The 44008-nt window shown below is 68.7% G+C and carries 34 protein-coding genes (1 of these 34 running past the window's edge); 20 read left to right on the forward strand and 14 right to left on the reverse strand.

The annotated features are described in order from the left end of the window. Positions 1 to 1120, forward strand: the 3' portion of a protein-coding gene (locus ACZ6MZ_RS04155; RefSeq protein ID WP_469349699.1) for a DEAD/DEAH box helicase. It extends 1028 nt beyond the left edge of the window; 1120 of the gene's 2148 nt are visible here — the last part of the coding sequence; the start codon falls outside the window, past its left edge; its stop codon occupies positions 1118 to 1120. Between the two features lie 463 nt (positions 1121 to 1583). Here the strand turns inward: ACZ6MZ_RS04155 and ACZ6MZ_RS04160 are convergent, their stop codons facing one another. Further along, entirely contained in the window at positions 1584 to 1769 is a 186-nt protein-coding gene (locus tag ACZ6MZ_RS04160; protein WP_469349701.1) for a hypothetical protein, read from the reverse strand. 203 nt (positions 1770 to 1972) lie between these two features. Here ACZ6MZ_RS04160 and ACZ6MZ_RS04165 point away from each other — a divergent pair, with 203 nt between their 5' ends. Together ACZ6MZ_RS04165 and ACZ6MZ_RS04170 are read left to right on the forward strand one after the other, a co-directional pair. After that, the gene (locus tag ACZ6MZ_RS04165) at positions 1973 to 4213 is read left to right on the forward strand and encodes a hypothetical protein (RefSeq protein ID WP_469349703.1); all 2241 of its coding nucleotides are present in this window, start codon (positions 1973 to 1975) and stop codon (positions 4211 to 4213) included. A gap of 451 nt (positions 4214 to 4664) precedes the next feature. After that, complete coding sequence (locus tag ACZ6MZ_RS04170; protein WP_469349705.1) at positions 4665 to 6104, forward strand: ATP-binding protein; 1440 nt, start codon at positions 4665 to 4667, stop codon at positions 6102 to 6104. Positions 6105 to 6277: 173 nt separating this feature from the next. Here ACZ6MZ_RS04170 and ACZ6MZ_RS04175 read toward each other — a convergent pair whose 3' ends face one another. Then, a complete protein-coding gene (locus ACZ6MZ_RS04175; protein WP_469349707.1) occupies positions 6278 to 7375 on the reverse strand; it encodes a pyridoxal-phosphate dependent enzyme in 1098 nt (365 codons plus the stop codon). A 214-nt stretch (positions 7376 to 7589) separates the two neighbouring features. Here ACZ6MZ_RS04175 and ACZ6MZ_RS04180 point away from each other — a divergent pair, with 214 nt between their 5' ends. The 5 genes from ACZ6MZ_RS04180 (at position 7590) to ACZ6MZ_RS04200 (ending at position 12570) form a co-directional block, all read left to right on the forward strand. Next, positions 7590 to 8342, forward strand: a complete 753-nt coding sequence (locus ACZ6MZ_RS04180; RefSeq protein ID WP_384181130.1) for a GntR family transcriptional regulator — start codon at positions 7590 to 7592, stop codon at positions 8340 to 8342. Positions 8343 to 8610: 268 nt separating this feature from the next. Next, the gene (locus tag ACZ6MZ_RS04185; RefSeq protein WP_469349709.1) at positions 8611 to 8790 is read left to right on the forward strand and encodes an SPOR domain-containing protein; all 180 of its coding nucleotides are present in this window, start codon (positions 8611 to 8613) and stop codon (positions 8788 to 8790) included. A 34-nt stretch (positions 8791 to 8824) separates the two neighbouring features. After that, complete coding sequence (locus ACZ6MZ_RS04190; RefSeq protein WP_469349711.1) at positions 8825 to 9253, forward strand: (deoxy)nucleoside triphosphate pyrophosphohydrolase; 429 nt, start codon at positions 8825 to 8827, stop codon at positions 9251 to 9253. Positions 9254 to 9415: 162 nt separating this feature from the next. After that, positions 9416 to 9865, forward strand: coding sequence for an ATP-binding protein (locus ACZ6MZ_RS04195; protein ID WP_469349713.1), 450 nt, complete (start codon positions 9416 to 9418; stop codon positions 9863 to 9865). A gap of 146 nt (positions 9866 to 10011) precedes the next feature. Next, positions 10012 to 12570 (forward strand): SpoIIE family protein phosphatase, encoded by a 2559-nt coding sequence (locus ACZ6MZ_RS04200; RefSeq protein ID WP_384181138.1) that lies wholly within the window; start codon positions 10012 to 10014, stop codon positions 12568 to 12570. Positions 12571 to 12599: 29 nt separating this feature from the next. Here the strand turns inward: ACZ6MZ_RS04200 and ACZ6MZ_RS04205 are convergent, their stop codons facing one another. Further along, on the reverse strand, positions 12600 to 13310 hold the full coding sequence (locus ACZ6MZ_RS04205) for a PspA/IM30 family protein (RefSeq protein WP_469349715.1): 711 nt from the start codon (positions 13308 to 13310) through the stop codon (positions 12600 to 12602). 32 nt (positions 13311 to 13342) lie between these two features. Next, positions 13343 to 15460 (reverse strand): TPM domain-containing protein, encoded by a 2118-nt coding sequence (locus tag ACZ6MZ_RS04210; RefSeq protein WP_469349717.1) that lies wholly within the window; start codon positions 15458 to 15460, stop codon positions 13343 to 13345. Positions 15461 to 15621: 161 nt separating this feature from the next. On the opposite strand from ACZ6MZ_RS04210, the gene ACZ6MZ_RS04215 reads away from it, so the two are divergent. Continuing rightward, entirely contained in the window at positions 15622 to 16683 is a 1062-nt protein-coding gene (locus ACZ6MZ_RS04215) for a glycoside hydrolase family 18 protein (protein WP_469350370.1), read from the forward strand. Here ACZ6MZ_RS04215 and ACZ6MZ_RS04220 read toward each other — a convergent pair. From ACZ6MZ_RS04220 to ACZ6MZ_RS04240, 5 genes are all read right to left on the reverse strand, one after another. Beyond that, on the reverse strand, positions 16673 to 18151 hold the full coding sequence (locus ACZ6MZ_RS04220) for a glucoamylase family protein (protein ID WP_384181144.1): 1479 nt from the start codon (positions 18149 to 18151) through the stop codon (positions 16673 to 16675). The genes ACZ6MZ_RS04215 and ACZ6MZ_RS04220 overlap by 11 nt on opposite strands. A 189-nt stretch (positions 18152 to 18340) precedes the next feature. Then, the gene (locus ACZ6MZ_RS04225; protein ID WP_469349719.1) at positions 18341 to 20188 is read right to left on the reverse strand and encodes a GH39 family glycosyl hydrolase; all 1848 of its coding nucleotides are present in this window, start codon (positions 20186 to 20188) and stop codon (positions 18341 to 18343) included. Positions 20189 to 20278: 90 nt separating this feature from the next. Continuing rightward, positions 20279 to 21205: a carbohydrate ABC transporter permease gene (locus ACZ6MZ_RS04230; protein ID WP_469349721.1), complete on the reverse strand. Its 927-nt coding sequence runs from the start codon at positions 21203 to 21205 to the stop codon at positions 20279 to 20281. Continuing rightward, entirely contained in the window at positions 21202 to 22182 is a 981-nt protein-coding gene (locus tag ACZ6MZ_RS04235) for a carbohydrate ABC transporter permease (RefSeq protein WP_389789392.1), read from the reverse strand. The genes ACZ6MZ_RS04230 and ACZ6MZ_RS04235 overlap by 4 nt, the downstream gene beginning before the upstream one ends. Positions 22183 to 22187: 5 nt before the next feature. Further along, on the reverse strand, positions 22188 to 23432 hold the full coding sequence (locus tag ACZ6MZ_RS04240) for a sugar ABC transporter substrate-binding protein (RefSeq protein WP_469349723.1): 1245 nt from the start codon (positions 23430 to 23432) through the stop codon (positions 22188 to 22190). Between the two features lie 220 nt (positions 23433 to 23652). Here ACZ6MZ_RS04240 and ACZ6MZ_RS04245 point away from each other — a divergent pair, with 220 nt between their 5' ends. Continuing rightward, positions 23653 to 24645: an acetylxylan esterase gene (locus ACZ6MZ_RS04245; protein ID WP_469349725.1), complete on the forward strand. Its 993-nt coding sequence runs from the start codon at positions 23653 to 23655 to the stop codon at positions 24643 to 24645. A 25-nt stretch (positions 24646 to 24670) separates the two neighbouring features. Here ACZ6MZ_RS04245 and ACZ6MZ_RS04250 read toward each other — a convergent pair whose 3' ends face one another. After that, complete coding sequence (locus ACZ6MZ_RS04250) at positions 24671 to 25738, reverse strand: LacI family DNA-binding transcriptional regulator (protein WP_384181157.1); 1068 nt, start codon at positions 25736 to 25738, stop codon at positions 24671 to 24673. A 179-nt stretch (positions 25739 to 25917) separates the two neighbouring features. Between ACZ6MZ_RS04250 and ACZ6MZ_RS04255 the strand changes: the two genes are divergently transcribed. The 3 genes from ACZ6MZ_RS04255 to ACZ6MZ_RS04265 all read left to right on the forward strand — a co-directional run bounded on the left by ACZ6MZ_RS04255 (position 25918) and on the right by ACZ6MZ_RS04265 (position 28579). After that, positions 25918 to 26364 (forward strand): MarR family winged helix-turn-helix transcriptional regulator, encoded by a 447-nt coding sequence (locus ACZ6MZ_RS04255; RefSeq protein ID WP_384181159.1) that lies wholly within the window; start codon positions 25918 to 25920, stop codon positions 26362 to 26364. Positions 26365 to 26575: 211 nt separating this feature from the next. After that, on the forward strand, positions 26576 to 27949 hold the full coding sequence (locus ACZ6MZ_RS04260; protein ID WP_469350372.1) for an MFS transporter: 1374 nt from the start codon (positions 26576 to 26578) through the stop codon (positions 27947 to 27949). Positions 27950 to 28024: 75 nt separating this feature from the next. Next, positions 28025 to 28579: an isochorismatase family protein gene (locus ACZ6MZ_RS04265; protein ID WP_469349728.1), complete on the forward strand. Its 555-nt coding sequence runs from the start codon at positions 28025 to 28027 to the stop codon at positions 28577 to 28579. Between the two features lie 88 nt (positions 28580 to 28667). On the opposite strand, the gene ACZ6MZ_RS04270 is transcribed toward ACZ6MZ_RS04265, so the two are convergent. Genes ACZ6MZ_RS04270 through ACZ6MZ_RS04285 form a run of 4 tightly spaced genes read right to left on the reverse strand, consistent with a single transcriptional unit; the run spans position 28668 to position 32512 of the window. Continuing rightward, on the reverse strand, positions 28668 to 29459 hold the full coding sequence (locus ACZ6MZ_RS04270) for a succinate dehydrogenase/fumarate reductase iron-sulfur subunit (protein ID WP_384181163.1): 792 nt from the start codon (positions 29457 to 29459) through the stop codon (positions 28668 to 28670). Continuing rightward, on the reverse strand, positions 29456 to 31411 hold the full coding sequence (locus ACZ6MZ_RS04275) for a fumarate reductase/succinate dehydrogenase flavoprotein subunit (RefSeq protein ID WP_469349730.1): 1956 nt from the start codon (positions 31409 to 31411) through the stop codon (positions 29456 to 29458). Before ACZ6MZ_RS04275 ends, ACZ6MZ_RS04270 begins: the two co-directional genes overlap by 4 nt. Before the next feature lie 14 nt (positions 31412 to 31425). Next, positions 31426 to 32265, reverse strand: a complete 840-nt coding sequence (locus tag ACZ6MZ_RS04280) for a hypothetical protein (protein ID WP_384336496.1) — start codon at positions 32263 to 32265, stop codon at positions 31426 to 31428. Positions 32266 to 32281: 16 nt separating this feature from the next. Beyond that, positions 32282 to 32512 (reverse strand): hypothetical protein, encoded by a 231-nt coding sequence (locus ACZ6MZ_RS04285; RefSeq protein ID WP_384181169.1) that lies wholly within the window; start codon positions 32510 to 32512, stop codon positions 32282 to 32284. A gap of 554 nt (positions 32513 to 33066) precedes the next feature. Between ACZ6MZ_RS04285 and ACZ6MZ_RS04290 the strand changes: the two genes are divergently transcribed. From ACZ6MZ_RS04290 to ACZ6MZ_RS04320, 7 genes are all read left to right on the forward strand, one after another. Further along, the gene (locus ACZ6MZ_RS04290; RefSeq protein WP_469349733.1) at positions 33067 to 35436 is read left to right on the forward strand and encodes an ABC transporter family substrate-binding protein; all 2370 of its coding nucleotides are present in this window, start codon (positions 33067 to 33069) and stop codon (positions 35434 to 35436) included. Between the two features lie 301 nt (positions 35437 to 35737). After that, complete coding sequence (gene typA / locus ACZ6MZ_RS04295; RefSeq protein ID WP_389789376.1) at positions 35738 to 37612, forward strand: translational GTPase TypA; 1875 nt, start codon at positions 35738 to 35740, stop codon at positions 37610 to 37612. Between the two features lie 423 nt (positions 37613 to 38035). After that, a complete protein-coding gene (locus tag ACZ6MZ_RS04300) occupies positions 38036 to 39661 on the forward strand; it encodes a peptide ABC transporter substrate-binding protein (protein WP_389789374.1) in 1626 nt (541 codons plus the stop codon). 123 nt (positions 39662 to 39784) lie between these two features. Then, complete coding sequence (locus tag ACZ6MZ_RS04305) at positions 39785 to 40714, forward strand: ABC transporter permease (protein WP_389789371.1); 930 nt, start codon at positions 39785 to 39787, stop codon at positions 40712 to 40714. Further along, positions 40707 to 41663: an ABC transporter permease gene (locus tag ACZ6MZ_RS04310; RefSeq protein ID WP_389789369.1), complete on the forward strand. Its 957-nt coding sequence runs from the start codon at positions 40707 to 40709 to the stop codon at positions 41661 to 41663. Before ACZ6MZ_RS04305 ends, ACZ6MZ_RS04310 begins: the two co-directional genes overlap by 8 nt. Before the next feature lie 11 nt (positions 41664 to 41674). Next, positions 41675 to 42733, forward strand: coding sequence for an ABC transporter ATP-binding protein (locus ACZ6MZ_RS04315; RefSeq protein WP_384181179.1), 1059 nt, complete (start codon positions 41675 to 41677; stop codon positions 42731 to 42733). Further along, positions 42726 to 43874, forward strand: a complete 1149-nt coding sequence (locus ACZ6MZ_RS04320; RefSeq protein ID WP_469349736.1) for an ABC transporter ATP-binding protein — start codon at positions 42726 to 42728, stop codon at positions 43872 to 43874. The genes ACZ6MZ_RS04315 and ACZ6MZ_RS04320 overlap by 8 nt, the downstream gene beginning before the upstream one ends. Positions 43875 to 44008 lie beyond the last annotated feature (134 nt).

The raw sequence follows: 44008 nt of genomic DNA on the forward strand, positions 1-44008 counted from the left end.
CGCGTCCTTCCTGCAGAGAATCGGCCGTACCGGACGTCGGCCCGGGACATCACGCAACTGTCTCTTCCTCACCCTCGACGAAGCGGGCCTGCTGAACGCGGCAGGGCTCCTCCTGCAATGGTCGCGAGGCTGGGTCGAGCCGGTGGTGGCGCCCCCCGAGCCGCGGCACATCGTGGCCCAGCAACTGCTCGCCCTCTGCCTTCAGGAAGGCAGCGTAGGAGGCAATCTGTGGCATGAATGGTGGAACGGCCTCGGGCCGTTCGGCCGGTCCGCGGAACCGATCGTCAAGCACCTGGTGGCAGAGGGATACCTCGACCAGGACGGCGGACTGCTCTTCGTCGGCCCAGAGGCCGAGCGTCGCTTCGGGCACCGGCACTTCATGAACCTCACCGCGGTGTTCACCGCTCCACCCCAGTTCACCGTCCTGCAGGGCCGGACCGAGATCGGCCGCACCGACCCCAGCCTTCTCACCGAACAGGTCGCCGGCCCTCGCCGGCTCCTGCTTGCCGGCCGGAACTGGCAGGTCACCTACATCGACTGGCGTCGCAAGCGATGCTTTGTCGAACCGGTTGACGGTGGCGGAAAAGCCAAGTGGAGCGGAGCCGGATTCGGTCAGGGAGCCTCCTACCGGCTTGCCCGTGCGGTGCGTGAGGTGCTGCTCGGCATCGACCCGCCGGTGAATCTGACGAGGAGAGCGCAGGGGTGTCTGGAAGAAGCACGGGAGCGCTTCATGGAGCGAGTACACCCCGGGGGCACCTTGATTGTGCGAGAAAACGGGAGAGCAGACCAACTGCGCTGGTGGACCTGGGCCGGGCGCCGGGCGAACGCCACCCTGGCAGCGACTCTCGGCGGCGTCGCGGTGCCAGGACAGCGAATCAATGATCACTGGGTGCGCCTACGGGACGACCTCACTCCGGCGGACTGGAGACTGGCCCGGCAGGACGTGACGGAGCGCCTGGCCCTGCCCGACATCGATGAAAAGGCCGTACGGGGTCTGAAATTCGGGGACGCGCTTCCCCCTCGGCTGGCAGAGGCCACACTGTCGATCAGGCTCGCGGACCTCGAGTCCGCAACTGCTGCGCTGTCCGAGCAGGTCCGCTTCATGGGAGGGGGCGTCTGACCTGCCTGGTGCAGGGATGAGACTCCGTGCTGGGTTCGTGTTGGGATGGCCCTCTCCAAAGCCACGTCTTCGCAGGTGGGAGCTCTGTACTGGATATTCAGGTCAAAGCTTGATCGATCAATTACTGTACGCTAATGCGATTCGTTTAGCGTGCGGATTTAGGGCCGAGCCTTCTCGTGAGTTCGGCCCCTTCGTCGCCTCCATGTCGCTGGCCTGAGGTGCGCCTCGAGGGCGGCGCCTGTGTTGTTGGGTGGGCGGGACGGTTCTTGGCGGCTATGCCTGTACGGGGGCTGTGCCGGACTGACGGGTGGATCACCACACTGCTCGATGGCGCGATGCACACCGGCGGGATCCGATAAACTGTCGGGCCGCCGATGCGAACACCAGGATTGGAAAAGGTCGGCGCGTCGGGGAGTCTTTCCTCTCTTTCCGAACCAGCCGGGGGCGGTGTCGTTGCCGGGACTCAGCCGTGCTGGAGCGCGATGACTCCGATGCAGAGTCCCATGCTGGTGGCGAACGCGACTCCTCCTGCCTTCACTGCACCCTCCGCATTTCTGCCGAAGGTATATGCGATAACTCCGCACGTCAGTGCGATGACTAGCGAGCCGAGGATGGCGATGATGGTCAGGATCCAGACGCTTAAAGACATGTTGGAAATCCTAAGCCGCCGAGGCTCGCCCAGGTAATCGGTCCATCGTAGTTCGATTTTCGTGTACGAATCCTCAGTGTCGAGAGGGGTGATATTGATCGAAAATGATCAATTTGGGTCAAATTCTTCAATGCGTCCCTCCGGTTCGGTGAAGCGGCTCATCATATTCCTTGAGGGATGTGTCGAAGTGTGAGGAGTCGCTGGTGAGTTCAGATGCGGAAATTGATCCGAATGAAAAACTTCCCTTCCCGCTGCCGCCGTCACTCGAAGATCAAAAGGGATGGGTGGATTCTGTTCTTGCCACGCCAGGAGTCAATATTCACCGGGAGGCGTTGGAAAATGTAGCCCCGTTCATCGTTGACCCGGAGACCATGTTGACATCCCCGGACGTAGCTGGCCGCAGGCGGGTGAGAGGGGCGGCATTGCGACGGCTGCGTACAGAGGCTGGAGATATGCTCGTTGCCGTCGTGGAGATGCACGGCGTGGGCGGCAGTGTGTGGGAGTACAACGAGCGCATCAGCTCTGAATGGCACTCGGTGGCAAATCCTGCGGCATTGCGAGAAGACAGTCAGGCGCTTTCGCGAGTTCGCCCCCTGGTCAGGATGACTGCGGAAGGAAAGGAGGAAATCTTCGCGGCGGTGGAGACAGAGGTGAGCAGTAGGGAATCTCTGATCATGAATCTGGAAAAGTCCGCTGCTGCGCTGGCGAAGAAGGATGGGCATCGAACATACAATCTTTTGGAAGATCTTGTTCTTAACGGTCAGCAGGAGCCTGGCCTCTATATTGCTCAGCACATCAGAATTCAGGATCGCGCACTGGAGGATCGAGACGGGAATCCGTTGCACCCTCAGTCGCACTGGCAGTGGATGGCGGTGCGCGGAAATAATCGCACCAAGCAGCGACATGAAATCTTTGAAGTGGAGTCGGCCGAAGTGGTCACCGGTATGCCGGTGAAGAGAATCGGCGGCGAGGGAGAAAAGATCATCTTTGATCCCAATCAATGGCTTTCACAGCTCTCTCGGCTCTTAAATGAGGAGTACATCGAATCGCGCGATGATGTGCTTGAATCCCATCGAGCATCTCGTGGACGCCGGGCTGTACGGGTAGCGGTCGTAGAGGCACACCTGGTAATCGGGTGCCCCACCCCGGGGCGGCTGTATCGGATTGCGCAGATGAGTAATCGGCGTGACCATGTGCACCCGCCTTTGGATTTCACACCGAACGACCGGGGGCGGGCTCTGGGGCGGAGTGTGCTTGGCGTCTACGTGGCAGAAGGTCTACTGAATGAGAAGACCGCCGACGTACTGTCTGGTGCGGCATCGATCACCGAGCTTGCCGGTGTACCAGCCGACGCCACGGTAAGTGAATTGCGTGATATCCGCTCCATGCGGCTTCTCGCGGAATTTTTCCCGACGGATCGGCGTAAGCAGCTGCTCATCAGGAGAGCATTGAGTGAGTCTCCGCCGTCCCAGCTGACCGCACCCGAAGTCAATCGCCGGGCACGGGCATGGTCGGCGCTGACATCCGAGAGCTATCCAGAGCCGTGGAACCCACGCATCGGTGAGGTCTTCCAGTTGGGCGAGACCCGAGGAGGGCTCACAATGTCCGGGCGTTCGCTGCGGGAGCTGTTGGATGTTGCTGCCGCCGACAACGACGCTCTCCGGGAACTGATCTTCTATCGCGCTGCCCACTGGCTGGCGTCTTCCGACATCATTGACGCGGACAGGGGGTCACTCAGCGGCCAGAAGACGGACGACGACGACGGAGTGAAGGCCGACCGGGTCCGGCGAACGGTCCGGAACAACCTCAACGCGATGTATAACAGGCCCGAGATGGCCGTGGGCGTGCTTCGAGAGCTGGCCCTGGCCATGGATGAAGGAGACCGCAGGCCCCGAAAAGTCGGAGCCTCCGGTGAGCCGTTGATCGAGCCCATGACTCGAGCCTGGTTCAACCGTGAATTCCCCAAGGAGTCGGGCTCTCGGTCCAATCTTCCGGCTGCGCGGCACGGGGGAACGGGCCCGGCTCAACCGTCGGAGAGCAGCTTGTATCCGGTCCCGACCGGTGGAACTACTATCCGGAAGGCTCCGCCTGAAGCAGCGGAGGGCTCATCGGCAGCTGTGGAGGTTCGTACTTCGGTCCCGGATATCGGCCCGGATTCCGACGGCCGAGGGCCCGGCAGCGCGGACGGAGTCGGCGCGGGCGGCGGCGGAACGGTGTTGGCATCGAGCCAAGCCGGCATGGCCAAGGAGTTCATGGCGCAGGTGTACCGGCTGGCGGATGATGCGGTGGCCCTGGACACATTGGTGAGCAGGCTCGCGGTGGTGGCCGGTCAGGCTCCGCTGGAGCGGGAGGACGCCGAGGACGCGACCCAGTCCGTACTCGCGACGGCCATCGCTGTGCGTCGCCTGGTGGCACGTATCGAGCGACTTGGCGAGGCTGGTTGAGCGGCTGCGGAGTGCTCCGGGGGTCGCCGCACTCCTACTCCGACGGCCCCCGAAGCACCGGTTGCATCCCGTCCCCTGTCCAGGACGCGGTCCGTGTCGCCGGCCAGACCGCGCCGACGGCACCGGTGCTCACTCGACGGAAACCGACCGGGCGCAGCTGCATGGTGCTGGGATAGAGCCCCCGTGCTGGGATGGTGCTGGGATGACCCCCTCCAAAACCGTCTTTCCGCAGGTGGGAGCTCTGCAGCAGATATTCCGCTTCAACGTGTAGCGGGCGCCATCTCACCACGGCGCTGATCTGGCAAACATGCAGGTCATGAGGGGTCCGACCGTTCGAGGTCGGGCCCCTCATTATTTCCCGTGCTGGGACGGTGCGCACTAGGCCGCATGAAATGAAGTAAGATTCAATCTACGTAAGAATCTATCTACGTTAATTGCCCAGGGGTGCGTCGTGGAGTTCCAAGGCCGGGTCGGGGATCTTGAGCTGCTGGCTGAGCAGTACCGGACAGTGGCAGAGGGCGCTGGAGCCACCCCGGGGCGGGCTGTGATCATGACGGGCCGGCGCCGAGTAGGGAAGTCGCGACTGGTCCAGGAGTTCTGCGACCGCTCGGGAGCGCCGTACGTGGTGTTCCAGGCCACTCGGGGGCGCAACCCTGTGACGGAACGTGCCGACTTTGCCGCGACCCTCGCGCAGTCGCTGTTGCCGGGGGCGGAACTGGTCGCCGGCCTTCAGTCGCAGGACTGGAACCAGGCCCTGCGCTCGCTGGCGCTTGCGGTACCCGATGACTCTCCCAGTATTGCGGTGATTGACGAGGTGCCCTGGCTGGTCGAGCAGGATCAGGAATTCGAGGGCGGACTCCAGACTGTCTGGGACCGTCACTTGTCTTCCAAGCCCGTACTTCTGCTGTTGGTTGGCAGCGATGCATCGGTGATGGAGGCACTGCAGTCGTACGGGCGTCCTTTTTTCGGCCGTGCGGCGAAAATGACCGTCCGTCCCCTGAACCTGGCCGACGTGCAGGACATGACTGAACTCGACGCCGCGGCGGCCGTCGACGCCCAGTTGATCACTGGCGGATTCCCCGAGATCGTGCAGTCGTGGCGGCCGGGAATGGATCGCACGGCTTTCTTGCAGGCGTCGGTTGCCAATTCTCTCTCGCCCTTGCTGGTGGCCGGTGAGTTGTCCCTGCTGGGTGAATTCCCCGAGGCTTCGCACTCACGGGCCGTACTGGAAGCGGTTGGCAGCGGTGAGCGCACATTCAGCACCATCGCAGCCCAGGCGGGCGGCGCCGGCGCACTGCCGTCGGGCACGCTCTCCCCGCTATTGGCCATGCTGCAGGCCAAGCGAGTCCTGGCCGCTGACCTCCCCCTGTCTGTCAAGCCGGACACCAAGAACAAGCGCTACCGGATTGCCGACCCGTATCTGCGGTTCTGGCTGGCCTTCCTGGCACGCGCGATCCCACTCATCGAGCGAGGCCGCGGTGACGTGGCACTGGAACGCATCGAGCGGTCATGGACCACTTGGCGCGGACGAGCGGTCGAGCCACTGATCCGCGAGTCCTTGCTCCGTCTGATGCCCAACGACGAGTGGCCCGAGACCGAGGCCGTCGGCGGGTGGTGGAACCGTCAGAACAACCCCGAGATCGACCTCATCGGTACAGACCGTGAGCCGGTGGCCCGGCAGGTGCACTTCGTCGGGTCGGTCAAGTGGCTGGAGACCCAGCCCTTCGGGCGCCATGAGTACGACGCCTTGGTACGTGACATGCTCGCCGTCCCCGGCACCGCCCCGGACACTCCCCTCGTGGCGGTCTCCCGCTGTGGGGTGACCGATGATCTGCCTCTCAACGTGTGCTGGGGGCCGGAAGACCTCGTACGGGCATGGCAGCCCCGATAGTCGCGGAGCAGCAATGTTCTCTTCTTCGTCCCCGCCGGTTTCACCGCTACTCCGGGGCCCGGCTGCAGTGCCGTGGCCGCCGAGCAGATCAAATGCACCGCCACCGCCGGGCCGATCCCGGTGAGCTGAGTTTCCGTCGGGTCCGGCATACCCGGGGCGGCCGTCGTAGCGCTCTACCGTGCGGACGACGCCAGGCCCGTCTTGGCGCCCGCGCCGCAGAGCGGTACGACGGCGGTGCGGTCCGTCCAGTCGCCCGCCGCCGCCCAGCAGGCGACGCCCGTCGACTCCACGAAGAGTCCCCGGGCGGCCAGATCGAGCTGGGCCGCGCGCAGCTGATCCTCCGTCACCGTGAGGAACGTGCCGCCGGACTCCCGTACGGCGCGGAGGATCTGGCGGGCACGCGGCGGATTCGGGATGGCGATGCCCTCGGCGAGGGTGGGGGCCGGCTCGGCTCCCGCGAGCAGGTCGTCGGCGCCCGCGTGGAAGGCGGCCGCCAGCGGCGCGACCGCCGCGGCCTGGACCGCGATCAGGGCGGGGCGTTCGTCGATGAGGCCGTTCGCGGACAGCTCGGCGACCGCGAGCGCCGCGCCCAGGAGCAGGGTGCCGTTGCCGACCGGGACGACGATCGCCTCGGGCAGCCGGCCGCCGAGGTCCTCCCACAGCTCGTAGACATAGGTCTTCGTGCCGTGCAGGAAGTACGGGTTGTGGACATGGCTGGCATAGAACGTGCCCGGCTCGTCGGCGGCCGCGCGGGCGGCGAGGGCCGTGGCCTCGCGGTCGCCGGGGACGCGTTCGAGGCGCGCGCCGTGGGCCCGGATCTGCTCGGTCTTCTTCGGCGAGGTGGCCTCGGGCACGTACACCGTGCAGGGCAGTCCGGCCCGTGCGCAGTAGGCCGCGACGGCCGTGCCCGCGTTGCCGCTGCTGTCGGCGATCACCCGGCGCGGACCGAGCCGGACGGCCAGTTCCGCGAGGAGCACCGCGCCGCGGTCCTTGAAGGAGAGCGTCGGCATCAGGAAATCGAGCTTGGCGGAGACGGACGGCGTGAGCGGGACGAGCGGGGTGCGGCCCTCGCCGAGCGTCGTGACGGGCGCGGAGAGCGGCAGCGCCTCCTCGTACCGCCACAGTGAATTGACCCGATGGCGAGGGAGCGTCAGGGGTACGGGCGACGCGTGGAAGTCGAGATCCCAGGGCCCGCGGCAGACGGGACAGCACCAGGTGAGCGACTCGACGGGGGAGCGGGTGCCGTCGGCCGGGCAGAGGTACGTCGTCATGACCGCCAGCATGGCAGTTCCCCGTGGACGGCGCGGGTGCCTCCCCGGGCGCGGGCTTCGCGGGGCGAGTAGCGGCCGGACGCCGGATCCGGAACTCGGGCACGTGCCGCGCACCCACAACTCATCACTTCGGGTGAAACGTTGGCCCATGCTTGCGATCAACAACCGACGGTTGCGAGTCTGTTGCTGTCTGTCAACCTGATGGGAGTGGCCCGTGGCCTTCGGTGAGCAGCCCGCCTATCTGCGCGTTGCGGGCGATCTACGCGAGAAGATCGCCAATGGCGCCCTGCCGCCGCACACCCGACTGCCTTCACAGGCCCGCATCCGCCAGGAGTACGGCGTCTCCGACACGGTCGCCCTGGAGGCGCGCAAGGTGCTGATGGCCGAAGGGCTGGTCGAGGGCCGCTCCGGTTCCGGAACGTACGTGCGGGAGCGGCCGGTGCCGCGCCGTATCGCCCGCTCCGGCTACCGGCCGCCCTCCGGCTCCAGCCCGTTCCGTCAGGAGCAGGCGGCGGAGAGCGCGCGGGGCACCTGGGAGTCCAGCAGCGAGCAGCGCGAGGCGGGGCCGGAGATCGCGGCCAGGCTCGGGATCGCGCCGTCCGGCCGGGTGATGCGTACGAGCTATGTCTTCCGGGACGCGGGCGAGCCGATGATGCTCTCCACCTCCTGGGAGCCCCTGGCGGTCACGGGGCGTACGCCGGTGATGCTGCCGGAGGAGGGGCCCCTCGGCGGCTGCGGGGTGGTCGAACGTATGGCGGCCATCGACATCGTCGTGGACAACGTGCTGGAAGAGGTCGGCGCCCGCCCGGGTCTGGCGGAGGAGCTCATGGCGCTCGGCGGTGTACCCGGCCATGTGGTGGTGGTTCTGGAGCGGACGTACTACGCGTCGGGCCGGGCCGTGGAGACGGCGGACGTGGTCGTGCCCGCCGACCGGTACCGCATCGCGTACCACCTCTCCGTCAAATGATGTGACGGATAGCCGGACCCCTTTTTTCCTCCCCCGCGTGTGCGCCTGGAGCCTGTTGACGGCTCAGCGGCCGGGACGCGGAGCGAGTTCCCCACCAGCGCACTGTCGCCTGCGAACCCTGGTTTTCGGTGGATTCTTGGCCGGATGCGTATCTCTTTGTGAAAACACACATCCGCTGAGTGAAGGTCAGGCGTAGGGTCAGGCATATGCGGATTGCGGTTTCCCTGGAATTGCTGGAGAGAAGCGGACCGGCGGCGGGAGGGGCTCGATGAATGACAGCGGCGCCGTGCTCCCCTGGCTGGTGATACGGCAGGACGACAACGGCAATCGCTACCGGGTCGGTAGCTACGCCACGCGGGACGAAGCGCAGAAGATGGCCGACAGCTTCGAGGTCCACGGACATGAGCAGCCTTACTCGGTGGAGCGCGCCGGACAGGTCGCCCACTGAGCCCTCGCCTGCCCACCGCGTTACGCTCCGGCCCATGAGCGATCGAGTGGTGGTGGCCGGCGCCGTGTACGACCGGGGGCGCCTGCTGGCGGCGCGTCGTAGTGCGCCTCCCGAGCTGGCCGGCCGCTGGGAGCTCCCTGGCGGCAAGCTGGAGCCGGGGGAGGGGCCCGAAGGGGCCCTGGTGCGCGAGCTGCGGGAAGAACTCGGCGTGGAGACGCAGCCGGTGGAGCGGATCCCCGGTGAGTGGCCGCTGAAGCCCGGCTTTGTGCTCCAGGTGTGGACGGCCCGGCTGCTCTCCGGCGAGCCCCGGCCTCTTGAGGACCACGACGAACTGCGGTGGCTCGGCCCGGACGACATCCATACGGTCGACTGGCTCGATCAGGACCGGCCGGCCGTGGCCGAAGCCGCCCGCCGTCTGCGCGCCGCCTCGACCGGACAGGACCTGGGCACGGGCCGTCACTGACGGGGCCGCGTGCCAGGGGCTGCGGGCATGCGCCCCTTTGATGCTCTGCGTACTCCATTGGTGCCACCGTGCGCCCGCTGTGGCGATAGCCACAGGAGATAACGGGTATGTGCTGACCAACCCCCCTAAAGAGGGCGCGGGTCTGCCCGTCGGTCTTGGGAAGTGATCGGCTTGATCGACACAGCGGGCGCCGGCGCCGAGTGGACCTTCCCCGGCGACCTCACCGCTGTGCGCTCCGCCCGCCATGTCGTCCGTGACACGCTCCAGGTATGGAACATGCCCCCGGCCGTCCGTGATCTGGCGGTCCTGCTGGTCAGCGAGTTGGTGACCAATTCATTGCGCTATGCGTCGGGGCCGATCGGGGTGCGGCTGGCGGTCCGTGTCCTTGCCCCCGGCCCGGGCGGACCCGACGGCGCCGAGGCCGAACCGCCCGCCGCACTGCTCGTCGAAATCTCTGATCCGCTGCCTGATCCGCCGACGGAGCGCCCCGCGGGCCCCGACGACGAAGGGGGTCGCGGACTGCAACTGGTGGCCTGTTCCGCCCGGCGTTGGGGCACGCGCCGGGGGAAGACGGGTAAGACCGTGTGGTTCGAGCTGCCCGTCCCTGGTTAGAAGTCTGGAGGGACAACGATCACGTCGGACTCGGCTCAAAAAGAACGAGACCTTGCTGTGATCGTGAACGCCGTGTCGACCGGGGCCGTAGTGCTGAATACTGCGGGCAAGGCCGGTCCGGTGCGTGAGCTGGAGGGGACGGTCGCGTGAGCGAAATATCTGGAACGGCGGGCGACGTCGTATGGCAGAGCAGTCCGCCCGGCTCGATGTATGACTACATCAAGGTCGCTTCCTTCTCGATCGGCCCCGACGGGCTGGTCGACCAGTGGAGCCGACGGGCCGCCGAGCTGTTCGGAATCGGCTTGGACGAGGTCAGGGGCAAGGACCCGGTTGAGGTGTTCATGCCCGCCGAGCTGCGCCCGCGTGGCCACCGCAAGGTCAGCGAGATCCTCGACGGCAAGGAATGGACCGGCCTGGTCCCGTTCCGTACGGACCGGGGGCGCGGAGAGCACGGGCTCGCCGAGGTCTATGTGATGCCGAGCGAGACGGAGAGCGGCGAACGGGGCGCGCTCTGTATCGTCGTCGACGTCCACGCACTGCGCCGGATCGAAACCGACCTCGCCTCCTCGCAGGCCATATTCGGCCAATCTCCTTTCGGATTCCTGCTGTTCGGCACCGATCTCAAGGTGCAGCGCGCGAACCAGCGCTTCGCCACCGTCTTCGGCGGCGAGGCCAGTGACCACCGAGGCCGTACGGTCCACGACTATCTCTCCCGCCCCGAGGCCGACCGGATGACCGCCGCCCTCCAGCGTGTCCTGGGCAGCGGGGAGTCCGTCACCGACCTCCAGATCGTCGGCACCCAGCCGGGCGGCAACGAACGCCGGCACTGGTCGATCAATCTCTATCGCGTGCACAGCGGCTCCGGCCGGCCCATCGGCGTCGCCGGAGTCGGCACCGATGTCACGCGCCGTCATATCGCCGCCCGTGAGGCCGCCAGCGCCCGCCGCAACCTTGCCCTCCTCAACGAGGCGAGCGCCCGAATCGGCAACTCCCTCGACCTGGAGACCACCGCCCGCGAGCTTCTCGACGTCGCCGTCCCCGGCTTCTGCGATCTCGCCTGCGTCGACCTCTACCAGAGCCTGCTCACCGGTGAGGAGGCGCCGCCCGGACGCTGGGGCTCCTCCGGGGACGATTCCGGCGGCGGCAGCGCCCGGCTGCGCCGGGTCGCTTTTGCCAGCGCCGTCTCCGACGCCCCGCTGACCGGACCCGGCGACCCGGGTGACGGGGAATACGTCCCGCCCGAGGTCGGCGCGGTCCACCGGTTCCCCTTCAGCTCGCCCAGCGCGAGCGCCCTGCGCACCGGCCGGGTGCAGTCCATCCCCGGTGAGGCCGGCAGTCTCGTCCAGTCCACGCTCGCCGTCCCGATGGTCGCTCACGACACCGTCATCGGCCTCGTGCAGTTCTCCCGGACGAAGGGCAGTGAACCCTTCGGCGAACGGGACCGGGCGCTCGCCGTCGAACTCGCCGCCCGCGCCGCCGTCTGTATCGACAACGCCCGCCTCTACCGGAGGGAGCACGAGCGCGCGCTGATCCTCCAGCGCAGTCTGCTCCCGCCCGGTGACCCCGAGGCCGCCGGGCTGGACATCGCCTGCCGCTATCTGCCGGGCAACACCGCCACCGAAGTGGGCGGTGACTGGTTCGACGTCATCGAACTGCCGGGACACCGGACCGCGCTGGTCGTGGGCGATGTCATGGGGCGCGGTCTGCGGGCCGCCGTCGCCATGGGCGAGCTGCGCACGGCCGTACGCACCCTGGCGCTGCTCGACCTGGAGCCCGCCGAAGTGCTCTCCGCGCTCGACGAGATCGCCCGCGGTCTCGGCACCCCCAGCGGCGCCCAGCAGGCCTCGCGAGTCGCCCACAAGACGCGGGACGCGGATCTCGCCGAGGTCTATCTCGCCACTTGTGTGTACGCCGTCTACGACCCGGTCACCCGGCGCTGCACATTCGCCAACGCCGGTCACCTTCCGCCCGTCCTCGTCGAACCGGGCGAGGAGGCGCTGCTCCTTGATGTGCCGCCCGGCATGCCGCTCGGGGTGGGCGGTGAGCCCTTCGAGCAGGTCGAGGTCGACGTGACGGAGGGCGCGCTGCTCGCGCTCTACACGGACGGGCTCGTCGAGTCCAGGGACCATCCCCTCGACGAAGGGCTGAGCGCCTTCCGCGCGGCCCTCACCCACCACGCCCGCCCGCTGGAAGACGTCTGCGATCACGTACTGAACACGCTCGACACCCGGCACGGTGAGGACGACATCGCGCTGCTGATGGCCCGTATCCAGGGGCTGCCGGCCGACGCGGTCGGAGACTGGCGGCTGCCCCGAGAGCCGCGCTCGGTGGGCCGGGCCCGGGAGCTCGCCCGCGCCCAGCTGCTCACCTGGGATCTCGAACCGCTGGTGGACACCGTCGAACTGCTCGTCAGCGAACTGGTCACCAACGCCATGCGCTATGGCGAGGGCGAGATCAGGCTGCGGCTGCTCCGCGACCGTACGCTCGTCTGCGAGGTGTGGGACGCGGGCCTCGTACAGCCGAGGCGGCGGCGGGCCCGCGACACCGACGAGGGCGGCCGGGGGCTGCAACTGGTCGGCCTGCTGAGCGCGGCATGGGGCTCGCGCCGGACGCCACGCGGCAAGACGGTCTGGTTCGAGCTCGCCCTGCCCGACGGCGACTCGACAGCCGAGCCGACGGTCGAGCAACTGCTGAGCATGTTCTGACGAAAGGCCGCCCGCGCCCGGCCGCCCCGTCAGGCGCTCTTCAGTGCGGCCAGGCGTGCTTCGACCTCCGCGCTGTCGCCGAGACTGTCGAGCTGCTCGAACCGCGCGTCCAGCGACGAGGCGGCGAGCTCCTGCTTGCCCATCGCCTTCGCCTCCTCGCGCCGCACCTTGTCCTCGAACCGGCCGATCTCGCTGGTCGGGTCGAGAACATCGATGTTCTCGACCGCGTCCATCATCCGGTTCTGCGCGTGGGCGGACGTCGCACGGGCCACCAGCTCGTCGCGCTTCGACCGCAGCTCGGTCAGCTTGGCCCTCATCCGCTCCAGACCGGTCTTGAGCTTCTCCACCACCTCCGTCTGGGAGGCGATCGTCGGCTCGGCGGTCTTCGCCTCCTTCTCGGACTGGAGCTGCCGCCCCAGCGCCACCTTGGCGAGGTGGTCGAAGGTGTCCGCCTCCTCGCTCCGGCCGGCCGAGCGGAGCTCGTCCGCCTTCCTGCTGGCCGCCAGCGCCTTCTCGCCCCACTCCCGGGCCGCGGCCACATCCTCCCCGTGGTCCTGCTCCAGCAGCCGGAGATTTCCGATGGTCCCGGCCACCGCCTCCTCCGCCTCGCTGATGTTGTTCGTGTACTCGCGGACCAGTTGGTCCAGCAGCTTCTGGGGATCCTCGGCCTCGTCCAGCAAGGCGTTGACATTGGCCTTCGCCAGCTGCGTGACGCGACCGAGGATGGTCTGCTTCGCCATGGCTCTTCTCCTTGTGGGGAAAGGGAATTGCGTCAGAAACGGCCGCCGCCGCCCAGCCTGCCGCGCGTACCACCGCCGCCAAAACTGCCAGGACCGCCGCCACCCCCGCGGCCGCCCCCGAAACCTCCGCCAATGCCCCCGCCCCCTCCCTGTGCGCCTCCGCCGCCGAACAGGCCGCCGAGGATGATTCCGCCGAGCACGGCGCCGCCGAGCCCGCCTCCTGCTCCTTGTACACCGCCCGCCCCGTATCGGTTCCCGAACGACCGCACATCCTGCTCGGCGAGATCCTGCGCCTGCCGGGCCAGCGCGTCCGCGTGCTGCGCCTGCGTCAGCGCGCCCTGCGCGTCGGCCCAGGAATCCAGCGCGTGCGCCCGCTCCAGCAGCCGCTGAGACTCCGCCAGGCGGGTACGGGCCTGGCTGCCGACCGCCCCGCGATGGGTGGTGATGTAATCGGCGGCGGCGCCGACGGCCGAGCCGGCGGTGAGCGTCGCCAGGCCGAGGTGGGACCTCGCCCGCCGGTCGCCCTCCTCGCGGGCCCGCGCCCCCGCCAGCGCCTCGTCGAGGACCGCGTCCGCCTCCTCGACCCGGCGCAGGGCGTCGATCGGGTCGTAACGCCCGGTGTCCTGCTCGCGCCATACGTCTGCGATCACCGCCTCGGCGCGGCCGATCCGCCCCCGGAGATCGGCCGTCGGCACACCGTCCGCGATGCCTTTCAGCAGGCCGCGGGCGTCGGCGAGGTCCGTCTCCGTCTCGGTGAGGGCGCCGGGCAGCTTCCCGGCCGCCTCCGCGAGTTCCAGCGCGCGCCGCTCGACCGCCGTGACGAGGGTGGTCGCCTGGCCGACGGCCCCCTCCGCGGCGCGCACCTGCACGGCCGCCTTGCCGTTGTCCCCCGCGTCGATGAACCCGCGGGCCTCGTCCAGGCCGGTGGCGGCGAAGACCATCCGGTCCTCGGCCTGCGCGGCATTGTCCGCGACGGGGGCGGAGGCCGAGTCGGCGTAGCGCCGGCGCAGCGCGGTGAGCGTGCCCCGCGCCGTGACGACGCGTCCGCTCAGCTCGTCGAAGGCCGCTTTGACGGCATCAAGGGCCTGCGGCGCGTTCCGCTCCAGGGCGCGCAGCCGGTCGAAGCCCTCGGACTCGGCGTCCAGCCGGCCGTCAGCCTCCGTGCAGCGGGCGATGATCTCCTCCAGCATCCGGCGGCGGGTCGCGTCGTCCTCCGGAAAGGCATCGTCCAGTTGCTGGCGCAGCCGGAACGCCAGGGTCAGCTCCCCCTTCGCGAAATGCACGGCATCGTTGAAGGGCGCCGCGGCCTCCTCTCCGAACTGTGCCGTGGCGAAGCCCACTTCTTCCTGACTGGTGCGCAGGGCGTCGTCCGTGTCGACAAGCATCCGCTTCGCCCGGCTCTCGAGCTCGGGCAGCGGAGTCCCGGCGGGCGGCGCGGGTGAGCCCCAGCGCTGCCGGCCGCTGCGCGGTGTCGTGAGGGTTTCCGCCCGCCGCCTGCGTCGCGCGTACGCGTACGCCGCGACGGCTCCCGCCCCGACCACCAGCACGACGGGCAGCACCAGATTGCTCGCGGCGCCTGCGTCGGCCGCGCTGCCGCCCGGGTCGACCACCCCGGGAGTGATGGCGGGCGTGGGTACGGCCCGGCCCGCCAACACCGCGGCGTACCCGTTCGCCGCGCCGATCGCCGCGCCCGCCCAGTCGTTCTGTCTCAGCGCGGGCTCGACGGCCGTCCTGGCGACATCGGCGAGCCGGCTGCCGGTGAGGGGAGCGCCGACGTCGGCGGAGTAGGCGTACTGCCGGTCGTGGGTGGCGACCGCCAGCAGGATGTCGTCGCGGCCGAGGCCGCTGAGCCGGGCGGTGGAATCGGCCCAGCTCTGGGCGGGGCGGCCGGAGAAGTCACGTACATACGCGACGAAGAGCTGGACGCGGCTGTCGTCGTACAGCCGGTCGAGGGAACGGCTCACCTGGCTCCTGCGGTCGCCGAGCGCGCCCACCTTGTCGGTGATCTGACCCTGCCGGGAGAGGGGGATCGGATCCTCGGCGCGGGCGCGCTCGACGGCGGGTACGACCAGCCACCACGCCGTGACCAGCACGGCCAGAAGGGCCCGGCCTGCTGTGCGCGTCCGGATACGGCTCGCGAGCGGCGTCACACTGCGGAGGTTATGTCCGTGCCGCAGCCTCCGCGACCGGACGCCGCCCCCCTTCCGACCGCACACCGCACCCGTTCTTCCCGGGGCTCGGCGCATAGCCTGGTCACCTTCCCGGCCGGGGGGCCGGGGCTCAAGGGGAGGGGACAGCTTTGCGTGCACGGCTGCGTGGATTCGGGCGGACACTGATACGGGCCTGGCGCGATCCCCGCGCACGGTGGCCCAAGCGGGTCGCACTGGTGCTGGCCGTCCTGCTCGTCGTGCCCGTCGTCACCGGCGCGGCCGCCCTTCGGCTCACCTACGCGGGGGAGCTCCTGGACGGCACCCAGACCCGGGGCCGGGACGCCATCTGGCTGGGCCACGCCTGGGTGGACGGCCGCAAGAAGGACGCGGATATCGACGCCTTCGCGCGCCGGATCAAGGGAACGGGGATACGCGACCTGTACGTCCACACCGGGCCGCTGGAGCACGACGGCACCCTGCCCGCCGACCGCTATCCCCGCGCGCGATGGCTGATCGACGCCGTACACCGTGAGATGCCGGGCGTACGTGTGCACGCCTGGCTGGGCGACAAGCTGGCGACCGAGAGCCCGGACGGGCTGCGCCTGGAACGTGCCGCGTCCCGAGTCGCCGTGGTGCGCTCCGCCGAACAGATCCTGGACGTGGGCTTCGACGGCGTCCACTTCGATCTGGAACCGCTGCACTCGGACGACCGCGACTATCTCTCGCTGCTGGACGACCTGCGCGTGCTCACCCGGGCACGCGATGTGCCGCTCTCCGTCGCCGCCCACCAGATCGATCCCCTGCCCGCGCTGCACTCCGCCGCGGGCGCTCTCGCTGGCCACCCCAAGTGGTGGTCGCAGGCGTTCTTCGCCGAGGTGGCCCGGCGGGTCGACCAGATCGCCGTCATGTCGTACGACACGGCGCTTCCGGTGGAGAGTCTGTACGGCGGCTATGTCGCCCAGCAGACGGCCCTCGCCCTCGAGGTCACGCCCGAGGACACCGACCTGCTGATGGGGCTGCCCTTCTACCACACGGAGGAACTGGGGCATCACGCTCACGCGGAAACGGCCGCGGCCGCGGTCCGCGGCGCCCGGCTGGGGCTCGGGCGTACGGACCGCGACCGGGAACGCTTCGGGGTCGCGCTCTATGTCGACTTCGCGGCGACGGAGGCCGACTGGACCGCCTACCGCGAGGGATGGGGCTGCGTGGCCGCTAAATGCTGAAACGCTCCTTCGCCAGCAGCGGGCGGACCCGCGAGGTGAATCCGCCGCTGCGGAAGGGGTTCTGCAGCAGCCCGGGACGCAGCTCCTGCGCGAGTGCGGCGGCGATCATGCCCTGGTCGAGGGCGAGGACGAAGTCGCTGACCCGGCCGGTCCCCACGTTGACGGAGTCACGGAAGCCGTAGCGGTCGTCGTACGCCCCGAAGTCAGCGGCGATGGCCTTGAGGTTGGCGATGGCCTCACCGCGTGCCTGCGGCAGCGCGAGGAACGACGCGTGCGGAGTGACGACACCGTTGGTGTAGGCCGAAGCCGGCGGCAGCGGCTCGCCGTGCGTGACGAAGGTGCGGTCGGTGTTGGAGGCGTAGCCGTCGATCTGCATGCCGATCGCGTCGACGCCGTACTCCTGATAACCGCCCTCGGGCACATTGGAGGGGGAGAAGCCCCAGTAGCCGTAGCCGGCCTCTTCCATGCCGTGTTCGATCTGGGAGCGGACGTAGCGCTGGTGGGTGGTGCCCCAGGAGCGCGGCGACCACTCGGTCTCGGGCACGAAGAGCGGCACCATCAGCGCTTCGAACATCGAACCGCCCCAGGTGGGGACGAGCTTGCGGCCGCGGTAGGTGTAGTGCCCCTGCCAGAGGCGGACACCGTCGATGGTGTCGTACGCCCCCTGCGGGGGCTGCTCCTGCCCGTTCTCGGGGACCATGGTGCGCAGCATGTGCCAGTAGTGGTCGGTGGGGACGGTGCCGTCGGCTATGCCCAGATAGCTGGCCATGCGGGGCTCGGTGTTGAGGGCTCCGTAGTGATGCGCGGTCGGCTCGCCGGTGTCGGTCCAGAAGCCGCCGCGGAGCTGGCCGGGCTTGGCGATCGGGTCGGCGGGGTCGTACGGCGTGTAGAAGTACGACCAGTCGGCGGTGGTGAGGAGCGCGGCGACCCGGCGGCGCAGCTGCGGGTCGGCGTCGGCGGCGATACGCAGGCCGGTGACGAGCCAGGCGTTGTCGACGGAGGAGAGGAAGGGGCGGACCGGGTCACCGGTCTCCGGCCAGCTGGTGAGGACGGAACCGTCGTGGGAGTCGTACCAGTTGAGCCAGAAGCCGTGGTGGCGTTCGAGCCGCTCGACGGCCGAGACGGTACGGGCCAGCCGGCGCCGCATGGTGTCGTGGTCGATGACGCCCAGGCCGGCCGCGGCGACGGTGGACCAAAGGCCGCAGCCGATATTGGTGGGTGAGGTGTTCTGCGAGGGCACGGGCGTGCCGGGCTTGCTGACGTCGATCTTGTCGGCGGTGAGACCGAAATCGGTCGTCATTGCCTCGATCGAGTGATACGTGTCGTGGAACCAGCGGCGCAGCAGCGGTGTATCAGAGGCATGAGAGACACGAACACGCGGCGCGGCGACGGCAGGTGTGGATACGGCTCCGAGGGACAGGGCGGCGGCCCCGGTTCCCGCGGCGGCGAGAAACGTGCGACGGTCCATAAGAGTCCAGCTTCCCTTGACAGGTGTGGAGTTGTGGCTAGGACGTGGGCAGCGGTGCGGGCGTTGGCCGTGGTGCTGGTGGCGCGTTCGGCTGCCGCCGCGGCTGCGGCTGTGCGTCGGGCGGTGGTGATACGGGGGCCGACGGCGGTCAGGTGCCGCCGGCCCCCGGGTCTGTGGGGGCCGGGTGGATCAGCCGCGGGCGAGACGCAGGAAGCGGATGCCCGGGTTGGGGAGGCCGACGGTCAGCGCGGCGGTGCCGTCGGCGTCCGCGGTGACGGGCGCGAGATCCTCCTCGGGCAGCCGGTCGGCGGCCCGCAGCTTCTGCCACTGCTGGTCGTCGGGCCAGTCGCCGCCGTCGAGGTCCTTCCAGACGGCCTGGATATTGGCGTGCTGCTCATCGACCCGGCGCGACCGGACGGAGTAGACGGCGCCCGGTTCGAGCCCTGTGACCCGCACGGCCGCGGTGCGGTCGAGTGCGGCCGCGCCGTCGATCTTGGACTGGTCGAGGGTGCCGTTCCAGAGCAGGACGTCCACGGTGGAGCGGTCGTCGGCGCGGGTGGCGACGGACTCGACAAGCGCGTCGGCGCCGTCACCGGAGACGGCCGCGGGAATCCGGCCGCCGACCAGCTGGGAGAGGAGGTACAGCGCCCAGAAGCGAGGCTTGCGCAGATTGCCGACGGTCAGCAGCCCGAAGCCGCCGTGGAAGAGCCGCGGAGGCCAGCCCAGCTCCTCGAACTGGTCGGAGGCGACCCAGTAGGAGAGGCAGTCGGTGGACGACAGGGCGCTCTTCATGCCCCGCAGGACGAACGGCGCGGCGAAGACGGAGTCGCTGACGCGGTGGAAGTGGGTGGGCGTGACGCCCCACTCGGTCCACAGGATCTCCGGCTCGGGCCGGCCCGTCGCCTCGGCGAAGGCGCGTGTCATCGGACGGAAGTCCAGCGGGGCGTTGCCGTAGGTGTGGGTGGAGACGAAGTCGACGGGGACGTCGTGCTCCTGGCAGTACTCCAGCAGCGCGCCGACCCAGCCGGCCGCGGCGGACGAGGGCCCGCCGACCTTGATCCGCTCGTCGACGTCCTTCACGGCGCGTACGGCGACCTCGTAGAGGCGGTGGTAGTCGTCCTGGGTGCCGTTCCAGAACACCTCGAGATTGGCCTCGTTCCAGACCTCGAACTCCCAGCCGGCGACGGTGTCGCGGCCGTACCGCTCCTGGAGGTGAACGGTCAGCTCGCGGCAGAGATCGCCCCAGCGTTCCCACTGCGTGGGCGTGGAGACCAGGGCCTTGTAGTCGAAGACCGTGTAGTCGGGATCGGAGGCCAGCTCCTTGGGCATGAAGGAGAGTTCGACGACCGGCTTGAGGCCGGTGGCGAGGAAGCGGTCGTAGACGACGTCGAGGCCGGAGAAGTCGAAGGAGCCATCACCCCGGACGGTCACGGTCTCGGGCAGGAAGGTGCCGTGCGCCCGCACGGACCGTACGCCGATCTCGTCCCGGACGATGGCGAGCGCCTCGCCGTACTCCTTTGCGACATCGGAGCCGCCCGCGCCCGGCTTGTCCCAGACCAGCAGGGAGAAGTGCTCGGCGCCGATCATCCGGTTCCAGACGCCCGGGAGTTCGGTGGCCGGGGCGGCCGCGTCCACCGCGACGGTGACCTCGGCGGGGCGCGAACCGGCGGCCCTGGCGGAGCCGGCCACGGCCTCGGAAAGCGCGCCGGCGCCGCTGTCGGACCAGGTGGCGACCTTGTAGAAGTAGCCACGGCCGGGCTCGGCCAGCGTGTCCGCGTACGGCGGGTGGGGCACGGCGAGCACATCGCCGCCGAGGTGGTCGAGCGGCGCGTAGGGGCCCTCGGCGGAGTCGGCGCGGTGCACGAGATAGCCCAGGGCGCCCGCCACCGGCCGCCAGGTCAGCAGCACATGGCCGGTGCCGTCCTCGGCGGACAGGCGGACGGGCGCGGGAAGCTCCCCGATGCCGGTGAGCCGCTCGTCGCTGGGCTTCCCGATGCGCGACTCCCAGTCGGCGCGAGCGGCGGACTTTTCGGTCATGAAAGTACAAACCTTTTCTTGTTGGGGTGCGCGGAGCCGGAGCGGCGATGTGCGGGTCGTCGCAGCTGCCGGGGCGCGGAGGACGGGCTGCTACTTCAGGCCGGCCGTGGCGACGCCCTGGGTGAAATAGCGCTGCAGCACGAGGAAGACCAGCAGCACCGGCAGCACGATCAGGAAGGAGCCGGCCATCAGCATTCCGTTGGAGCCCGCCGACTGATTGGGGTCGGTGGCGAAGGTGGCCAGGGCCACCGGGAGGGTGTATTTGTCCGGGTCGTTGGTCGCGATCAGCGGCCAGACGAAGTTGTTCCAGGAGCCCAGGAAGGTGAGGATCGCGAGCGTCGCGAGGGCGGGCTTGACCAGCGGCATCACGATCCGCCAGAAGATGTACCACTCACCGGCGCCGTCCATCCGGGCCGCTTCCAGCAGCTCGTCGGGGATCGACTGCATGAACTGCCGCATCAGGAAGACCCCGAAGGCCCCGGCGGCGAACGGCAGCACCAGACCCGCGTACGAATCGATCAGCTGCAGTTTGCTCATCAGGACGAAGAGCGGCAGCAGCATCAGATTGCCGGGCACCATGAGCGCGCCCAGCACCAGGGCGAACAGCTGGTTCCGTCCGGCGAACCGCAGCTTGGCCAGGGCATATCCCAGCATCGAGCAGAACACCAGATTGCAGACGGTGACCAGCACCGCGACGATCAGGGAGTTGGCGAAGTGCAGCGGCAGATCGAGCCGGTCGAGCAGGCGCGCGAAGTGGTCCAGGGTCCACTCGGTGGGCAGCCACACCGGTGGGCTGGCCGCCAGCTCGCGGTCGGTCTTGAAGGCGGACAGCGCCATCCAGAGGAACGGCGCCGACATGACCAGCAGCCCGAGCGACAGCAGTGCGTACACCCCGGGCTTCTTCAGCCGCTCGGTGCGTGCGCCCCGCCCGACGGGCGCGGGGGCCTTGGGTGCGGAGGGGGCCGGGGCGGTGCTCTGCGGGGCCGCGGCGGGGGCCGGGGTGGGTGCGGCGCTCATTTCGTGTTGTCCTTCAGCAGACGGAGCTGGAGCACGGTGATGCCCATGATCACAACGAAGAGCACATACGCCATGGCGCTGGCATAGCCCATGTGGAAGAAGCTGAAGCCCTCGCGGTACATGTTCAGCGAGACGGTGAGGGTGGTGTCCGAAGGGCGGCCCTGGGTCATCACGAACGGCTCCTCGAAGACATTGAGATAGCCGATGCTGGTGATCACCGTGGCGTACAGCATCGTGGGCCGCAGCAGTGGCACGGTGATCCGGCGGAACTCCTGCCAGGCGCCCGCGCCGTCCAGCCGCGCCGCCTCCCGAACATCGGTGGGGATGGCCTGCAGGCCCGCGATGAAGAGCACCATGACCGTGCCGAGATTGCGCCATACCGCCATCGCGATCAGCGAGGGCATGGCCAGCTTCTCGGAGCCGAGGAAGTCGGGGGCGGTGAGCCCCACTTCGGAGGCCAGGCCCGCGATCAGTCCGTCGGACGGATCGAGGACGAAGCGCCAGACGACGGCGACGGCGACGATGCTGGTCACGACCGGGGCGTAGAAGCCGACCCGGAAGAAGGTGCGGGCCCGGTCGACGCCGTTGTTCAGCAGGACGGCGGCGACGAGCCCCGCACCGATGGTGAGCGGGACGCCGACGACCACGAAGTACGCAGTGTTGAAGAGGGACTTGAGGAACTTCTCGTCGCCGAACAGCTTCGTGTAGTTCTCGAAGCCGATGAACTCCGCCGAGAGGGGGTCGGTGACATTGCGCAGCCCGAAGTCGGTGAAGCTCATGAGGAGCGTCGCGATGATCGGGAAGGCCATGAAGACGGTGAACAGCACCAGGAAGGGGGTGGAGAACAGCCAGCCGGCCAGATTCTGTACACCCATGGGGCGCGGCGTGCGGCCGTTCCCCCGGCCGGCCGGGGGACGAGCCCCCGGCCCGGACTTCACCGGGGCCGCTTCCGCGGCGGGTTCGGTCGTGGCGCTCATCGCTGTTACTCCACGAGCCCTTCGATCTCGGACTGTGCCTTCTCGGCGGCGTCCTGAGGCGAGGCCTTGCCCTGGGTCACCGAGGCGATGGCGTCGTCGACCTTCGAGCTGATCTCGGTCCACTTGGGCTGCACCGGCGAGGCCTTGGACGATTCCATCTGCTCACGGAAGACCCGCAGGCCGGGGTCGTCGGCGAGCTTGCCGGAGTCCCAGGCGCTGGTGTTGGCGGGCAGATCGCTGGAGCGGGTGAACCAGTCCTTCTGGCCTTCGGTTCCGGTGAGGTACTTGACGAAGTCCTTGGCCGCGGCCTTGTGCTCGCTGTCCTTGGAGATGACCAGGCTGGAGCCGCCCGCCATGGAGACGGAGCCCTTGTCGGCGGGGATCTTCGCGACGCCCCACTTGTCCTTGAGGTCGGGGTAGCCGTCATTGATCAGCGACATGATCCAGGGGCCGGAGAAGAACATCGGCACATCGCCGGTGTTGAAGTCCTTCAGCACCTCGTAGCCGGGCGCGACGTTCTTCTTGGTCAGGCCCTTGTCGAAGTACGTGCCGTACTCCGTCAGGGCCCTGACGGAGGCGGGGCTGTTGACGACCGCCTTGCCGTCATCGGTCACGATCTCCCCGCCGGCCGAGTACAGGAAGGGATACCAGCTCTGCACGGTGTCCAGGCCGCTGCCCTGGATGTAGATGCCCCACTTCGTGCCGGCCTTGTCCTGGTAGGCGGTGGCGAGCTGCCGCAGCTCCTGCCAGGTGGCCGGCGCCTTGTCCGCCCCGGCCTTCTCCGCCAGGTCGGTGCGGTAGTAGAGGACACGGGTGTCGACGTACCACGGGACGCCGTACACGCCGCCGTTCGTCTCGCCCTGCTTCCAGGCGGCGGGGAAGAAGTCGTCCTTCTTGAAGACGGAGGTGTCGACCGGCTCCAGCACCCCGAGCTCGGCGAACTCGCCCATATAACTGCCGCCCATCTGCGCCACATCGGGCAGATTGCCGGCGGCGGCCGCGGAGACCAGCTTCTGGTGGGCGACGTCCCAGCCGACCGGCGTGACCTTGACGGTGATGTGCGGGTTCGCCTTCTGGTACACGGCGGCCACATCGGCGAGCTTCTCGCCTTCTGCGCCCATGGCCCAGACGGTGAGTGTCTGCTTCTTGTCGGCGGTGACTCCCTCACCGCCGGAGCTCCCGCACGCGGTGATTCCGAATGCCACCGCGAGTGCGGTGGCGGCAGAGGCGGTTCTGGCGGTGCGGTGCATGGACGGCTCCTCCTTGAGCTCCCCGATGTATGCGCTGCCTGTAAGCGCATACATCACTCTGCCGCTGTCACTTCGACATCCGCAAGAGGGGCCTAGGTCACACTCGTGCAACATGTGTGACATCTGCCCGAGTGGCTTCCGTGAGCCAAGCCGGGTTGTTTGCGCTTCGGGAGCAGTTGTGACGGATTCCGGCTTTGACCGGTGGGTTACTGTCGCGCTCATGTCCGCGTTCGAGCACGGCTTTCCCTTCGACCCGGCCTACGGCCGGACCCTCGATCAGCTGCTCGCCACCCCTGCGCCTGCCCCGCCGGACGGATTCGACACCTTCTGGCAGGCACGTCATGAGGCCGCCCGCCGGGTGGAGACGGCGCCTGCCGTGGGCCCGCAGGAGGAGGAGCGCGACGGCTTCCGGATCTTCGGAGTGTCCTTCACCTCCGTCGGCGGACTGCGGCTGGGTGGTTGGCTCGTCCTGCCCGCCGACGGCCCGGCCGAGCGCGGATTCGTCATCGGCCACGGCTACGGCGGGCGCCAGGAGACCGGATCCGCCGTGCCGCTCCCACTGCCCCGCTCCGCCGCGATCCTCCCGTGCGTCCGGGGAATGGGCGCCCGCAGCCGCCGGCCCGGCATCCCCGGCGACGCCGACCGGCATGTCCTGCACGGCATCGCGTCCCGCGACACCTATGTCATCGGGGACTGTGTGGCCGACCTGTGGTGTGCGGCGTCCGCGCTGCTCGAACTGGTGCCGGAGCTGATGACGCCGGGGGGAGCCCGGCTCGGCTATGCCGGGGAGAGCTTCGGCGGTGGTCTCGGCGCCCTGGCGCTGCCCTGGGACGACCGGTTCGCCTGCGGCCTGCTGACGGTCCCGACCTTCGGCCATCACCCCCTGCGGCTGACGCTCCCCTGCGCCGGGAGCGGTGAAGCCGTCCGGGCCCGGCATCACGACCACCCCGAGATCATGGACGTCCTGCCGTACTTCGACGCGGCCACGGCCGCGAGCCGGATCCGTATCCCGATGATGATCGCGCCGGCGCTGTTCGACCCGTCGGTGCCGCCGCCGGGCCAGTTCGCCGTATACAACGTGCTGACCGGCCCCCGCGAGCTGCACGTTCTGACCGCCGGCCATGTCGAGCACCCCGGGGCCGCGGCGGAGGCCAAGGGGCTGCTGGCGGCCGGACAGCGCTTCTTCGCGGAGCGACTGGCGCCGCGGCCCTGATCCGCCACGGATTACGGGACCGCTCTCAGCCGCAGCCGCAGCTCGCGCGGCGGGCCACCGAGACCGGGAGCATCAGGGAGACCGGCTCGCGGTCGCGCTCGCCGAGCCGCCGTACGAGCAGCTCCACCGCTTCCTCGCCGAGCCGCCGCATCGGCTGGCGTACGGTCGTCAGCGAGGGCCGCACCATCCGGCTCAGCGGAATCCCGTCGAAGCCCGTCACCGCGATGTCCTCGGGCACCCGGACTCCGCGGCGTTCCAGTGCGTGGAGCGCGCCGATCGCCATCTGGTCGTTGGCGAAGAGCATCGCCTGTGGCCGGCCGCCGTCCCGGTCGCCCCGCTCCAGCAGGGCTTCCGCCGTCCGCTCACCCTCGGCCTGCGTCATCATCACGGCGCGCAGATCCGGTTCGTCGGGCACCGGCAGCCCGGCCTCCTCACACGCCTCCCGGAACCCCCGGAAGCGCGCTTCGGCGTCCGGTGACTCCTTCTCGCCACCGACGAAGGCGAGTGCGCGCAGCCCGTGGTCGCGGATGAGATGGCGGGCCAGCTCCCGTTCGCCGTCGGAGTTGGCCACCTCGATATGGTCGAGATGGTCGATCTCGCGCGGCCCGGCCAGCATCACAACCGGAAGCCGTCGCGAAATCACCTCGAGGTCCTCGGTGGGCACGGTCCGCGCCAGTACGGCGAACCCGTCGACCCGTCCCGCGACGTTCGCGACCAGCGACTCGGGCCCGCCCCGCAGGGACGCGGCGATCAGCAGCGCGTAGCCGTGGCGCCGCGCGGCCCGCTCCATCCCGCGGATGATCTGGTCGGAGTAGAGCATCACCGCGGAGTCGTCGTACGCGTCGTCCGCCTCGGCTTCGGTCTCGGCGTCCGGGTCCGCGTAGTCGGGGAAGCAGAGCCCCAGCACACCGGTGGTCCTGCTGGCCAGGCCGCGGGCGTTTCCGCTGGGTACGTAGCCCAGCTCGCGGGCGGCCTCCAGCACCCGGTCACGGGTCTGGACGCGTACGGAACCGGGGTTCCGATAGACCCGCGACACCGTCGCGATGGAGACGCCTGATCGCTCGGCGACGTCGTACACCGTAGGGGCACTCACCCGACCGACCGTCCGCTTCTTCTCTGTCCGTATGCGCCGGAGCGCGTCATGAAAGCGCATTCACCCTAGGCGCGCTCTTGTCCCGGGGGCAAGGCGGGGTGCCCGTCAGCGGCGAGAACGCGCCATGAGAATAACAGGCAAACTTGCAAGGCTACCTGCCTATCTCGTACGGTGGTCCAATGCCCGAACCGTCCGACGACGACCCGACCGCGGAGCAGGTGGCCGCCGATCTCAGCGCTGTGGTCAGCAGGCTGATGCGGCGGCTGCGAACGGCCTCGCCCGACAGCCGGCTCACTCCGTCCCAGCGCTCGGTGCTGGCGCGACTGGACGTCGAGGGGCCGTCCACCACGGCCGCGCTGGCCCGCGCCGAGTACGTACGTCCCCAGTCCATGCGGCTGACCCTCGGCGCCCTGGAGGAACAGGGCTTGGTCGCGCGGACGCCCGATCCCGACGACGGCCGGCAATCCGTCGTATCGGTCACGGACCCCGGCCGCAGCACGCTCGCAGGGGTCCGCGCGGCCAAGCGGGGCTGGCTCTCCGACGCCATCGCCGCCGAGCTGGACAGCGCCGAGCGCCGCACCCTCTCCGACGCGGCCGCTTTGCTGCAGCGGCTGGTCGAGAAGTGAGCCCCGGCGGAGCGAAGGGCCCCGGCGGAGCGAAAGAAGTGAGGGAGTGACGGAGACGGAGGCAGGCGACATCGCGACCGATCCCGAAACCCACGCCCCGGGAGCCGGCACCACGGCAGTCGACGGCGCGCAGGTCTCCAAGGCGCCCGAGACCCCCGGGGCGTCCGCAACCCCAGGGGCGTCCGAGACCTCCGAGGCGCCTGCCGACGGGATATCCGCCGGACCGGGCCGCGCGGGATTCCGGGCCCGCCTCACCGCGCCCCTGCTCCTCGGCTCCCTGCTGAACCCGCTCAACACCACCATGATCTCCACCGCCCTGGTGGCGATCGGGCACACCTTCGGGATCGGCGCCGCCGACACCGCGTGGCTCATCTCCGTCCTCTATCTCGCGAGCGCCGTCGCACAGCCCGTCCTCGGCAAGCTCGCCGACGCGCTCGGCCCACGCCGCGTCTTCCTCGCGGGCCTTGTCGTCGTCTTCGCGTCCGGCCTGGTCGGCGCGGTGGCTCCGTCCTTCGGCTGGCTCATCGTCTCCCGCCTGCTGCTCGGCATCGGCACCTCCGCGGCCTATCCCGCCGCGATGTCCGTCCTGCGCGACGAGGGCCGGCGGGTCGGCCGTCCGGCACCCCGTCCCGTGCTGGCCCGGCTGTCCTTCGCCGCGCTCGGCAGCGCGGCCGTCGGCCCCACGCTCGGCGGACTGCTGGTGACCCTGGTCGGCTGGCGCGGCATCTTCGCCGTCAATCTGCCCCTCGCGCTGATCGCGTTCGTCGCCGCGCTGATCTGGATCCCGGTGGACCCGCCCCGCGAGAGCGCCACCACCGGCGGTTCCCTGCGCCTCGCCCTGGATCCGCTCGGCATAGGGCTGTTCTCCACCGCCCTGACCGTCCTTGTCTTCTTCCTGCTGGACCTCGCCCACCCGATGTGGTGGCTGCTCGCGCCCTTCGCCGTGCTGACGGCCGCGCTCGTGTGGTGGCAGCTGCGCAGGCCGCAGCCCTTCATCGATCTGCGGATGCTCGCGGACAACGGTCCGCTCGCCCGCACCTATCTGCGCCACGGCGTCAGCTATCTGCTGATCTACTGCGTGATGTACGGCTACACCCAGTGGCTGGAGGAGGGCCGCGGCTTCTCCGCCGCGGACACCGGACTGCTGATGCTGCCGATGTCGGTGGCCGCGCTGGTCTGCTCGCTGCTCGGGGCCCGTACGAAGGGCATACGCGGCCCGCTCGCCCTCGCGTCCGTGCTGCTCACCGCCGGCGCCGGGCTCCTGCTCTTCGTCGGCGGCAGCACCCCGCTCGCCGTACTGCTGCTCGCCGGCGCGTGCTTCGGCATCCCGCAGGGGCTGATCGGTACGAGCAACCAGGCCGCCGTCCAGGCGCATGCCCCGCTCGACAGCATCGGCTCCGCCGCCGGGCTCCAGCGCACCGCGCAGTACATAGGAGCCATCGCCGCGTCCAGCCTGATCGCCCTCGCCTACGGCTCACGGGCCGGCGACAGCGGGCTGCACCTCATGGCCGGTGCCTCCGCCGTCCTCGGGGTGCTGCTGATCATCCTGACCGTCACCGACCGGGCACTGCGGGCCCGTTCCTGACCCCACCCTGACCCCACAGACCCTGACCCCATAGACCCCGACCCCACAGACCCAGACCCCACAGGGAGCACCACCATGACCGCCACCACCCTGGATCCCCGGACCGCCCTCGTTGTCGTCGACCTCCAGAAGGGAGTCGTCGGCCTGCCCGTCGTCCATTCGGCCGAGGCGGTCGTGGCGCGCTCCGCCGAACTCGCCGGGGCCTTCCGCGCCAAGGGCCTGCCGGTCGTGCTCGTACGGGTCACCGGCGGCGCCCCCGGCCGCAACGAGCGCCCCGCGGGCGGCGGCGGCACACCGCCTGCCGACTGGGCCGACCTGGCGCCCGGTCTCGGGCAGCAGGACAGCGACCTCGTGGTCACCAAGCAGGTGTGGGGCGCCTTTTACGGCACCGACCTGGACCTTCAGCTGCGCCGACGGGGCATCACGCAGGTCGTGGTGACGGGCATCGCCACCAGCGTCGGCGTCGAATCCACCGCCCGCGCCGCCCATGAACGCGGATACAACGTCACCGTCGTCACCGACGCGGTGACCGACATGGACGAGGGCGCGCACCGCAACGCCATCGAGAAGATCTTCCCCAAGCTCGGCGAGACCGGCACCACCGACGCGATCGTGAAGCTGCTCGGCTGAACGGACGGCACGACAGGAGAAAGAGAAGGGGGCTCGCACCCAGGTGCGAGCCCCCTTTCGCGTCACTCCCCGCCGAGCCCCCTTCGCGTCACTCCCCGCGGCGCCGGATCTTATTGCCCAGCCACACCAGCGGGTCGTACTTCCGGTCCACCGCCCGTTCCTTCAGCGGAATCAGGGCGTTGTCCGTGATCTTGATGTGCTCGGGGCACACCTCCGTACAGCATTTGGTGATGTTGCAGTAGCCGAGTCCATGCTCGTCCTGGGCCGTCTTCTTCCGGTCGAGACCCGACTCCCCGGCCGCGTCCAGCGGATGCATGTCCAGTTCGGCCACCCGCATCAGGAAGCGGGGTCCGGCGAACGCGGTCTTGTTCTCCTCGTGGTCGCGCACCACATGGCAGGTGTCCTGGCACAGGAAGCACTCGATGCACTTACGGAACTCCTGCGAGCGGTCCACATCCACCTGCTGCATCCGGTACTCACCGGCGGCCACGCCGGGCGGCGGTACGAACGACGCCACCTCCCGTGCCTTCGTGTAGTTGAAGGACACATCCGTCACCAGATCGCGGATCACCGGGAAGGCGCGCAGCGGCGTGACCGTGATCGTTTCCTCGCGCGAGAAGACGGACATCCGGGTCATGCACAGCAGCCGCGGCCGCCCGTTGATCTCCGCGCTGCACGAGCCGCACTTGCCCGCCTTGCAGTTCCAGCGCACCGCCAGGTCCGCCGCCTGGGTCGCCTGGAGCCGGTGGATGATGTCGAGGACGACCTCCCCGTCATTCACCTCGACGGCGAAGTCCTTCAGCTCACCGCCGTCCGCATCGCCCCGCCAGACCTTGAATTTCGCTTCGTATGTCGTCGACGCACTCGGACTCGGGCTCACTCGTGAAGCTCCTCTTCGGCGAGGTACTTGACCAGCTCTTCCTTGTCGAACAGGGCGAGCAGGTCGGGGCGGATGGGCTCGGTCGTCCGGCGCGTCAGCGTGATCTGGCCGCGTTCGGGGTCGGTGGCCGCCGGCGCGTCCGTGGGATCGGTGAGCTCACAGAGCAGATTCACCCGGCGCCAGTCGAGGTCCATGCCGGGCCAGTCCTCGCGGGTGTGGCCGCCACGGCTCTCCGTACGCTCCAGGGCCGCCCGTGCGACACACTCGCTGACCAGCAGCATGTTCCGCAGATCGAGCGCGAGGTGCCAGCCGGGGTTGAACTGCCGGTGCCCCTCGACCCCGGCCCGCCTGGCCCGTACGCGCAGCTCGGCCAGTTTCTTTAGGGCCTGCTCCATCTCGGCCTCGCGCCGGATGATGCCGACCAGGTCGTTCATCGTCTGCTGGAGTTCCTGGTGGAGGGTGTACGGATTCTCCGCGGGCCCGCCGGGCTTCTCATCGCCCTCCGGCCCGCCGGCCGCCGGGCCCTCCGCGCTGAACGGGCGGAGCGCCTCGGCCGCCGCCACGTCGATCTGGGCCTCGTCGACCTCCGGCCGTGCGCCCGGCCCGGTCGCGTACGCGGCGGCGTGCAGCCCCGCCCGCCGTCCGAAGACCAGCAGGTCGGACAGGGAGTTCCCGCCGAGCCGGTTGGAGCCGTGCATGCCGCCCGCCACCTCGCCCGCCGCGTACAGACCGGGGACGCCCGGCGCCGCGGCGGTCTCCGAGTCGACGGCGATCCCGCCCATCACGTAGTGGCAGGTCGGGCCGACCTCCATCGCTTCCGCCGTGATGTCGACATCCGCCAGCTCCTTGAACTGGTGGTACATCGAGGGCAGCCGGCGCCGGATGACCTCTGCGGACATCCGGGTCGAGACATCGAGGAAGACCCCGCCGTGCGGCGAGCCGCGGCCCGCCTTGACCTCGGAGTTGATGGCGCGGGCCACCTCGTCGCGCGGGAGCAGCTCGGGCGGGCGCCGGTTGTGGTCCGGGTCCTCGTACCAGCGGTCGCCCTCCTCCTCCGACTCCGCGTACTTCTCCTTGAAGACGTCCGGGATGTAGTCGAACATGAACCGCTTGCCCTCGGAATTGCGCAGCACCCCGCCGTCGCCGCGCACCGATTCGGTGACGAGAATGCCCTTCACCGAGGGTGGCCAGACCATCCCGGTCGGATGGAACTGCACGAATTCCATGTTCAGCAGGGGAGCTCCCGCGAGCAGCGCCAGCGCGTGCCCGTCGCCGGTGTACTCCCAGGAGTTCGACGTCACCTTGAAGGACTTCCCGATACCGCCCGTGGCGAGCACGACCGACGGGGCCTCCAGCACGAAGAAGCGCCCGGACTCCCGCTCGTAGCAGAAGGTGCCCGCGACCCGGTCTCCGTCCTTCAGGACCCGGGTCACCGTGCACTCCTGGTAGACCTTCAGCCGGGCCTCGTAGTCGCCGAACTCCTTGAAGTCCTCCTGCTGCAACGAGACGATCTTCTGCTGGAGGGTGCGGATCAGCTCCAGTCCCGTCCGGTCGCCGACATGGGCGAGACGGGGGTACTCATGCCCGCCGAAGTTGCGCTGGGAGATCCTGCCGTCGGCCGTACGGTCGAAGAGCGCGCCCCAGGTCTCCAGCTCCCAGACCCGGTCCGGCGCCTCCTGCGCGTGCAGCTCCGCCATCCTCCACTGGTTGAGGAACTTCCCGCCGCGCAGGGTGTCCCGGAAGTGCACCTTCCAGTTGTCGCCGGAGTTCACGTTGCCCATGGAGGCGGCGATTCCGCCCTCGGCCATCACGGTGTGGGCCTTGCCGAAGAGGGATTTGCAGATGACGGCGGTACGGGCGCCCCGCTCGCGCGCCTCGATGGCGGCCCGCAGCCCCGCACCCCCCGCACCCACCACCACGACGTCCCACTGACGGCGTTCGAGTTGCGTCATGTCTGAGGGTCTCCCTAGAAGAAGCGCGGATCGTCGAAGACTCCGGTGGCGAGCAGGTATACATAGAAGTCGGAGACGGCAACGCTGATCAACGAGGCCCAGGCCAGTTGCATATGGCGGTTGTTCAGCTTGCCGACCCAGCCCCACAGGCGGTAGCGCACCGGGTGCTTGGAGAAGTGCCGCAGCCGGCCGCCGATGACATGCCGGCAGGAGTGGCAGGAGAGGGTGTACGCCCAGATCAGCCCGATGTTGACGAGGAAGATCAGCGAGCCGAGGCCCATATGGCCCCAGGCGTACTCCTCGTCGCGGAACGCGAGCACGGTGTCGTACGTGAGGATGCCGGCGACCGGTACGGCGGCGTAGAAGAAGTACCGGTGGATGTTCTGCAGGATCAGCGGGAAGCGGGTCTCGCCGGTGTACTTCGTGTGCGGCTCGGCGACGGCGCAGGCGGGCGGCGACGCCCAGAATCCCCGGTAGTACGCCTTGCGGTAGTAGTAGCAGGTCAGCCGGAAGCCCAGCGGGAAGATCAGGATCAGCAGCGCGGGGGACAGGCCCCACCAGCTGCCGAAGATCTCCCAGTTGGGGCCGCTCCGCATCGGCGCGCAGTTCTCCGCCAGACACGGCGAGTAGAACGGGGAGACATACGGCGCCGCGTAGTAGTCGGAGTTCGCGAACGCGCGCCAGGTCGAATAGACGATGAAGGCGAGCAGTCCGGCGGCGGTCACGGCAGGCGCCAGCCACCAGCGGTCCGTCCGCAGATGACGGGGCGCGATGGCGGCGCGCGAGGCGCCGTGCACGCCCGTACTGCTATGCGTTCCTGTATGGACAGGTGGAGGTTCGGTACCGGTGGCCAACGCGTTCTCCTAGGGACTAGGGCGCTCGCCGGTCGCGTACTCCCAGGCCCTCGTCGTCCGAGTCCGTCCACAGCGCGCTGTCGTACGGGGTGTCGGGGATGGTGACCAGGTCGTCGGCGCGGCCGGCCGACTGGGGTCGGACGTCGTTCTCGCGCTGCAGCGCCAGACTTTGTTCCAACCGTCCGACCGTGCGGACCAGGTCGTCGAGGCAGCGCCTGACAGCTGTCAAATCGTCCTGCAGGGACATGAGTTGACCTCACTTCCACAGTCGCGAACGGCATGGTGGGATCTCTGAGGGCTACCCCTCTGAGGACTCTGCACGCGCCTGAGAGTGTTGCGCGTCACATCCCCGCCTGTGAAGGCGTATACACCTAGTTTTTGAGGGCTCGGTTCACCTCCGGGGCGCTTTGTGCCCCTGTCGACGGTCGATCGTGCTCGGCCCCTCGTTCCTCGGGGCCTGTGCGCGTTCTCCCTTTCGACAGCGGCGCGCCCCTTCGGCTCACTCGCCCCTTTTTTGGGGCTCGGTTCGCCTCCGGGGCGCTTTATGTCGATGTCGACGGTCGACCGTGCTCGATTCGCTCGTACCTCGCGAACCTCCGCGCGCTCTCCCTTTCGACACCGACGCGCCCCTTCGGCTCACTCGCCGGGGGTGGGGGGAGTCGGGGGCGTTGGGCCGGTTGGGTGGGGTTTGTGGGGGGTGTCGTCGTGTCTGCGGCGTCCCTCCGGTCCCTTCCCTTTCAGTGAGTGGGCAATAGGTGTGATCATCTCAAAATCCACAAACAGGACGAAGAGGTAAAAGCCATGTCCCACGTCGGCGCCCCACGCGGGAGGACATGCTCCCGAACGCTCCGCTCCGTCGCCCTCCTCACCACCGGTGTGCTCGCCCTGCCCACGCTGTCCGCGTGCACATCGGACGACGGGAACGGGGCCGCGTCCGCGGCCCCGGACATCGCACCGGCCGGACGGGACGGGGTCGACCAGGGCGGCACCCTGCGCTGGGCGATCGACACCATGCCCACCACGCTCAATGCCTTCCAGGCCGATGCCGACGCGTCCACCAACCGGGTCGCCAGTGCCGTACTGCCCTCTCTCTTCACCCTCGACCAGCGCGGCCGCCCGCAGCGCAACCCGGACTATCTGGAGTCCGCGGACGTCGTCGAGCGCGAGCCCAAGCAGGTCGTCCTCTACAAGCTCAACCAGCAGGCGGTATGGAGCGACGGCCGGGAGATCGGGGCGCCGGACTTCGCGGCCCAGTGGCGAGCGTTGCGCGGCAAGGACTCCGCGTACTGGACGGCGCGCAACGCCGGCTACGAGCGGATCGAGAAGATCGAGCGCGGGGCCAACAACCTGGAGGTGAGGGTCACCTTCAACAAGCCCTACGCGGACTGGAGGTCTCTCTTCAGTCCCCTCTATCCCAAGGACGTGACCGCCAAGCCCAACTCCTTCAACGACGCGGCCAGGACCACCCTGAAGACCACGGCGGGGCCCTTCCGTGTCAAGAAGTCGGACCGCAAGGCCCGGGAGATCACCCTCGCCCGCAATCCCCGCTGGTGGGGCGAGCCCGCCAAGCTCAACGCGCTCGTCCTGAGCGCGGTGCCCCGGAGCAAGCGGGCCGCCGCCCTCGCGGCGGGCAAGCTCGATCTCGCGGAGATCGACAGGAGCGTGGCGGAACGTATCGCCCTGGCGACCAGGGACGACGGAACCGGCGGGCAGCCGCTCACGCACGGCCCCGGCACCCAGATCACCGCCGCCTCCGCGCTCCGGTCCTGGGCGCTGGCCCACGGCTCCGACGACGAGAAGGCCGAGGAGGCGCAGAACGCCCGCCAGCAGACCGTCGCGGCCGTCAAGAGGTACGCGAACGAGCAGAAGGCGCTGCGCGGCTACGAGGTCCGCAAGTCGCTGGAGCCCGCCTACACGCAGCTCGCGCTGAACGGCCAGTCGGGACCGCTCGCCGATGAGCGGGTACGGCGCGCGGTGGCCCGCGCGCTCGACCGCCAGGAGCTGGCGGACACCGTACTCAAGCCGCTCGGACTGCCGGCGAAGCCGCTCGGCAACCATCTGGCACTGATCGGACAGCAGGCGTACGAGGACAACAGCGACGCGCTCGGCAAGTCGGACACGCATGAGGCCCAGGCGCTGCTGACGGACGCGGGCTGGATTCCCGGCGGAGGGGTCAAGAAGCCCACCAAGGCCGGCAGCGAGGGCAAGAAGGCCCCGACCGAGGACGACGAGGACGAGAGCGGTTCGGAGGACGAGAAGTCCAACGGCAAGACGTCCGGCGTGCAGCGGTCCGGCGCGCAGAACAGGGAGGACTGGGAGAACGACATTCCCTCCGACGAGGGCTCGTACATCGTCGGCGACGACAAGTCCGGAGAGGCGGCCCCGCGCCCCGAGACCGCCATCCACATCCTCGCGCCCGCCCGCGCCGCCGCTTTCCAGGGCACCACGCTGCTCCGCCAGGCCGCGGCCCTGGACGACTCCGACGCCACGCGGAAGGCGGTGCGGGCGGCCCAGGAGCCCCAGGAGAAGAAGCAGGGCGGCATGGCCGGTGCCTATGCCCCGCGCGGTACGGCCGCTCCGCGCGGTACGGCCTCCCCCGCACCGCTCACCGGTCCGGTCGGCAAGGCCGGCAAGCCCCTCAACCTCCGCTTCGTGCTGCCCTCCGGCGAGGGCTCCGAGTCGCTGCGCGCCGTCGGCGAGCGGATCTCGCGGATGCTGGACCGCATCGGCATCCGTACGACGGTCACCAAGGTCGCCGACGACAGCTACTTCAAGGACCACATCGCCTCGGGCGACTACGACCTCGCCCTCTACTCCTGGCCGGCCTCCGCCTACCCGGCGACCGACGGCCGGCCGATCTTCGCCAAGCCCGTGCCGGCCAGTGACGGCTCGCTGCAGGTGGAACAGAACTACACCCGCGTCGGTACGGACCACATCGACCAGCTCTTCGACCGGGCGGCCGGCGAGCTGGACGACAAGGCGGCCCATGATCTGCTGAAGCAGGCCGATGCCCGTATCTGGGCCGCGGCCGGTTCCATCCCCCTCTATCAGCGTCCGCAGCTGGTGGCCGCCAAGCCCGGCGTGGTGAACGCGGGAGCCTTCGGTTTCGCCGCCCCCCGCTACCAGGACATCGGCTTCAAGAAGGACAGCGCCGCCGGCAAGAAGAAGTAGCAGGTCAGCGCCTTACGCAACTGCTCAGAAACCCGCTCGGAACGCTTGCCCGCCGGTCTCCCCGGCGGGCAAGCCCATGTCCGCCCTCGATTCGGCGGGCTCCCCCTCCCGCAGCGCTCCCACCAGCGCCCCGGCGCACGATCCGGGTGCCTCCGCCGCACCGTGGACCGGTGCCCCGGATCGGGCCGGGAAGCCCGCGACGCCTGGGCCCCGTACCATGGGACGAGCCGTGGCGTGTCCGCCCGGCGGGCGTACGAGGAAAAGACGCCGCATCCCACGATCGAGAGAAGCGCCAGCCAGCATGCCCACGCGCCACGACATCCGTAACGTCGCCATCGTCGCCCACGTCGACCATGGCAAGACCACTCTGGTCGACGCCATGCTGAAGCAGGCCGGCGCTTTCGCCGCGCACGCCGCCGAGCACCTCGACGACCGGATGATGGACTCGAACGACCTGGAGCGTGAGAAGGGCATCACGATCCTGGCCAAGAACACCGCCGTCAAGTACCACCCCAAGACGGGTGGCGACCCCATCACGATCAACATCATCGACACCCCCGGCCACGCCGACTTCGGCGGTGAGGTCGAGCGGGGCCTGTCGATGGTCGACGCGGTCGTGCTGCTCGTCGACGCCTCCGAGGGCCCGCTCCCGCAGACTCGCTTCGTGCTCCGCAAGGCGCTCTCGGCGAAGATGCCGGTCATCCTCTGTATCAACAAGACGGACCGTCCCGACTCCCGGATCGCGGAGGTCGTCGACGAGACGTACGACCTCTTCCTGGATCTGGATGCGACCGAGGAGCAGATCGAGTTCCCGATCGTCTACGCCTGCGCGCGGGACGGCATCGCCTCGCTGACCAAGCCGGAGGACGGCACGGTTCCGCCGGACAGCCAGAGCCTGGAGCCGTTCTTCAACACGATCCTGGCGCATGTCCCGGCTCCGGAGTTCGACGAGTCCGCGCCGCTCCAGGCCCATGTCACCAACCTGGACGCCGACAACTTCCTCGGCCGTATCGCGCTCTGCCGCGTCGAGCAGGGTGAGCTGAAGAAGGGCCAGACCGTCACGTGGATCAAGCGTGACGGCACGATGTCCAACGTCCGCATCACCGAGCTGATGATGACCGAGGCGCTCACCCGCAAGGCCGCCGAGAAGGCGGGACCGGGGGACATCTGCGCCATCGCCGGTATCCCGGACATCATGATCGGCGAGACCCTGGCCGACCCCGAGAACCCGATCGCGCTTCCGCTGATCACGGTCGACGAGCCCGCGATCTCGATGACCATCGGTACGAACACCTCGCCGCTCGTCGGCAAGGGCGGCAAGGGCCACAAGGTCACCGCCCGCCAGGTCAAGGACCGGCTCGACCGTGAGCTGGTCGGTAACGTCTCGCTGCGCGTCCTGGACACCGAGCGTCCCGACGCCTGGGAGGTCCAGGGCCGTGGCGAGCTGGCGCTGGCCATCCTCGTCGAGCAGATGCGCCGGGAAGGCTTCGAGCTGACCGTCGGCAAGCCCGAGGTGGTCACCAAGCAGGTCGACGGCAAGACGCACGAGCCGATCGAGCGCATGACGATCGACTGCCCCGAGGAGCACCTCGGCGCCATCACCCAGCTGATGGCGACCCGCAAGGGCCGTATGGAGACGATGACGAACCACGGCTCGGGCTGGATCCGCATGGAGTGGATCGTCCCCTCCCGCGGCCTCATCGGCTTCCGTACGGAGTTCCTCACGCAGACGCGCGGCACGGGCATCGCGCACTCGATCTTCGAGGGCCACGAGCCGTGGTTCGGCGATCTGCGTACCCGTAACAACGGCTCGCTGGTGGCGGACCGCTCGGGCTCGGTGACGCCGTTCGCGATGGTCAACCTCCAGGAGCGCGGTGTCATCTTCACCGAGGCCGGCACCGAGGTCTACGAGGGCATGATCGTCGGTGAGAACTCGCGCGCCGACGACATGGACGTGAACATCACCAAGGAGAAGAAGCTCACCAACATGCGTGCCGCGTCCGCGGACACCACGGAGAACGTGGTGCCGGCCAGGAAGCTGTCGCTGGAGCAGTCCCTGGAGTTCTGCCGCGACGACGAGTGCATCGAGGTGACCCCGGAGACGGTCCGTATCCGCAAGGTCGTCCTGGACCAGAAGCTGCGCGGCCGCGCCGCCTCCCGCGCCAAGCACGGCTGACACACCCTCCGGCAGTACAGCTGACATCACGTCACCCGACGGCCCGGCCCACCGCGAAAATGGCGGTGGGCCGGGCCGTTCGTCAAGGGATTTTCCGCGCCCGGGTGTCCGGATATCGACCGTCGCTCTCCGGAACATGTGTTAACGGTCCGTTTCGCGGGTGTCTGTCTGTGCTCAGTTTGTCCGGATTTCGGGCTGTGAGGGTACTTCGATGTTGTCAAACCGAGACGCTTTAAGTGTGGTTTACGGCCGGGCCGTACTTAATAGTTGGCTCCATTGAGCTCGGGTCAATGGGTCATGCGCTGTGGGGAGCGCCGGCTCACGAGCACACTCAGGGTATCTGTCGAGCCCGCTGCCAGGGGTGTCAGCGCGCGTAGACAAGCCCTTCTTGTTTGTGACTAGTGGACACATGAGGAGGAACCCATGCGCGGTGCCAAGAGCGCCAAGTGGGTAGTCGGCGCGATAGTCGTGGCTCTGGCAGCGACGGCCTGTGGCGGCGGCGGAGATGACAGCAGCGAATCGGCTTCGAAGGAGAAGGGCAAGCCCGCGGGCTATGTCTCCATCGACGTCGGCGAGCCGCAGAAGCCGCTGATCCCGGCCGACACTAACGAGTCGCTCGGTAGCTACGTGATCCAGTCGCTGTTCACCCAGCTGCTGGACTTCGACGCGCAGGGCAAGATCGTCTACACGAACGCCGAGTCGGTGAAGTCGGACGACTCCAAGACCTGGACGGTCAAGCTCAAGCAGGGCTGGAAGTTCCACGACGGCACCCCCGTCACGGCGGACTCGTACGTCAAGGCGTGGAACTGGTACGCCAACATCAAGAACAACCAGCAGAACGCCTTCTGGTTCTCCGACATCGCCGGCTACGGCGATGTCCACCCGGAGAAGGGCGACCCGAAGTCCGACGCGATGTCGGGCCTGAAGGTCGTCGACGACACCACCTTCACCATCGAGCTCACCGCTCCGGTGCCGTACTTCGAGTACAAGCTCGGCTACGCGACCTTCGCGCCGCTGCCGGAGGTGTTCTACAAGGACACCAAGGCGTTCGGCCAGAAGCCGGTCGGCAACGGTCCCTACATCTTCGAGAAGTGGGACCACAAGAAGCTCATCCAGGTCAAGGCCAACCCTGACTACCAGGGCCCGAACAAGGCCCAGAACAAGGGTGTCCTCTTCAAGAACTACGCGACCATCGAGGCCGCGTACCAGGACCTCCTGTCCGGCAACCTGGACATGATCCGCCAGGTCGGCCCGAAGGACCTGCCGAAGTACAAGCAGGACCTCGGCGACCGCGCGATCGACCAGCCGTACGCGGCCATCCAGAGCCTCGTGCCGACCTTCTACTCGAAGACCTTCAAGGACATCGACCCGAAGGTCATCCAGGGTCTGTCGATGGCGATCGACCGTGACACGATCACCAAGACCGTCCTCAACGGCACCCGCAAGCCCGCCACCAGCTTCACGCCCCCCGGTGTGGCCGGTAACCAGGACCTGGGCACGGACGTCTTCTCGTTCGACCCGGCGAAGGCCAAGGCGCTCGTGACCGAGGGCGGCGGTGTTCCGGACAACAAGATCTGGATCCAGTACAACGCCGACGGCGGCCACAAGGAGTGGGTGACCGCGGTCTGCGAGTCGATCCGCAACGCCACGGGCGTGGACTGTGTCCCGGACGCCAAGCCCGACTTCCAGACGGACCTGGAAGCGCGCGACAACGACCAGGTCAAGTCGATGTACCGCGGTGGCTGGGTGGCCGACTACCCGCTGAACGTCAACTTCATGCGGGAGCTGTACGGCACCACCGCTGAGGCGAACAACGGCCGGTTCTCCAACAAGGAGGTCGACGCCGCGTTCAAGAAGGGCGACAACGCCGCCTCCCTGGACGAGTCGATCAAGGCCTACCAGGAGGCCGAGAAGCTGCTTCTGACCAAGATGCCGGCGATCCCGCTGTGGGAGTACAAGACCAACGGCGGCTACTCCAAGGCTGTGGACAACGTGACGGTCGACTTCCACGGTGACTACAACATCACCGAAGTCACGGTCGCCAAGTAGTCAGCCCGAGGGCCATCCCCCCGCTCGGCCATCAGCCGCCCGTGAAACGGCGGTAGGCCCCGGGGCCGCTCCCTGAGTCAAGGGAGCGGCCCCGGGGCTGCAGTTATCCATTCGGAGGCAAACATGGGGCGTTATGTCGCGCGGCGACTGCTCCAGATGATCCCGGTCTTCCTCGGGTCAACCTTGCTGGTCTTCTCCATGATGTACGCCCTGCCCGGTGACCCCGTGCGCGCGCTCGCCGGAGAGCAGACAGTCGATCCCACCCAGATCGCGGCCATGAAGAAGGACCTCGGTCTCGACCTGCCGCTCTGGCACCAGTACTGGAACTATCTTGTCGGCTTGTTCCAGGGTGACTTCGGCACCCAGATCGCCAGCGGCAGACCCGTCGCCGACATCATCTCGGAGGCATTCCCGATCACGGTCAGACTGACCCTGTTCGCCTTCACCTTCACCGTGCTCGTCGGCATTTCCATGGGCGTCTTCGCCGGACTGAAGGCCGACAAGCTCCGGGACCGCGGACTGCTGGTCCTGACGCTTCTGCTGATCTCCGTTCCTTCCTTCGTACTGGGCTTCCTCGGCCAGTACTTCTTCGCCTTCCAGCTCGGCTGGGTAGACCCGAACGTGAGCGCGGAAGCGAACTGGAACGAGCTGTTCCTGCCGGCTGTCGTACTCGGCTCGCTGTCGCTGGCCTACGTGGCCCGCCTCACCCGTACGTCGGTCGCGGAGAACCTGCGCGCCGACTACATGCGTACCGCCGTGGCCAAGGGGCTGCCGCGCCGCCGCATCATCGGGGTGCACCTGATGCGCAACTCCATGATTCCGGTGGTGACGTTCCTCGGCACCGACCTCGGCGCCCTGCTGGGCGGCGCGGTCGTCACCGAAGGCATCTTCAACGTCAAGGGTGTCGGCTGGAACGTCTTCGACGCGCTGAAGCACCGCGAGGGTGCCACGGTCGTGGGCATCGTGACCCTGATCGTGGTCGTCTATCTCGTCGCCAGTCTGCTCGTCGACCTGCTCTACGCGGTCCTGGACCCGAGGATCCGTTATGCCTGAGGCACTCAAGGACACCGTCACCGAGCCCGGCATGGGCGAGCCGATCGCGGCTCCGGCCATCCAGCCCGCGGACGGCAAGGTGGGCAAGCCCCGCAGCCTCTGGTCGGATGCCTGGCACGACCTGCGGCGCAACCCGCTGTTCGTCGTCTCAGCGCTGCTGATCGTCTTCCTGCTGACCATGGCGGTCTTCCCGGGGCTGTTCACCGGCGCCGACCCGCGCTACGCGGACCTCGCCCATCACTATCTGCAGAAGCCCAGGTGGGGCAACTTCTTCGCGGAGGACTGGTTCGGCTACGACATCCAGGGCCGGTCGATCTACGCGCGTGTCGTCTACGGCGCCCGTGCCTCGATCACCGTCGCGCTGGTGGTCACCCTGCTGGTCACGGTGCTCGGCACCATCGTCGGAATGCTCGCCGGCTACTTCGGCGGCTGGATCGACTCCCTGCTGTCCCGGGTCACCGACATCTTCTTCGGCGTCCCCTTCATCCTCGGCGCGATGGTCGTCCTGACCTCGTTCGAGGAGCGTCACGTCTGGGTCGTGATCCTGGCCCTGGCCTTCCTGGGCTGGACCCAGATCGCCCGTGTCGCCCGCGGCTCGGTGCTCACCATCAAGCAGGCCGACTACGTGATGGCGGCCAAGGCGCTCGGCGCCTCGACCACCCGCATCCTGCTCCGGCACATCATGCCCAACGCGATTGCCCCGGTGATCGTGGTGGCGACCATCGCTCTCGGCGGTTACATCTCGGCCGAGGCCACGCTGTCCTTCCTGGGCATCGGCCTCGCGGAGCCGACCGTCTCGTGGGGCGTCGACATCTCGTCGGGCCAGGAGCAGCTGCGCAACGCCGCGTTCGTCCTGATCATCCCGTCGGTCATGGTGTCGATCACTGTCCTGGCGTTCATCATGCTCGGCGATGCGGTACGCAACGCCCTCGACCCGAAACTGCGCTGAGGGAGGCGTACATGACCATCATCGACAAGACGGCGGACGTTTCTTCTCCCCGCGGTTCGGATGCGAGCGGCACTCCGCTGCTCGAGGTCCGTGACCTGCACGTGGAGTTCCACACCCGTGACGGTGTGGCCAAGGCGGTCAACGGAGTCAACTACAGCGTCAGCGCCGGCGAGACCCTCGCCGTGCTCGGCGAGTCCGGCTCCGGCAAGTCCGTGACCGCGCAGGCGATCATGGGCATCCTGGACATGCCGCCGGGGAGCATTCCCCGGGGAGAGATCCTCTTCCGCGGCCAGGACATGCTCAAGATGGGCAACGAGGAGCGGCGGCTCATCCGCGGCCAGAAGATCGCGATGATCTTCCAGGACGCGCTGTCCTCGCTCAACCCGGTGCTCTCCGTCGGCTACCAGCTCGGCGAGATGTTCCGCGTGCACCAGGGCCTCTCCAAGAAGGATGCCAAGGCCAAGGCCATCGAGCTGATGGACCGTGTGCGCATCCCGGCGGCGAAGGAGCGGATCGGCGACTATCCGCATCAGTTCTCCGGCGGTATGCGCCAGCGCATCATGATCGCCATGGCGCTCGCCCTGGAGCCCGATCTGATCATCGCGGACGAGCCGACCACCGCGCTGGACGTGACCGTCCAGGCGCAGGTCATGGACCTGCTGGCGGAGCTGCAGCGCGAGTACAACATGGGCCTGATCCTGATCACCCACGACCTCGGCGTGGTCGCCGACGTCGCGGACAAGATCGCGGTCATGTACGCGGGCCGGATCGTGGAGACCGCCCCCGTGCACGAGCTCTACAAGCGGCCCGCGCACCCGTACACCCGCGGCCTGCTCGACTCGATCCCGCGCCTGGACCAGAAGGGCCAGGAGCTCTACGCGATCAAGGGCCTGCCGCCCAACCTCACGCGGATTCCGGCCGGTTGTGCCTTCAACCCGCGCTGCCCCTCGGCGCAGGACATCTGCCGTACGGACATCCCGGCACTGCTTCCCGTCACCGAGCGGGACGGCGGCGAGCTGCCGGGCCGCGGAAGCGCGTGCCACTTCTGGAAGGAGACGATCCATGGCTGAGTTGAACAAGAGTGACGACTCCATGGACGCCACCCCGAACGTCACCGAGGTCGAGACGGCCGACGCCGTCACGGTCGAGGACTCTGTCGCCGCCATCGAGGCGCCCGCGCAGCGGGGCGAGCCGATCCTTCAGGTGCGCAACCTGGTCAAGCACTTCCCGCTGACCCAGGGCATCCTGTTCAAGAAGCAGATCGGCGCGGTCAAGGCCGTGGACGGGATCTCGTTCGACCTCTACCAGGGCGAGACCCTGGGCATCGTCGGTGAGTCCGGCTGTGGCAAGTCCACCGTCGCCAGGCTGCTGATGACGCTGGAGACGGCGACCGCGGGCGAGGTCTTCTTCAAGGGCCAGGACATCACCAGGCTCTCCGGGCGCGCGCTGAAGGCGGTGCGCAGGAATATCCAGATGGTGTTCCAGGACCCGTACACCTCGCTCAACCCCCGTATGACGGTGGGTGACATCATCGGGGAGCCCTTCGACATCCACCCCGAGGTGGCGCCCAAGGGCGACCGCCGCCGCAAGGTGCAGGAACTGCTCGATGTCGTGGGTCTCAACCCGGAGTACATCAACCGGTATCCGCACCAGTTCTCCGGCGGTCAGCGCCAGCGCATCGGCATCGCCCGCGGTCTGGCCCTCAACCCCGAGATCATCATCTGCGACGAGCCGGTCTCGGCCCTGGACGTCTCGGTCCAGGCCCAGGTCATCAACCTGATGGAGAAGCTCCAGGACGAGTTCAACCTCTCCTACATCTTCATCGCGCACGACCTGTCGATCGTCCGGCACATCTCCGACCGGGTCGGGGTGATGTACCTCGGCAAGATGGCCGAGATCGGTACGGACACCCAGATCTACGACCACCCGACGCACCCCTACACCCAGGCGCTGCTGTCGGCGGTCCCGGTGCCCGACCCGGAGGCCCGCGAGGGCCGCGACCGGATCATCCTCAGCGGGGACGTCCCGTCGCCGGCGAACCCGCCGTCCGGCTGCCGGTTCCGTACCCGCTGCTGGAAGGCGCAGGACAAGTGCGCCACGGAGGTCCCGCTGCTGGCCATCCCCGAGCCCTTCAAGGGCTCGGACGGCCCGGTCGCCCACGAGTCGGCGTGCCACTTCGCCGAGGAGCGGGACGTCGTCCACGCGGTGTGACCCTTGCCGTGCGAGACACGCGTACGAGCACAGAGCGGCGGCAAAAAAACACACCCCCCTCGCCCCCCCCCCCCCCCCCCCCCCCCCACCCCCCCCCCCCCCCCCCCCCCCCCCCCCCCCCCCCCCCCCCCCCG

The sequence above is a fragment of the Streptomyces sp. NPDC042201 genome (assembly GCF_055582185.1).

Excerpts from the sequence above, each read along its gene's own strand:
- ACZ6MZ_RS04160 (WP_469349701.1), bottom strand. The coding sequence starts at position 1,769 with ATGTCTTTAAGCGTCTGGATCCTGACCATCATCGCCATCCTCGGCTCG.
- ACZ6MZ_RS04175 (WP_469349707.1), bottom strand. The coding sequence starts at position 7,375 with ATGACGACGTACCTCTGCCCGGCCGACGGCACCCGCTCCCCCGTCGAG.
- ACZ6MZ_RS04185 (WP_469349709.1), top strand. The coding sequence starts at position 8,611 with ATGAATGACAGCGGCGCCGTGCTCCCCTGGCTGGTGATACGGCAGGAC.
- ACZ6MZ_RS04190 (WP_469349711.1), top strand. The coding sequence starts at position 8,825 with ATGAGCGATCGAGTGGTGGTGGCCGGCGCCGTGTACGACCGGGGGCGC.
- ACZ6MZ_RS04205 (WP_469349715.1), bottom strand. The coding sequence starts at position 13,310 with ATGGCGAAGCAGACCATCCTCGGTCGCGTCACGCAGCTGGCGAAGGCC.
- ACZ6MZ_RS04220 (WP_384181144.1), bottom strand. The coding sequence starts at position 18,151 with ATGGACCGTCGCACGTTTCTCGCCGCCGCGGGAACCGGGGCCGCCGCC.
- ACZ6MZ_RS04225 (WP_469349719.1), bottom strand. The coding sequence starts at position 20,188 with ATGACCGAAAAGTCCGCCGCTCGCGCCGACTGGGAGTCGCGCATCGGG.
- ACZ6MZ_RS04230 (WP_469349721.1), bottom strand. The coding sequence starts at position 21,205 with ATGAGCGCCGCACCCACCCCGGCCCCCGCCGCGGCCCCGCAGAGCACC.
- ACZ6MZ_RS04235 (WP_389789392.1), bottom strand. The coding sequence starts at position 22,182 with ATGAGCGCCACGACCGAACCCGCCGCGGAAGCGGCCCCGGTGAAGTCC.
- ACZ6MZ_RS04240 (WP_469349723.1), bottom strand. The coding sequence starts at position 23,432 with ATGCACCGCACCGCCAGAACCGCCTCTGCCGCCACCGCACTCGCGGTG.
- ACZ6MZ_RS04245 (WP_469349725.1), top strand. The coding sequence starts at position 23,653 with ATGTCCGCGTTCGAGCACGGCTTTCCCTTCGACCCGGCCTACGGCCGG.
- ACZ6MZ_RS04255 (WP_384181159.1), top strand. The coding sequence starts at position 25,918 with ATGCCCGAACCGTCCGACGACGACCCGACCGCGGAGCAGGTGGCCGCC.
- ACZ6MZ_RS04265 (WP_469349728.1), top strand. The coding sequence starts at position 28,025 with ATGACCGCCACCACCCTGGATCCCCGGACCGCCCTCGTTGTCGTCGAC.
- ACZ6MZ_RS04275 (WP_469349730.1), bottom strand. The coding sequence starts at position 31,411 with ATGACGCAACTCGAACGCCGTCAGTGGGACGTCGTGGTGGTGGGTGCG.
- ACZ6MZ_RS04285 (WP_384181169.1), bottom strand. The coding sequence starts at position 32,512 with ATGTCCCTGCAGGACGATTTGACAGCTGTCAGGCGCTGCCTCGACGAC.
- ACZ6MZ_RS04290 (WP_469349733.1), top strand. The coding sequence starts at position 33,067 with ATGTCCCACGTCGGCGCCCCACGCGGGAGGACATGCTCCCGAACGCTC.
- typA (WP_389789376.1), top strand. The coding sequence starts at position 35,738 with ATGCCCACGCGCCACGACATCCGTAACGTCGCCATCGTCGCCCACGTC.
- ACZ6MZ_RS04300 (WP_389789374.1), top strand. The coding sequence starts at position 38,036 with ATGCGCGGTGCCAAGAGCGCCAAGTGGGTAGTCGGCGCGATAGTCGTG.
- ACZ6MZ_RS04305 (WP_389789371.1), top strand. The coding sequence starts at position 39,785 with ATGGGGCGTTATGTCGCGCGGCGACTGCTCCAGATGATCCCGGTCTTC.
- ACZ6MZ_RS04310 (WP_389789369.1), top strand. The coding sequence starts at position 40,707 with ATGCCTGAGGCACTCAAGGACACCGTCACCGAGCCCGGCATGGGCGAG.
- ACZ6MZ_RS04315 (WP_384181179.1), top strand. The coding sequence starts at position 41,675 with ATGACCATCATCGACAAGACGGCGGACGTTTCTTCTCCCCGCGGTTCG.
- ACZ6MZ_RS04320 (WP_469349736.1), top strand. The coding sequence starts at position 42,726 with ATGGCTGAGTTGAACAAGAGTGACGACTCCATGGACGCCACCCCGAAC.